This is a genomic window from Novosphingobium mangrovi, assembly GCF_022818885.1.
In the GTDB taxonomy this organism is placed as follows: domain Bacteria; phylum Pseudomonadota; class Alphaproteobacteria; order Sphingomonadales; family Sphingomonadaceae; genus Novosphingobium; species Novosphingobium mangrovi.
The window spans coordinates 1-56,646 of sequence record NZ_JALHAT010000001.1 but is presented as its reverse complement, the minus strand read 5'-3'; the positions used below and the strand labels follow the sequence as shown (position 1 = coordinate 56,646).

The 56,646-nt window shown below is 66.5% G+C and carries 50 protein-coding genes (1 of these 50 only partly in view); 34 read left to right on the top strand and 16 right to left on the bottom strand.

Features of this window, described 5'->3' with window-relative positions:
- The 6 genes from MTR65_RS00250 to MTR65_RS00225 form a co-directional block, all read left to right on the top strand.
- Positions 1-1,603, top strand: partial view of an EAL domain-containing protein gene (locus tag MTR65_RS00250; RefSeq protein WP_243796227.1) — the 3' portion only. 1,034 nt of this gene lie to the left of the window's left edge; the window shows 1,603 of its 2,637 coding nt (coding positions 1,035-2,637); the start codon falls outside the window, past its left edge; its stop codon occupies positions 1,601-1,603.
- A 32-nt stretch (positions 1,604-1,635) separates the two neighbouring features.
- Positions 1,636-3,453: a translation elongation factor 4 gene (gene lepA / locus MTR65_RS00245; RefSeq protein ID WP_243796226.1), complete on the top strand. Its 1,818-nt coding sequence runs from the start codon at positions 1,636-1,638 to the stop codon at positions 3,451-3,453.
- A gap of 471 nt (positions 3,454-3,924) precedes the next feature.
- Positions 3,925-4,635, top strand: a complete 711-nt coding sequence (locus tag MTR65_RS00240; protein WP_243796225.1) for a helix-turn-helix domain-containing protein — start codon at positions 3,925-3,927, stop codon at positions 4,633-4,635.
- Between the two features lie 9 nt (positions 4,636-4,644).
- Complete coding sequence (locus MTR65_RS00235) at positions 4,645-5,154, top strand: hypothetical protein (RefSeq protein ID WP_243796223.1); 510 nt, start codon at positions 4,645-4,647, stop codon at positions 5,152-5,154.
- Positions 5,155-5,338: 184 nt separating this feature from the next.
- Positions 5,339-6,955 (top strand): alpha-D-glucose phosphate-specific phosphoglucomutase, encoded by a 1,617-nt coding sequence (locus MTR65_RS00230; protein ID WP_419145021.1) that lies wholly within the window; start codon positions 5,339-5,341, stop codon positions 6,953-6,955.
- Positions 6,956-7,141: 186 nt separating this feature from the next.
- The gene (locus MTR65_RS00225) at positions 7,142-8,428 is read left to right on the top strand and encodes an OmpP1/FadL family transporter (RefSeq protein ID WP_243796219.1); all 1,287 of its coding nucleotides are present in this window, start codon (positions 7,142-7,144) and stop codon (positions 8,426-8,428) included.
- Between the two features lie 173 nt (positions 8,429-8,601).
- Here MTR65_RS00225 and malQ read toward each other — a convergent pair whose 3' ends face one another.
- From malQ to MTR65_RS00205, 4 genes are all read right to left on the bottom strand, one after another.
- Positions 8,602-10,671: a 4-alpha-glucanotransferase gene (gene malQ / locus MTR65_RS00220; RefSeq protein WP_243796218.1), complete on the bottom strand. Its 2,070-nt coding sequence runs from the start codon at positions 10,669-10,671 to the stop codon at positions 8,602-8,604.
- Between the two features lie 386 nt (positions 10,672-11,057).
- Positions 11,058-11,585, bottom strand: a complete 528-nt coding sequence (gene moaB / locus MTR65_RS00215; protein WP_226636163.1) for a molybdenum cofactor biosynthesis protein B — start codon at positions 11,583-11,585, stop codon at positions 11,058-11,060.
- A gap of 31 nt (positions 11,586-11,616) precedes the next feature.
- Entirely contained in the window at positions 11,617-13,443 is a 1,827-nt protein-coding gene (locus MTR65_RS00210) for a lytic transglycosylase domain-containing protein (RefSeq protein ID WP_243796466.1), read from the bottom strand.
- 211 nt (positions 13,444-13,654) lie between these two features.
- Positions 13,655-14,413, bottom strand: coding sequence for a uracil-DNA glycosylase family protein (locus MTR65_RS00205; RefSeq protein WP_243796217.1), 759 nt, complete (start codon positions 14,411-14,413; stop codon positions 13,655-13,657).
- A 90-nt stretch (positions 14,414-14,503) separates the two neighbouring features.
- Here MTR65_RS00205 and MTR65_RS00200 point away from each other — a divergent pair, with 90 nt between their 5' ends.
- The 4 genes from MTR65_RS00200 to MTR65_RS00185 all read left to right on the top strand — a co-directional run bounded on the left by MTR65_RS00200 (position 14,504) and on the right by MTR65_RS00185 (position 19,037).
- Positions 14,504-16,162 (top strand): electron transfer flavoprotein-ubiquinone oxidoreductase, encoded by a 1,659-nt coding sequence (locus tag MTR65_RS00200; protein WP_243796216.1) that lies wholly within the window; start codon positions 14,504-14,506, stop codon positions 16,160-16,162.
- An 80-nt stretch (positions 16,163-16,242) separates the two neighbouring features.
- Positions 16,243-17,067, top strand: a complete 825-nt coding sequence (locus tag MTR65_RS00195; protein WP_243796215.1) for a 4-(cytidine 5'-diphospho)-2-C-methyl-D-erythritol kinase — start codon at positions 16,243-16,245, stop codon at positions 17,065-17,067.
- A 10-nt stretch (positions 17,068-17,077) separates the two neighbouring features.
- Positions 17,078-17,812 (top strand): N-formylglutamate amidohydrolase, encoded by a 735-nt coding sequence (locus MTR65_RS00190; protein ID WP_243796214.1) that lies wholly within the window; start codon positions 17,078-17,080, stop codon positions 17,810-17,812.
- Between the two features lie 175 nt (positions 17,813-17,987).
- A complete protein-coding gene (locus MTR65_RS00185) occupies positions 17,988-19,037 on the top strand; it encodes a hypothetical protein (protein ID WP_243796212.1) in 1,050 nt (349 codons plus the stop codon).
- A 95-nt stretch (positions 19,038-19,132) separates the two neighbouring features.
- Here the strand turns inward: MTR65_RS00185 and MTR65_RS00180 are convergent, their stop codons facing one another.
- From MTR65_RS00180 to MTR65_RS00165, 4 genes are read right to left on the bottom strand one after another with little or no spacing between them, the layout of a single operon-like run.
- Positions 19,133-19,621, bottom strand: coding sequence for an EF-hand domain-containing protein (locus tag MTR65_RS00180; RefSeq protein WP_243796210.1), 489 nt, complete (start codon positions 19,619-19,621; stop codon positions 19,133-19,135).
- A gap of 46 nt (positions 19,622-19,667) precedes the next feature.
- Positions 19,668-20,477 (bottom strand): DUF4198 domain-containing protein, encoded by an 810-nt coding sequence (locus MTR65_RS00175; RefSeq protein WP_243796208.1) that lies wholly within the window; start codon positions 20,475-20,477, stop codon positions 19,668-19,670.
- A gap of 28 nt (positions 20,478-20,505) precedes the next feature.
- Positions 20,506-21,294, bottom strand: coding sequence for an energy transducer TonB family protein (locus tag MTR65_RS00170; RefSeq protein ID WP_243796207.1), 789 nt, complete (start codon positions 21,292-21,294; stop codon positions 20,506-20,508).
- Between the two features lie 21 nt (positions 21,295-21,315).
- Complete coding sequence (locus MTR65_RS00165) at positions 21,316-23,352, bottom strand: TonB-dependent receptor plug domain-containing protein (RefSeq protein WP_243796206.1); 2,037 nt, start codon at positions 23,350-23,352, stop codon at positions 21,316-21,318.
- Between the two features lie 517 nt (positions 23,353-23,869).
- Here MTR65_RS00165 and MTR65_RS00160 point away from each other — a divergent pair.
- Together MTR65_RS00160 and MTR65_RS00155 are read left to right on the top strand one after the other, a co-directional pair.
- Positions 23,870-24,376, top strand: a complete 507-nt coding sequence (locus MTR65_RS00160) for a DUF2271 domain-containing protein (RefSeq protein ID WP_243796205.1) — start codon at positions 23,870-23,872, stop codon at positions 24,374-24,376.
- A 50-nt stretch (positions 24,377-24,426) separates the two neighbouring features.
- Positions 24,427-25,749 carry an NADPH cytochrome P450 oxidoreductase family protein gene (locus MTR65_RS00155; RefSeq protein WP_243796203.1) on the top strand — a complete coding sequence of 441 codons (1,323 nt, stop codon included), beginning with the start codon at positions 24,427-24,429 and terminating at the stop codon, positions 25,747-25,749.
- 145 nt (positions 25,750-25,894) lie between these two features.
- On the opposite strand, the gene MTR65_RS00150 is transcribed toward MTR65_RS00155, so the two are convergent.
- From MTR65_RS00150 to MTR65_RS00140, 3 genes are all read right to left on the bottom strand, one after another.
- On the bottom strand, positions 25,895-26,125 hold the full coding sequence (locus MTR65_RS00150) for a hypothetical protein (protein ID WP_243796201.1): 231 nt from the start codon (positions 26,123-26,125) through the stop codon (positions 25,895-25,897).
- A 76-nt stretch (positions 26,126-26,201) separates the two neighbouring features.
- Entirely contained in the window at positions 26,202-26,354 is a 153-nt protein-coding gene (locus MTR65_RS00145) for a hypothetical protein (RefSeq protein WP_226636153.1), read from the bottom strand.
- A 456-nt stretch (positions 26,355-26,810) separates the two neighbouring features.
- Positions 26,811-27,242, bottom strand: a complete 432-nt coding sequence (locus MTR65_RS00140; protein WP_148625794.1) for a DUF3806 domain-containing protein — start codon at positions 27,240-27,242, stop codon at positions 26,811-26,813.
- 123 nt (positions 27,243-27,365) lie between these two features.
- Between MTR65_RS00140 and MTR65_RS00135 the strand changes: the two genes are divergently transcribed.
- From MTR65_RS00135 to MTR65_RS00095, 9 genes are all read left to right on the top strand, one after another.
- The gene (locus MTR65_RS00135; RefSeq protein WP_243796198.1) at positions 27,366-27,944 is read left to right on the top strand and encodes a DUF805 domain-containing protein; all 579 of its coding nucleotides are present in this window, start codon (positions 27,366-27,368) and stop codon (positions 27,942-27,944) included.
- 197 nt (positions 27,945-28,141) lie between these two features.
- The gene (gene ilvD, locus MTR65_RS00130; protein ID WP_243796196.1) at positions 28,142-29,998 is read left to right on the top strand and encodes a dihydroxy-acid dehydratase; all 1,857 of its coding nucleotides are present in this window, start codon (positions 28,142-28,144) and stop codon (positions 29,996-29,998) included.
- Between the two features lie 11 nt (positions 29,999-30,009).
- Positions 30,010-30,399 carry a hypothetical protein gene (locus tag MTR65_RS00125; protein ID WP_243796194.1) on the top strand — a complete coding sequence of 130 codons (390 nt, stop codon included), beginning with the start codon at positions 30,010-30,012 and terminating at the stop codon, positions 30,397-30,399.
- Complete coding sequence (locus MTR65_RS00120) at positions 30,386-31,804, top strand: NAD(P)H-hydrate dehydratase (RefSeq protein WP_243796193.1); 1,419 nt, start codon at positions 30,386-30,388, stop codon at positions 31,802-31,804. Before MTR65_RS00125 ends, MTR65_RS00120 begins: the two co-directional genes overlap by 14 nt.
- A complete protein-coding gene (locus MTR65_RS00115) occupies positions 31,801-33,087 on the top strand; it encodes a class I SAM-dependent RNA methyltransferase (protein ID WP_243796192.1) in 1,287 nt (428 codons plus the stop codon). Before MTR65_RS00120 ends, MTR65_RS00115 begins: the two co-directional genes overlap by 4 nt.
- A 101-nt stretch (positions 33,088-33,188) precedes the next feature.
- Positions 33,189-35,846, top strand: a complete 2,658-nt coding sequence (alaS, locus tag MTR65_RS00110) for an alanine--tRNA ligase (protein ID WP_243796191.1) — start codon at positions 33,189-33,191, stop codon at positions 35,844-35,846.
- Positions 35,847-36,217: 371 nt separating this feature from the next.
- Complete coding sequence (locus tag MTR65_RS00105) at positions 36,218-37,291, top strand: acyltransferase family protein (RefSeq protein WP_243796189.1); 1,074 nt, start codon at positions 36,218-36,220, stop codon at positions 37,289-37,291.
- A gap of 70 nt (positions 37,292-37,361) precedes the next feature.
- Positions 37,362-38,288 (top strand): glutaminase, encoded by a 927-nt coding sequence (locus MTR65_RS00100; protein WP_243796187.1) that lies wholly within the window; start codon positions 37,362-37,364, stop codon positions 38,286-38,288.
- A 115-nt stretch (positions 38,289-38,403) separates the two neighbouring features.
- Positions 38,404-38,607, top strand: coding sequence for a hypothetical protein (locus MTR65_RS00095; protein WP_226636137.1), 204 nt, complete (start codon positions 38,404-38,406; stop codon positions 38,605-38,607).
- A gap of 119 nt (positions 38,608-38,726) precedes the next feature.
- On the opposite strand, the gene MTR65_RS00090 is transcribed toward MTR65_RS00095, so the two are convergent.
- Positions 38,727-39,164, bottom strand: coding sequence for a GNAT family N-acetyltransferase (locus MTR65_RS00090; protein ID WP_243796184.1), 438 nt, complete (start codon positions 39,162-39,164; stop codon positions 38,727-38,729).
- A complete protein-coding gene (locus MTR65_RS00085; protein WP_243796181.1) occupies positions 39,161-40,957 on the bottom strand; it encodes a cation:proton antiporter domain-containing protein in 1,797 nt (598 codons plus the stop codon). Before MTR65_RS00085 ends, MTR65_RS00090 begins: the two co-directional genes overlap by 4 nt.
- A gap of 182 nt (positions 40,958-41,139) precedes the next feature.
- On the opposite strand from MTR65_RS00085, the gene MTR65_RS00080 reads away from it, so the two are divergent.
- The 6 genes from MTR65_RS00080 (at position 41,140) to ligA (ending at position 48,471) form a co-directional block, all read left to right on the top strand.
- On the top strand, positions 41,140-41,937 hold the full coding sequence (locus tag MTR65_RS00080) for an outer membrane protein assembly factor BamD (protein WP_226636130.1): 798 nt from the start codon (positions 41,140-41,142) through the stop codon (positions 41,935-41,937).
- Between the two features lie 448 nt (positions 41,938-42,385).
- Positions 42,386-44,050 carry a DNA repair protein RecN gene (gene recN, locus MTR65_RS00075; protein WP_243796179.1) on the top strand — a complete coding sequence of 555 codons (1,665 nt, stop codon included), beginning with the start codon at positions 42,386-42,388 and terminating at the stop codon, positions 44,048-44,050.
- The gene (locus MTR65_RS00070; RefSeq protein ID WP_243796177.1) at positions 44,050-44,388 is read left to right on the top strand and encodes a hypothetical protein; all 339 of its coding nucleotides are present in this window, start codon (positions 44,050-44,052) and stop codon (positions 44,386-44,388) included. Before recN ends, MTR65_RS00070 begins: the two co-directional genes overlap by 1 nt.
- Positions 44,389-44,469: 81 nt before the next feature.
- The gene (locus tag MTR65_RS00065) at positions 44,470-45,366 is read left to right on the top strand and encodes a histone deacetylase family protein (protein ID WP_243796175.1); all 897 of its coding nucleotides are present in this window, start codon (positions 44,470-44,472) and stop codon (positions 45,364-45,366) included.
- An 86-nt stretch (positions 45,367-45,452) separates the two neighbouring features.
- Positions 45,453-46,247 carry a hypothetical protein gene (locus MTR65_RS00060; RefSeq protein ID WP_243796173.1) on the top strand — a complete coding sequence of 265 codons (795 nt, stop codon included), beginning with the start codon at positions 45,453-45,455 and terminating at the stop codon, positions 46,245-46,247.
- A gap of 76 nt (positions 46,248-46,323) precedes the next feature.
- Positions 46,324-48,471, top strand: coding sequence for an NAD-dependent DNA ligase LigA (gene ligA / locus MTR65_RS00055; protein WP_243796170.1), 2,148 nt, complete (start codon positions 46,324-46,326; stop codon positions 48,469-48,471).
- Positions 48,472-48,577: 106 nt separating this feature from the next.
- On the opposite strand, the gene sciP is transcribed toward ligA, so the two are convergent.
- Complete coding sequence (sciP, locus tag MTR65_RS00050; RefSeq protein ID WP_226636121.1) at positions 48,578-48,880, bottom strand: CtrA inhibitor SciP; 303 nt, start codon at positions 48,878-48,880, stop codon at positions 48,578-48,580.
- Between the two features lie 233 nt (positions 48,881-49,113).
- Between sciP and MTR65_RS00045 the strand changes: the two genes are divergently transcribed.
- Positions 49,114-49,389, top strand: a complete 276-nt coding sequence (locus tag MTR65_RS00045) for a PilZ domain-containing protein (RefSeq protein WP_243796169.1) — start codon at positions 49,114-49,116, stop codon at positions 49,387-49,389.
- Positions 49,390-49,572: 183 nt separating this feature from the next.
- Here the strand turns inward: MTR65_RS00045 and MTR65_RS00040 are convergent, their stop codons facing one another.
- Both MTR65_RS00040 and bla read right to left on the bottom strand, forming a co-directional pair.
- A complete protein-coding gene (locus MTR65_RS00040) occupies positions 49,573-50,487 on the bottom strand; it encodes a 50S ribosomal protein L11 methyltransferase (RefSeq protein WP_243796168.1) in 915 nt (304 codons plus the stop codon).
- Positions 50,484-51,452 carry a subclass B3 metallo-beta-lactamase gene (bla, locus tag MTR65_RS00035; RefSeq protein ID WP_243796167.1) on the bottom strand — a complete coding sequence of 323 codons (969 nt, stop codon included), beginning with the start codon at positions 51,450-51,452 and terminating at the stop codon, positions 50,484-50,486. Before bla ends, MTR65_RS00040 begins: the two co-directional genes overlap by 4 nt.
- Positions 51,453-51,610: 158 nt before the next feature.
- On the opposite strand from bla, the gene sdhC reads away from it, so the two are divergent.
- From sdhC to MTR65_RS00005, 6 genes are all read left to right on the top strand, one after another.
- Positions 51,611-52,003 carry a succinate dehydrogenase, cytochrome b556 subunit gene (gene sdhC / locus MTR65_RS00030; RefSeq protein ID WP_039394434.1) on the top strand — a complete coding sequence of 131 codons (393 nt, stop codon included), beginning with the start codon at positions 51,611-51,613 and terminating at the stop codon, positions 52,001-52,003.
- 16 nt (positions 52,004-52,019) lie between these two features.
- A complete protein-coding gene (gene sdhD / locus MTR65_RS00025) occupies positions 52,020-52,400 on the top strand; it encodes a succinate dehydrogenase, hydrophobic membrane anchor protein (RefSeq protein WP_039394432.1) in 381 nt (126 codons plus the stop codon).
- Positions 52,401-52,404: 4 nt separating this feature from the next.
- Positions 52,405-54,225, top strand: coding sequence for a succinate dehydrogenase flavoprotein subunit (sdhA, locus tag MTR65_RS00020; RefSeq protein ID WP_226636113.1), 1,821 nt, complete (start codon positions 52,405-52,407; stop codon positions 54,223-54,225).
- 242 nt (positions 54,226-54,467) lie between these two features.
- Entirely contained in the window at positions 54,468-55,079 is a 612-nt protein-coding gene (locus MTR65_RS00015) for an HdeD family acid-resistance protein (protein ID WP_226636111.1), read from the top strand.
- A gap of 122 nt (positions 55,080-55,201) precedes the next feature.
- Positions 55,202-55,600 carry a BlaI/MecI/CopY family transcriptional regulator gene (locus MTR65_RS00010; protein WP_243796166.1) on the top strand — a complete coding sequence of 133 codons (399 nt, stop codon included), beginning with the start codon at positions 55,202-55,204 and terminating at the stop codon, positions 55,598-55,600.
- The coding region (locus tag MTR65_RS00005; protein ID WP_243796165.1) for a M56 family metallopeptidase at positions 55,597-56,646 on the top strand (1,050 nt) is incomplete at its 3' end. The genes MTR65_RS00010 and MTR65_RS00005, both read left to right, overlap by 4 nt.

The window sequence follows — 56,646 nt, the reverse complement described above, 5'->3', positions numbered from 1 at the left end:
GACCAAGCTCGCCAACCGTTTCCAGATGTCCGAGTGGCTGGAGAAGATCCTCGCCGCGCCCCGGCTCGACAGCCGCGCCTGTACCGTGTTCCTGCTCGACCTCGACCGCTTCAAGCAGGTCAACGACACCATGGGCCATCCGGCGGGCGATGCGCTGCTGCGCCAGGTGGCCGACCGCTTGCGTGCGACCGTGGGCAAGCATGGCCGCGTGGGGCGTCTGGGCGGTGACGAGTTCGAGGTGATCCTGCCCGGCCACCACGTCACCGAGGGGCTTGCCAATCTGGCCCGCCGGATCATCGAAAACCTCTCGCAGCCCTATTCCATCGATGGCGCGCGCGTGGTCATCGGTGCCTCGGTGGGGATTGCCTCGTGCCCGCAGAACGGCACGAGCTCCGAAGAGATCATCCGCAACGCCGACCTTGCGCTCTACGCGGCCAAGGGCGGCGGGCGCGGGCGCCACCACTTCTACGATGACGACCTCCATTCCGACGCCAAGGAGCGTCAGCAGATGGAGGAGGACCTGCGCGATGCCATCACCCATGGCACGCTGGAGCTGCACTACCAGCCCCAGATCCGCACCACGACCGAGACGATTACCGGCTTCGAGGCGCTGCTGCGCTGGAAGCACCCGGTCCACGGCTACATCTCTCCGGCCAAGTTCGTGCCCATTGCCGAGGATACCGGGCTCGTGGCGCCGATCGGCGAGTGGGCGCTGCGCACCGCCTGCCGCGACCTTGCCCGCTGGCCCGAAAGCGTGCGCGTGGCGGTCAACGTCTCGCCGCTGCAGTTCGCCAACCCGGCGCTGCCGGCCATCGTGACGAGTGCCATTGCCGAAGCGGGCATTGCGCCCGGCCGTCTTGAACTGGAGATCACCGAAAGCGTGTTCCTGGGCGAGGACAAGTCGACCGAGACGATGTTCAGCGCCTTGAAGGGCGTGGGCGTGCGCCTGGCGCTCGACGATTTCGGGACCGGCTATTCCTCGCTCGGCTATCTGAAGAAAGCGCCCTTCGACAAGATCAAGATCGACCAGAGCTTCGTGCGCGGCGCGACCATCAAGGGCAGCCGCAACGGCGCGATCATCTCCTCCATCGTCAGCCTGGCCGAGGCGCTGGGCATGGAGACGACGGCGGAAGGGGTGGAAACCCTCGACGAACTGGACCTCGTGCGGATGCTGGGCTGCAGCCACGTGCAGGGGTACATCTACGAGAAGGCGCTCACCGTTACCGACGCCAATGCCCGCTTGGCCCGCGGTCTGGAGGCGGTCGCGCAGGGGCCCCGCTCCAGCCGTGCCTCGCGCCAGACCATGCTGCGCAAGGTCGTGCTCGAACATGGTGACCATGCCTACAACGGCACCATCCGCAACATCTCGCAGACAGGCGCCCTGATCGAGGGCCTGTGGAACGTGCCGGTGGGCACGACCTTTGCGGTGCACCTGGCGCAGGGCTACGTGCTCGACGCCCATGCGCGCTGGAGCCGGGAGGACCGCATGGGCGTGGAATTCGCGGTCCCGCTCGCGCTTGATGCCAATGGCGCGGTGCTGTTTACGCCCCCGAAGGGCGGATCGGATGAAAATCCTTCACGCTCGCTGCGCAAGGCAGGCTGACAGCGCCTCAAACCGCTGCTAACGGCGTTTCCATGACAGACCTTTCCCTGATCCGAAATTTCTCGATCATTGCCCACATCGACCATGGCAAGTCGACGCTGGCCGACCGCCTGATCCAGTACACCGGTGGTCTCACCGAGCGTGAGATGTCCGCCCAGGTCCTGGACAACATGGACATCGAGAAGGAACGCGGGATCACGATCAAGGCGCAGACCGTGCGCCTGAACTACACCGCCAAGGACGGCAAGACCTATGAGCTGAACCTCATGGACACGCCGGGCCACGTCGACTTTGCCTACGAGGTCAGCCGCAGCCTTGCCGCCTGTGAGGGCGCGCTGCTGGTGGTGGACGCGGCGCAGGGCGTGGAAGCGCAGACGCTTGCCAACGTCTACCAGTCGATCGAGCACGACCACGAGATCGTGCCCGTCATCAACAAGATCGACCTTCCCGCCGCCGAGCCTGACAAGGTCAAGGCCGAGATCGAGGACATCATCGGCATCGATGCCTCCGAAGCGGTGCTCGCCAGCGCCAAGTCGGGCATCGGCATCGAGGAGACGCTGGAAGCCATCGTCACCAAGATCCCGGCGCCTACGGGGGAGCGCGATGCGCCCCTGAAGGCGATGCTGGTCGATTCCTGGTACGATCCGTACCTGGGCGTCGTCATCCTCGTGCGTGTGATGGACGGGGTCATCAAGAAGGGTCTCAGCGTCAAGTTCATGCAGGGCGGGACCGAGCACCTGATCGACCGCGTGGGCTGCATGACGCCCAAGCGCGTCGACCTGCCCGAACTGGGCCCGGGCGAGATCGGCTTCATCACCGCGCAGATCAAGGAAGTCGAACAGGCCAAGGTCGGTGACACCATCACCACTGTGAAGAACGGTTCGACCACGCCGCTGCCGGGCTACAAGGAAGTCCAGCCGGTGGTCTTCTGCGGCCTGTTCCCTGTCGATGCGGCTGACTTTGAAAAGCTGCGCGATTCGATCGGAAAGCTGCGCCTCAACGACGCGTCCTTCTCCTACGAGATGGAAACCAGCGCGGCGCTGGGCTTCGGCTTCCGCTGCGGCTTCCTGGGGCTTTTGCACCTCGAGATCATCCAGGAGCGCCTGAGCCGCGAGTACGATCTCGATCTCATCACCACCGCGCCCTCGGTGGTCTACCGCATCCAGCTCTCGCACTCGAAGAACGAGGATGCCAAGACCATCGAGCTGCACAACCCGGCCGACTATCCCGATCCCAACCGGATCGAGACGATCGAGGAGCCGTGGATCAAGGCGACGATCTACACCCCCGATGAATACCTCGGCGCGATTCTCAAGCTGTGCCAGGACCGCCGTGGTATCCAGACCGACCTGACGTACGTCGGCGGGCGCGCGCAGGTGTCCTACGAGCTGCCGCTCAACGAAGTCGTTTTCGACTTCTACGACCGCCTGAAGTCGATCAGCCGCGGCTATGCCAGCTTCGACTACGAGCAGATCGGCCTTCGCGAGGGCGATCTCGTCAAGATGAACATCCTCGTCAACGCCGAGCCCGTCGATGCGCTCTCGCTCATCGTTCACCGCTCGGTCGCCGAGGAGCGCGGGCGCGGCATGTGCGAGCGCCTGAAGGACCTCATCCCCCGCCACCTCTTCAAGATCCCGGTCCAGGCCGCGATCGGCGGCAAGGTCATCGCGCGCGAGACCATCGCCGCGATGCGCAAGGACGTGACCGCCAAGTGCTATGGCGGTGACATCAGCCGCAAGAAGAAGCTTCTGGAAAAGCAGAAGAAGGGCAAGGCCCGTATGCGCGAGTACGGCAACGTCTCGATCCCGCAGGAAGCCTTCATCGCCGCGCTGCGCATGGGCGAGGAATAAGCCCGGCCCGGCGCACCCACATCCATGGCTTGGCTCGACGAAGGGCCCGTCTCCAGACAAGGAGGCGGGCCCTTCGTCGTGCGGGGCAGGCGGTTCTGCGTCGCACCGGCGGCAGGTCGGCAGGGGCGCTATGTTGCTGAAAGCCAACCGCGAAGTGTCCGTTCATGAATGAGCGTGCCTCGGTTCGACCCACAGAAAGTTTCACTTCGTCGCCATTGCAATCGAAATTTGGGTCTGGACAAGTGGCCGACAAGTGTTTCATCTAAGGCCCAACGCGTCCCTGTGTGCAGGCATCTACCGCACGAATTTCCGGAATTTAACTTGAAATTCATCGTGGTGTGCAAGTTCAGTGATCGGAACAAACGTTCTGTTTAGCGGGTGTCAGGGGGCTTGTGGGGTGCGCTGCTCTTCTGGAGAGAGAGGGCAGTTGTGTTTCTTGCGCAAGCCAGGTGAGCGAGGCTGAATGATTGGGTGGGTGAGATCGTGTCAGCATGTGAAAGTGCTCTGCAACTGAATGATGTCTTCGAAAACCTGACCGATAAGCAGCATGAAGTGTTGGCGCTTGTCGGTGATAATTTCACGAGCAAGGAGATCGCCTATGAACTGGGCATCTCGGTCAGTGCGGTAAACCAGCGGATCGAAACCGTCCGCGCCCGCGCGGGATCGCTTTCGCGCCTGGAACTGGCGCGGGCCTACCGGGAATTCCTCCAGGAGCAGGACGACGAGCAAACCCAGCGCCGGGAAGAGGCCGAGGAGGGCAGTTCGACGGCACCGGTTACGCGCGAGCAAGACCCTGCGCCGCCGGGGGCAGATGCGGACGAGCTTACGGGCGAACCGGATGGCGCCTGCGTGGACGACGCCGCCTGTCACGATTGCGAGCGCTGGCCAGGCCGCGACCTCGCCGCCGGGCAACTTCAGATCGTCAGGGTGCAGCCGCCCTCGGCACAAGCCGAACGCGCGGCTGTCGGTCTTGGCGGGCAGCGCACCGTCCGCGGGGGGGCGGGTGCGCTGGCGGGGACGCTGCGGGGACGCAAGCGGACACCCGGGCCTGTCCCGGCCTTGCTTGACGGGCACAATGCGCGTCTCGGGCGCATGGCAGCCATCGTCGTGATCGCGTTTGGGCTGCTGCTCGTTTCGGCGACAGGCCTGGGCGTCCTGCATTCGCTGGCCGAGTTGTTCTGAGCCCCGTGCATGTTTGAGACACTCATGGACCTGCGGGTCCAGTTGCAGACGGCGATGATCGTTATCCTGTTCCTGGCCGCGCTGCGCTGGGGAGCGGTGCCTGAGAAGCTGGTCGCCGGCCTGCTCGCCGCCATGATCGTGTTCCACGTCGGCTACCATTCGCTGGTGGGTGGCGCGATCGTCCTGGCCGGGGTGGACCTGGGCCATGTTGCCATCGACCTGGCGCTTCTCGTCGCGCTGGGCGCAGTGGCGCTTCACGCGAACCGGGTCTACCCGCTCTGGCTCACTGCGGCCCAGCTGATCTCGGTGTTCTCCTACGCCTACCGGTATCTCGATGGTGAAGGGCAGCTGGGCCGAGGCCCCTACGATGTCATGGCGACGCTGCCTTTCTATCTGTGTGTGCTCTTCGCGTGGGTGGGCTTCGTGCGCCATGTCCTGCGCCGACGGCATCACGGCGACTACCCCTCCTGGAGCGCGGCCACTGCTGGCCGGCACCGGGACGGTTCGGTCCGCAACTAACCGCAGGCGGCACTCATCTCGTCGCCGGGATGCGTGTGGCGCACGTAAATTGTCCAAATAGTCTTCGAAAAAACAAAAAGAAATGCCATCTGCAGGATGGAACATTCAGGGGATTTCGATTTATTCCCCTATGGCGCACGCCTTCCTGCTGTCTGGAGAGACTGTTTTGACCGAGATCCTGTCCATGCCCACCACGCCTTTCGACGGGCAGAAGCCGGGAACCTCCGGCCTGCGCAAGAAGGTGAAGGTCTTCCAGCAGCCGGGCTATGCAGAGAACTTCATCCAGTCGGTCTTCGACGTGGTCGAAAAGGGTGAGGCGGCGACGCTGGTTCTGGGCGGCGACGGACGCTTCCACAATCGCACCGTGATCCAGCAGGCGATCCGCATGGCCGCGGCCAACGGCTACGCGCGCGTGCTGGTGGGGCAGGGCGGTATCCTCTCGACCCCGGCGGCAAGCCACGTGATCCGCAAGTACAAGGCAAGCGGCGGTCTCGTCCTCTCGGCCAGCCACAACCCCGGCGGGCCGGACGAGGATTTCGGCATCAAGTACAACATTGCCAACGGCGGCCCCGCGCCCGAAGGCGTGACCGGCGCGATCCATGCCCGCACGCAGGAGATCGACCGCTGGCTGACGATCGCGGCCCAGGACGTCGATCTCGACACCGTGGGCATCGTCGAGGTGGGCGACATGAACGTCCAGATCATCGATCCGGTCGCCGACTACGCTGACCTCATGGAGGAACTCTTCGACTTCGCCGCGATCCGCAAGGTCGTTGCCTCGGGCTTCACCATGCGCTTCGACGCGATGAGCGCGGTCACGGGCCCCTATGCAAAGGAGATCCTGGAAGGACGCCTCGGATTTGCCCAGGGCACGGTCGTCAATGGCACGCCGCTGGAAGACTTCGGCGGTCATCACCCCGACCCCAACCTGATCCATGCCAAGGAACTCTACGATCTGATGATGGGCGAGGGCGCGCCTGATCTGGGTGCGGCGTCCGACGGCGATGGCGATCGCAACCTCATCATTGGGCGCGGGCGTTTCATCACCCCGTCCGATTCGCTCGCGATGCTGGCCGCCAACATCGAGTGCGCGCCCGCCTACAAGGGGCGCCTCACCGGCATTGCCCGCTCGATGCCGACGAGCGCGGCCGCCGACCGCGTTGCCGAGGCGCTGGGTGTGCCCGCCTTCGAGACGCCGACGGGCTGGAAGTTCTTCGGCAACCTCCTCGATGCCGGGATGGCGACGATCTGCGGCGAGGAAAGTGCAGGGACCGGTTCGGACCACGTGCGCGAGAAGGATGGCCTGTGGGCGGTCCTGCTCTGGCTCAACATCCTTGCTGTGCGCGACATCTCGGTCGATGACCTGGCGAAGGCCCACTGGGCCCGCTTCGGGCGCAACTACTACGCGCGCCACGACTATGAGGGGATCGAGAAGGAGGGCGCCGACGCGCTCATGGCCGCGCTCATGGACGAACTGGAGGCGCTGCCCGGCCAGGAGTTCGGCGATCTCGTCGTCGAGGAGGCCGACAGCTTCTCCTATACCGATCCGGTCGATGGCTCGGTCAGCGCCAACCAGGGGATCCGCATCCTATTCGTAGGGGGCAGCCGCGTGGTCTTCCGCCTTTCCGGGACCGGGACGGCAGGCGCGACCTTGCGCGTCTACCTTGAAAACTATGTGCCCCCCTCGGGCGATCTCGATGCCGAGACCGGCGAGATGCTCAAAGGTCAGATCGCGGCAGCCGAGGCGGTTGCGGGGATCGCCCGCTTCACCGGACGCACCGCGCCTGACGTCATCACCTGATCAATAGGCCGGGGCAGGGCACCTGCTCCGCTCCTTGTTGCCCGCAGGACACGCCATCGCGCGGTTTGCGGGCGACAAGGTAATCTTCCTTTCCCACAGCGCGCAATCCATTAGGGCTGCCCCCTCTAAACCGGGGCGCTGTTCGATCCCGGTCACCTACCGCTTTCAGGGATCGCCGTACCTTTCATGCCTACCTTCGTGTCCCGCCCCGCCGGTGCCCTCGCGCCGCGCGCGGCCCTTGCCGTCTCCGCCGCCGCTCTCGTCCTTTTCGCCAGCCCCGCGCAGGCGACCGATGGGTACTTCCTCAATGGCTCGGGGGCGAAGGCAAAGGGCGCGGGCGGGGTCGGCATCGCGATGCCGCAGGACGCCCTTGCCATCGCCGCCAACCCGGCCGCGGCCACCTCGCTTGGCCACCGGCTCGACATCGGCGTCGAGATCTTCGTGCCTGACCGGGGCGCTGAGATCGCGGGCAATGGCGCCGGGCTCGACGGGCGCTATTCGGGCAATGGGAGCAATCCCTTCGTGCTCCCCGAGATCGGCTATGTCCGCCCGCTGTCGGACCGTGTGGCACTTGGCCTTACCATCAACGGCAACGGGGGCATGAACACCCACTACAAGGCCAACCCCTTCGCCAGCTTCGGGGCACAAGGGGCCGCGGGCGTCAATCTCCAGCAGATCCAGATTTCGCCGACGCTGGCGGTCGAGGTCGCAGCTGGCCATTCGCTCGGCGTGTCGCCGGTGATCGTGTTGCAGGGCTTCGAGATGACCGGCGCGCAGCCTTTCGCGGGCTATTCGCAGGCCCCTGCGAACTTCACCAACCGGGGCACCGACTGGTCGGCGGGCGTAGGTGTTCGCCTCGGCTATCTTGGCCAGCTCACGAGGTTCCTGAAGGTCGGCGCGTTCTACCAGTCCAAGATCAAGACCGGCGACTTCGATCGGTATGCGGGGCTCTTCGCCGATGGCGGAAGCTTCGATGTGCCCGAGGCCTGGGGGCTGGGCGCCGCGCTCACGCCGGTTCCGGCGCTGACGCTGGGGGCGGACTACAAGCGCATCAACTATGGCGGTGTCGCGGCGGTCGGTAACCCCATCGACGTGCTCTTCCAGGGACGTCCCTTCGGGTCCGAAGGTGGCCCCGGCTTTGGCTGGCGCGATGTCGACGTGTGGAAGCTGGGCGCGGTCTACACCGCGTCCGACAGGCTGACCCTGCGCGCAGGGTATGGCCGCTCGGACAACCCGGTGCCGCGCGCGCAGACCCTCCTCAACATCTTCGCGCCGGGCGTCGTGCGCAGCCACTATACGCTGGGCGCGACCTTCGCGCTCTCGGACCGCGCCGAGGTCACCGGCTACGCCATGCGCGCGCCGCGCCAGACCGTACGCGGCGAGGGCTCAATCCCGGCACCGTTCGGGGGCGGTGAGGCGGACGTGTCGCTGGCGGAGACCTCGGTCGGGTTTTCTCTGGGTCTGAAGCTCTGAGGAGGGGCATGCCTCGTAGATAGAAGGAAGAGGATTTTCCAAGGGGCCATCGCCCCTTGACCCCGGAATCGGCGACCTCACCATTCTCGGCCAAGGCAGCGTGAGAGCCCTGAGGTTGCCCGTTCCGGGAGCCCGAGTGCGATGGCCCTCGGAATCATCGTTTTCCGATCTGTCTAACCAGACGGCGGATCGGCCGGTCCCTTGCGTGCATCGTTCAGCGCCGTGATCCTTTCGGCGATCTGGGCGTCCTGCAGCCATTCGCCCAGTGGCCGCGCGAGGCGGCGGCGCCAGTTGGGGTGCTCGGTGACGGTGCCGGGAAGGTTGGGCTGTTCGCTCTCGCCCAGGATGTCCTCGAGCGGGGCGATGGCGAGCCCGGCGGGGCTCTTGCCGATGTGCGTGAGCGCAGCCTTCAGGACCGGCGCGGGATCATCGGGCTCGGGGCGCGGCGTGGCATCGTGGGTGAGGCTGGCCCACAGCAGGCCACGGTCCCAGTCGCGCTTGGCGTCGGCGTCGGCGCGCGTGGTGCCTTCGGGTAGGCGGCTCAGGTCATGGGCCCAGTCGAGGTCGCGCCCGCGCCACCAGCCCGCGATGGTGGCGGTGTCGTGCGTGCCGGTCATCGCCACGCTGTCGGCCGGGTAGTCGCCCGCGCCGATGAAGCCCTCGTCGGCGGCGCGCTCGAACCACAGCACGCGCATGTCGAGAAGGCGGCGTTCCTCCAGCGCGCCGAGGAAGCCGAAGGGCGCGGTGCCCAGGTTCTCGGCGATGAGGAGCGCGCCTGCCCGGTGCGCTTCCAGAACGGCAAGGCGCAGCATGTCCTCGAAAGGATAGGAAAGGTAGGCGCCGTCCTCCGGGCCGTGCCCTTCCGGGATCACCCAGAGCCGGGCCATGCCGAAGGCGTGGTCGATGCGCAGGGCCCCGGTGCGCGAGAGCGCCGCGCGCAGCATCGCGATCCAGGGCGCATAGCCGGTGCGCTGCAAGCCCTGCGGCGAAAAGCCCGTCAGTGTCCAGTTCTGGCCGAGCGGGCCCAGCGGATCGGGCGGCGCGCCGATGGTGAGGCCCTCCAGCATCGCGCCCTGCAGCGCCCAGGCATCAGCGCCCGCGGTGTGGACGCCCACGGCGAGATCACCGACAAGCCCGATGGCCATGCCCGCGGCCTTCGCGCGCGCCTGCACGGACTCCAGGCCCTTGGCTGTCAGCCACTGCGTGAAGGCGTGGAAGGCGACATCCTCGGCGTGGGTTTCGGCAAAGTGCGCGGCGCCCTTGCCATCAGGATCGCGGAGCTTGGCGGGCCAGTCCTGCCAGCGCGTGCGGCCCTTGGCGCGGTGGTGGGTGTCGAGCGCGTCGAACAGGGCCTGGCGCTGGAGACTCTCGTTGTCTGCGGTCTCGCCGGCGATGCGCGCGCGTGTGGCGGGATCGAGCGCGTCAAACAGTGCGCGCAGGGCTGCGTGCTGGCGGGGGAGGGCCTTTTTCCAGCCGATGAACGGTGTGTCGATCTCGGCGTCCAAGTCGAGGGGAGGCAGTCCTGCCAGTTCGGGCGCGGCGAGCGCGGTGTTGAGATGGAGGCGGCTTGAAGGCGAATAGGGGCTGTACCCCTCGCCCAGCCCGGCAAAGAGGGCGTGGACGGGGTTGATGGCCAGCGCGTCGGCGCCGCGCGCGGCAAAGAGGTCCACGGCTTCGGCCAGTTCGGCAAGGGTGCCGTAGGGCCGGCCGCTGCGCGCCGAACGCAGGGCCGGGATCTGCACTGCGGGGCCCCAGAGGCGCTCCCCCTGACGCGCTTCGGGCAGGAGGTCGGTCAGCGTCGGGCTGCGCGCAGGCGCCACGGCCAGCGTCAGCTCGTGGCCATAGAGGCTGACGCGGTGGTAGCCTGGCGTATCGATGGCGGGCAGGACCCCGGCCTCAAGCGTGATGTCCTGCGCCTCGCCGTTCTCGGCGGTGATACGCGCGTGGGTGAGGCTGGCAGGCAGTGGGGTGGGTCGACCGACCTCGGTGACGAGCATCGCGGGCAGGCTGCGCGCCGCGACGGCAAGGCGCGCGTGGCTGCGGGCGAGCGCCTGCGGTGTGTCGCAAGGGTAGCCCAGAGCCGTGACGATGCGCGCAAGCGCGGTGTCCGATACCGTCTGGTCGCGCCCCTCGACATCGCGCCAGTGCCGCGAAAGGCCGAGTTCCTGCGCAAGGTCATGGAGCAAGGCGGCCGGATTGCCCGGATCGGGAGCAGGGGCGCACGGGTCGGGGGAAGGCTCCAAGGCGGTCTCCTGCCACAGGCGCAAGGGGGCGCCGGGGCAAGCGTACCTGCAATCAGGGTGGCTCGGCAATCGCCTTGATCGGCGCAGGCGGCCGTGCGGGGCGCGTGGTTATCCCCTGCTATCGACACTCTATCCTTACGCTATGAACTGGATATCCACAGCCATATCCACATCGCGAGCCTGGAGTTGGGCCACTTGCGCAGGTGCCTGACATGAGGGTGTGGTGCGCTAACAGGGAGCAGGAGAAGAATTTTTCCAAGGGGTTATTACCCCTTGACCCCAAAATGGGCGACCTCGCCTTTCTCAGCTACGCTGGCGCGTCGAAGGTGAGGTGGACAGTTCGGGGAGCCCGAGGGCGATGGCCCTCGGATTATCTCCTGACTGACCTAGACTTCACGCAGACGCGGCATCAGTTCCACGAAGTTGCAGGGCCGGTTGCGCGCGTCGAGCTGCTCGGCGAGGATGCCGTCCCAGCCGTCCTTGACCGCGCCGTTCGAGCCGGGAAGCGCGAAGATGTAGGTGCCGCGGCTGAGCACGGCCATCGCCCGGCTCTGCACGGTGGAGGTGCCGATGGTCTGGTAGCTGATCCAGCGGAACAGCTCGCCAAAGCCGGGAATGTCCTTTTCCTTCACCCTGTCGAGCGCCTCGGGGGTCACGTCGCGCCCGGTAAGGCCGGTGCCGCCGGTCGAGACGATGGCGTCGATGCCCTGGTCGTCGATCCAGTCGTTGAGGCGGCTGACGAGGCGCTGGGCATCGTCGCGCTCGATCGCGCGGGCGACCAGCTTGTGCCCGGCCCCCTTGATCCGCTCGGCGAGGATATCGCCCGAGGTGTCATCCTCGGGGCCACGCGTGTCGGAAACGGTCAGAAGCGCGATGTTGATGGGCTTGAACGTGCGGTCGGTGTCGATGGCCAAGGCGGTACGGGTCCTGGTGTTTCAGCGAGTTTCAGCGGCGGCTGTCGGCAAAGCGCACGGCGCCTGTGTGCAGCGACTGGGGTGTGGCGAGCTGGCCCTTGGCCGACATGCGCACGCCCTTGGAGCCTGACAGGCCGGGGAAGGTGGGCCACATGCCCTGGGCCAGCGCCATCCGGCTTTCGGATTCGCCGCCCGCCTGGCGCTCGTACATCCAGTAGTTGCGCATGACGATATTCACGTAGCCGCGCGTTTCCCAGTAGGGCAGTGACTCCATCCACAGCAGCGGATCGCCGCCGTCGCGCACTTCGGTGTTCCACCGGCGCACCGGAACGGGCCCGGCGTTGTAGGCCGCCATGACCTTGGGCAGCAGCCCCTGCGTGCCGCTGTCGTTCTGGAGCATGAGCAGGTGGTTCTGGCCAAAGGCAAGGTTGATGTCGGGCTTGTTGAGGTCGCTCGCCGAACCCGAGACGCCCAGCGATGCGGCGTGATCGCGCGCGGCGGCGGGCATGATCTGCATCAGGCCGCGCGCGCCCGCCGGGCTGACGATGCTGGTGTGGAAGATCGATTCCTGCAGCGCATGGGCATAGACCAGTGCTGGGTCGACACGCCAGCCGTTGGCGGGTGTCCACTTGGGCGTGGGGAAGCGCGAAGCCGGGTCCGGACGGCCGCCGCGCGGGGCGTTGTAGGCCATCCACAGCTGGGTCTGGGGGAGGCCGAGATCGCGCGCCAGGCGCGAAAGCGGCGCGTACTGCGAGGCCTCGCCAATGCGCGCCTGGTGGCGCAGCACTTCGTCGGCAAGGCCATCCTCGCCGATCTCGGCCAGCGAGACGGCCGTGCGCACGTTGGGCACGGAGCGCAGCTTCTGCCAGTCGGACTGCGAGAAGTCGGCCTGCGCGTGCTGGGAGGGAAGCTGCATGCCCAGCTGCTCGGCCGCGAGCATGCCGTAGAGTGTTTCGTGGCGCGCGGCGGCCATGCGCAGCACGTCGGCGGCCTGTTCGGGGCGGCGCGCGCGGGTCAGGGCACGGGCGTTCCAGTAGTAGCCCGCGCTCTTGAGTTCGTCGTTCTCGGCCGACTTGGCGCAATTGGCGAAGGCCTCGGCCGCGCCGTCGAAGTCGCCGATGCGCCAGGCTGCGAGCCCGGCGGTCCACCACGCCTCGCCGACCCACGGGCCCACGCCCTGCGTCGCGAACTGCGCCATTTCGTAGGCGGGCGCGTCCTGATTGGAGATGTAGTAGCTCCACGCAACCTTCTGGCGCCATTCCGCGCGGGCCGAGCCCGACAGGCTGGCGTCAACCCCGTCGAGCAGCATGCGCGCGCCCGCCGGATCGTCGGCCTTGATGTGGTCGACGATGGCGGTGGAGATCGCCTCGGGCATGGTGCCGTCGTTGATCGAGGAGGGGCGCACGCGCTTGGGCAGGGTGGGCAGGCGCGCGAAGCTCTGTTCGCGGGGGAGCGCGGGCGTGGAAGATACGCCGCGGCGCTGGGCAAGGCGGGTAATCTGGTCGGCGCCGGGAAGCTGCGTGCCCTCGGCGAGCCAGGCGGCGAGGTCCGGGCCTTCGATCTTTGGTGACCCGGCAGCAAGGTAGTACTCGGCGCGGGCTTCCTGGTGCATCGGGCCGTCCGGGCGCTGGGCCAGCATGCGCTGCACCTTGGTCCAGTCCTTGGCCTCGACCGCCGCGAAGTACTCACGGTAGTAGTCCCGGTCGTCGTGGCTGAGCAGCGAAGGCACCACGCTGGTGGTCCCCCGGCTGCGGAAATAGTCGACCGCGGCGCTGTTCGCGTGCGCGGTGCCCACGCTGCACAGCAGCGCGGCGAGCCCTGCGGCGCTCAGCGCAGCCTTGTTGAGCGTCCTGGTCATCGTGCCTGCGTTCGCATCACGCGTACCGGCGGCCTTGCGGACCTGTGCCTGGCTGCGTGCTGTTCCCCAAACTCGTTTCACGTTGCGTACCCCGAAAAAATGCCGTTTCGCATATGTGCCGCCGGGTCCTTGCGGGGCCTCGTGCGGCGTGTTTCGCCTTGCCTTGTCCCGCCGCCTGCCGGTTGCCCCACGGTGTCGCGGAGAGGGCCTGTCAGGTGGCGATCCAGTCGAGCATCGCCTTCCACAGGACCGGCTTGGTGCGCGGCCGGTTGAGCAGCGAGTCCAGACCCCAGGAAGCGAGCAAGGGTATCGATGTTCCTTGATGGTTAAATTTTCGCGAAACGGCAGCCCGTTGCGGTGATTCGTGGCCCAAAAGCGCCGGAACGTTCCCTCCAAGCACGAAAAGCCGTTTCGGGCCGACAAGGCCGATATGGTGCGTCAGCACATCGCCCAGGCCCAGCTTGTGCGCTTCGGCCCAGTCCGGGGCGGGCATCGCGCGGGGCAGGGCGCTGGCGAGGTAGGCGTCTTCGCGGGAAATTCCGACACTGGCGAGGATTGCATCGAGCAGCTGGCCCTGAGGGCCTGTGAGCAGCCCTTCGCGGTCCTCGCGCTCAGGCGCCTCGACGATCACCATGACCTCGGCGCCCGCCTTGCCGACAGGCGCGATGCGCGTTTCCAGCGAGCCGGGGGCCAGCAGCGGCTCGGCCTTCCACCAGGGCGTGAAGGCCTCCAGCGTTGCAGGCAGAGCCTCGGTGTCGATGCGCCTGGCGTTCTCGGGCGCGGCGGCGGCCTTCGCCTCGTTCTCGGCGCGCGCGATGCTCCACTCGCTGGGCGGGGGGAGTTCCTCTTCGGGCGGCGCCAGCCAGTCCTGCGGATCATCGACATAATCGCAATCGACGCCCGCCAGTCTCCACCAGTCGAGCGCGCCCGTGATATCTGACAGAAAGTGCTGGTTTGACCCGTGATCCATTGCGGGGGGTATTGACCTGTCGGCACCGAGCAATCAAGGCAAAGGGAGTAAAGCGCGCAACAAAAACGGTGTATTGGATCAGGGGACCCCATGATTGAACGCGAAGAGATGCCCTATGACGTCGTCATTGTCGGCGGCGGGCCTGCCGGCCTGTCGACCGCGATCCGGCTGAAGCAGGTCGATCCCGAAATTCAGGTCTGCGTGCTGGAAAAGGGCTCCGAGGTCGGCGCCCACATTCTCTCGGGGGCGACCTTCGACCCCAAGGCGCTCGACGAACTCCTGCCCGAATGGCGCGAGATGGACTGCCCGATGGCCGAAACTCCGGTGACCGATAACTGGCACTGGCACCTGACGCGCGGCAAGAAGTTCTCGATCCCCCACGCGATCCAGCCCAAGTTCATGTCGAACCACGGCAATTACACCGGCTCGCTGGGCAACCTGTGCCGCTGGCTGGCCGAGCGGGCCGAGGCGCTGGAAGTGGAGATCTTCCCCGGCTTCCCCGCCGCCGAGATCCTCTACGATGACAACGGCGCGGTCATCGGCGTGCAGACCGGCGACATGGGCGTGGGCCGCGATGGCGAGCCCAAGGGCGATTTCCAGCCGGGCATGAACCTGCTGGGCAAGTACACCGTCTTCTGCGAAGGCGCGCGCGGGCACCTGACCAAGCGCCTCAAGGCCAAGTACGACCTGGAAGCCAACTGCGAGCCCCAGATCTATGGCCTGGGCATGAAGGAATTGTGGGACATCGATCCCGACAAGCACGTTCCGGGCCGCGTCATCCACACGCAGGGCTGGCCCTTGTCGGAGAACGACGCCTGGGGTGGCGGATTCCTGTACCATCAGGCGAACGGGCAGGTCTCGCTCGGCTTCGTTGCCGCGCTCGATTACAAGAACCCCTACATCTATCCTTTCGAGGAATTCCAGCGCTGGAAGCAGCACCCCGAGATCAAGGCGATCCTGGAAGGCGGCAAGCGCGTGGCCTATGGCGCGCGCGCCATCAACGAGGGTGGCTGGCAGTCGGTGCCGCAGCTGGCCTTCCCGGGCGGCGTGCTGGCGGGGTGCTCAGCCGGCTTCGTCAACGTGCCGCGCATCAAGGGCAGCCACACCGCGATGAAGTCGGGCATGTTGGCCGCCGAAAGCATCGCTGCGGCGGTGAAGGCCGAGCGCGCGCACGACACGCTGCAGGACTACGACGATGCCGTGCGCTCGAGCTGGATCGCCGATGAGCTGAAGCTCGTCCAGAACGCCGAGCCGCTCGTCGCCAAGTGGGGCGGCGAGATGGGCACGGTGCTTGCCGGTGCGGACATGTGGCTGCGCACGCTCTTCGGCTTTGGCATCACCAAGCCGATGAAGCACCACACCGACGCCTCGTGCCTGCAGCGCGCGGACCTCTACAAGCCGATCGACTATCCCAAGCCCGACGGTGTCATCAGCTTCGACCGCCTGACCAGCGTCTCCTACTCGTTCACCAACCACGAGGAAGAGCAGCCCTGCCACTTGCAGCTCAAGGACCCGGCGATCCCGACCAAGGTCAACCTGCCGGTCTACGCAGGTCCCGAGGCGCGCTACTGCCCGGCGGGCGTCTACGAGTTCGTGGCGGATGAGAGCGCGGGCGGCGATGCCCTCAAGCTTCAGATCAACGCGCAGAACTGCGTCCACTGCAAGACCTGCGACATCAAGGACCCGACCCAGAACATCGAATGGGTCACGCCCGAAGGCGGCGGCGGGCCGAACTATCCCAATATGTGATCGCGCTTTTGCCCGATGACGGACGATTGTGGAGCGTCGGGGCTTGCCCCGGCGCTCCTGTCGTTTCAGGGACAGGAGCCATGAACGAAACCGCCTACGCCAAGATCAACCTTGCCCTCCACGTGCGCCGCCGCCGCGAGGACGGCTACCACGAACTGGAGACGCTCTTCGCCTTCGTCGACGATGGCGACAGGCTGGCGGCCACCCCGGCGGACGAGGATCTGCTGGAAGTGCGCGGGGAATTCGTAGGGAGCCTTACCAATCCTTTCGACAACATCGTCGCGCAGGCGCTGGGTACCTTGCCGCATGGCGCCGGGGGCAAGGGCGGCTGGGCGGTGACGCTGGAAAAGCGCCTGCCGGTGGCGGCGGGGCTGGGCGGTGGCTCGGCCGATGCGGGCGCGGTGTTCCGCATGGTTGAGCATGCGCACGGCTTGCCTGAAGACTGGCACGCGCGCGCGGCAAAGCTGGGCGCGGACGTGCCGGCTTGCGTCCTCTCGCGCGCATGCATCGGGACGGGGACGGGCACCGACCTTGCCGAAGTCGCCGAGAACGATCTGGCGGGCTGTCCGGTGCTCCTTGTGAACCCGCGCGAAGCGGTGCCGACAGGGCCTGTGTTCAAGGCCTGGGACGGCGTGGACCGGGGCGCCATGCCAACCGAAGGCTCCTTGCGCGCGATTGCCCTTGCAGGCCGCAACGATCTGGAAGGCCCCGCGCGGCAAATCTGCCCGGTGATTGGCGACGTGCTGGCCGCGCTGGAGGCGACGGCGCCTTTCCTTACGCGCATGTCCGGCTCGGGCGCGACCTGCTTTGCGCTCTACGACAGTGTTGATGCGCGCGATGAAGCGGCGGAAAAACTGGCGCAAATGCATGGGAACTGGTGGCAAATGGCGGGCAAGCTGCGTTAGGACGGTCCCCATGCAGACCACGACCGAGACCGAAAGCTACCGCATCGTCGGCACGCCCCGCTTCGGGGGCATCCTTGTCGTTGCCGATCACGCCTCGAACCGCGTGCCCGGCGACATTGACCTGGGCATCGCGCCCGAGCTGATGGACGAGCACATCGCCATCGACATCGGCGTTGCCGCCATTGCCGAGCGCATGTGCGCGCGGCCCGGCACGGCCGCGCTGCTGGGCAATGTCAGCCGCCTTGTCTGCGACACCAACCGCACCGTGGACGATCCCGCCGCGATCCCCGAGACAAGCGATGGCTCGGCCATTCCCGGCAATGTCGGCATCGATCGCGAGGCGCGCCTTGCGCGCTTCCACCATCCCTTCCACGACGCGCTGACCGCGCTTCTCAACGAGCAGCCGCCCCAGCTCACACTGATCCTGCACAGCTTTACCCCGCAGATGGCGACGAAGCCTGACGAGACCCGCCCCTGGCATTGCGGGGTTCTCTACGATGCGGACGATCGCGGCGCGCGCATCGCCACGCGCCTGTTCGAGGAGGAGGGCCTCATCGTCGGCGATCAGGAGCCCTATTCGGGCAAGATCTATAACGCGGCCATCGAACGCCATGTCGAAAGCGAAGGGCGCCCCTACCTCTATCTCGAGATCCGGCAGGACCTGATTTCGGACGAGCAGGGCCAGGCGCAGTGGGCCGAACGCCTCATCCGGGTGTGCAACCAGGTGGCTCTGGAGATCGCCTGACGCGGGGGAAATCGGGCATTGTTGATTGCCGTTCAGGGCCTAAGGTGTCGTCATGGCCCGAAACCCGCTTCCCCTGCTGCTCCTTCTCCTTGTCCTGTGGGCGGCGCCCGGCCGCGCGGACAGCTGGCTGCCACCTGAGGCAGAAACGTACATCTCACCCGATCAGACCTGGCGGGTGCGGATCGATCCGCGCCGGATCTCCAGTCCTCTGGCCTATTTTTCCGACAAGGTGAAAGGACGCGAACCGGCGGGGGCGCCTGCGGAGCACGAGGGCAAGAGAGCCAAGGCCATGGTCGAGCATCGTGACGGCACGGGAAAATGGAGCCTTGCGTGGTCCGGCGAGCTGACCAACGAGGTGGCTCCCGTCGAGGTGCTGATCGCCGATGGCGGCACCTATCTGGTGACCTTCGACAACTGGCATTCCGTGGGCTACGGGCTCGATGTCGTTGCGATCTACGATGGGCAGGGGCAGTTGATCCGCGCGCTGGCGCTGGGCGATATCCTGTCGGCGGACTACATCGAAGCCTTGCCGCATTCGACCAGCTCGATTGCGTGGCGCGGTGACCCGCGCCTGACCTCGCACGGGGAGCTGGTCATTCCGATCCGGGTTCCCGGCAAGCAGGATGACGCGCAAAACGCGATCTACGTCGAGGCACGTGTGCGGCTCTTGGATGGTGTGGTCCTGTCGGGATCGTCGCCTCAATGGCAGGAGGCAGAGGCCTCGGCGCAGTCCGTGGCACGCGAGAAGCGGGCGCGTGCAGAGAAGGCAAGGCAGGCGTTCATCGCGCCCTTGCTCGGGCCTGAAGAGAATACCGAACGAAGCTGGCACCTGTATCTGAGGGAGGCCTTCTATCGCTCGTCATCGGACTGGATGCGGGATTCGACATCCACCACGGTTCTTCGCGACCCGAGCGCGGATAATTATGCGGCATCGGAAGGCTGGCTGCGCGATGCCTTGCTGTCTGTGGACTACACGCATGGCACCATGAGCTTTGCCAGTGTCGCCCCTTTCGATTTCTTCGTGTCGCGTGTGGACGCTATCCTCGCCGAAGCCAGGCCGGGTGAATTGAAGGGCTCGCACGTCTACATCGCGGCGCCTTCGAGCGCGCTTCCCCTGTTGCAGGACATGTTCGCCAGGAGCGGCGCAACGGTGGCGGTCTTTGATCCCGATGTCCCGATCCCGCAGCGGCCCGAGCGCCTGAAGCGCTATCTTCCCAATCACTAAGCCTGGCGGCGGCGCTTCGGGGCCGGACAGTCTCCTCGCGTCCTGCCGGGGCCGCGGGCTCCGGCAGGACGCGGTTCGCGCGCCGATGGCTGGTATCAGTAGTGGTCCGAGGTGTCCTTTTCGTCGATCACGCCATCGCCGTTCGTATCCAGACGCTTGAACATACGGCTGCCGGATTCGTGGAATTCGGCAAGGCTCATGTTCTGGTCGTGGTCGGTGTCGAGCACGCCGTAGCGCACGTATGTCTGCCGGATCTGCAGACTGCGCCGGCGCGCCAGTTCGGCATCGAGGCGGGCGCGGTACTCTTCGACGTACTCGGCTTCGGAGACCTGTCCGTCGCCATCGAGATCGAAGGACTTGTACTTGGCCTCGCGCCCGGCGGTGAACTCGGCCACCGAGACCTTGCCATCGCCATTCGTGTCATAAGTCTCCAGAAAGCTGGTCTTGCTGTGGCCGCTGGCGGTCGCGCGCGTGCCCGTGGCGGCGCTTTCGCCGTTCTGGGCCAGCGCAGGCGCGCTCAGGGCTGCGAGGGACGTAAGGGTTGTGAGGGCGGCCAGCGCCGCTTTGGTTGTCTTCGTTGTCATGGGATAATTCCTTCGTGCGTATGGGGCCGCGTCGCGGCGGACAGGATCAGGACTGGACCTCGAAGGTGAGGCTGGTGGTGTAGCTGCGGATATCCGTCTCGGCCCCCGCCGGGGCATCGGCGCGGTGGCGGGTCATCAGGATGTAGACACCGGGGGCCTCGAAGCTGAGGTCGACCTTCCCGTCCGCGCCGGTTGTCAGGGCCTTGTGCGGCTTGACCTGTTCGTAGCGCGCGTTGCCCCTGTCCAGGCTCAGCTCCTGGCCTGCGAGCGGTTTGCCATCGAACAGCACCTCGAAGGCGAAGGGCCCGTCGACATAGAGGTCGCTGGGATGCGTGATCGGGTGGATTTCGAGGCGCCCGACATGGACATCGACCGGCGCGCGGGTCGGCCCCTTCTTCGAGACATAGACGTCCGAGACGGTCTCGGTCTGGCTGGTCTTCACGTATTGGGTGCCTTCGGGAAGTTCGTCGCCGCGCACTGGAACCCATTTGCCCCTGGCCATGGCCATCCTGCCCGTCCGACCGCGGCGCACGCCACTGGTAAAGCGATAGGTGCCTTCCTCCTCCATCCCGGCCTCGAGGATCGTGACCTGCTTGTGCGGCGAAACCCGGTCGAAGGCGCTGCGTTCGCCGTCCGGCCCGATGACGTGGAAGTCCTCCGATTCCAGGGCGATCTCGGGATGGAAGAAGTCTTCGGAAAAAGCGCTTTCCAGCGTCACCATGCGTTCGGTGTTGGCGACGAAGACGTTGGGCATCATGAACCCGGTATGGGCGTTGGACGGAAGTGGAATAAGGGCGGCTGATGCTGCCAGCGCGAAGGGCGCAAGCGCGGAGCGGATGCCTGTCGGGACTGTCATGGGAAACCTCCTGGTGTTCGGGGACGGCTCACGAGCCGGTGATCTCGAAATTGAAGCTGCGGGGCTGGCCGTGCGGGGGCTGCGGGAAGGGCGCGGCGCGGCGCACGAGTTGCATCGCGGCGTGATCGAAGCGCGACGAGCCGGAACTGCGCGCCACGCCGATGTCCCGGCAGCGTCCGTCCTCGATCACGGTGAAATGAATGTAGGCCGCACCCGCCCCGACCGTGTTCTGCCGGCGATAGCGCATGAGGTGGCGCATGACGGCAGCCGCGTATTTCGCCGCGCCGCCCCCGGTCTTCGCCCGGCTCTCGCTTCGATTCTTCTGGGTCTGTGCACCGGCATCGGCCGCCCCGGGCTCGCGAGCCGCGGTGTCTGCCTCTTGCGGACCGGCGGAACTCGGCGAAGGCGTCGGGGGGGCGATCATCACGGCGGGGGCGGTCAGGGCAAGGTCCGCGCGCACGGGTGCCGCTGCGCGCGGCGGGGCAGCCTGCGCCCGCTCGGGCAGGGCAGGGGCGGGCGCGTTCTGGGCCATAGTGACCTGTGAAGGCTCCGACCGCTCCGTCTGCGGGCGCGGAGGGTGCGGCGCCGGGGCTTGTGCGGGATTGGCGGCAGTCTCTTCAGCGCTCTCGGCTTCGCCCCGTGTCCCCCCGGCCTGGCTGAAGGCGATGACGGTCAGCGAGGTGCCCGCGCCGGTTTCATGCACCGCCCCGCTGGCAAGACCGACGAAGATTGCGAGCACCCCGCCATTGACCAGCGCCGAGCCGGCAAGCCCTGCCAGTCGCTGCCGATCCCACTTCGAAGCCTGTGCCAGATACATCGCCTGCGCCTCCTCTTTCGCTCAGAACTGGACGGAAACCGCGCCCTTGAAATTGCGCCCCAGGGCCGGGCGCGTGGCGAGCGCGGGCACGTAGTAGGTGTCGAAGATGTTCTCGACGCTGACCCGGAAGGTAAGGAACCTGAGGAAGCCGACCTCGGGCGAGAACGAGGCGCGCAGGTTGTGCACGTCGTAGCCCTTCTCGACTGTCCCATCGGTATCGAGATCCTCGGCCAGCACGCCCTCCCAGCGCACGTCGAGGTGGTCCCCGAAGCGCTTGCCCAGGGCGAGCTGGTAGGTGTTCTGGGGCAGGTTGCCCCAGTCGCTCAGCGCCCCTCCGGTCGAAAGCTGGGTGCCGCTCACGATGTTGCCATTGAAATCGAGATAGAAGCCACTCGGCGTCGCATAGGAGGCCTCGATCTCGACGCCTTCGAGATAGACTTCGGCCACGCCCGAGTACGAGGTGTTGTCGGTCAGGTCGGTGTCGTAATAGTTGGCCTTGATGGCGAAGCGGTCATTCTGCGTGAAGATGCCCGTGCGGTCGAAGGCCGCCCCCGCTTCCCAGCTGCGGCTCTTCTCCGGCTGGTTCATGTAGGCGACGTTTTCGAGGTCATCGATGATCGGCATCGAACGGGTCCTGGCCCAGGACCCGAACACCGAGAATCCGAAGGGCAGCTCGTAACGCGCCGAGACGCCGCCCATCAGGCCCTCATTGGTGTAGCTGGCGTTCGAGCCGTCATCGAGCTCACCCTTTACGGTCGAGGTTTCCCAGCGGACCGCAGGCGTGACCGTGAAGCCGCGGAACAGGCCGATCTCATCCACGGCAAAGGCCGCCATGCGCCGGTCGGTGCCCCCCGGCGCGGAGCTTGCGTCCAGACGGTCCTTGTCGATGTATTCCAGCCCGACGCGCAGGTTGTGGCGGACGCTTCCGGTCGCAAAGAGCGCGGCGTTCTTGAGCGTGACCTTGGAGGTGACATAGCGCTGGTCGGCATCGGTCACCGGCGTGCCCACCTCGCCGAAGATGGGCGAGGAGTAGGGAATGTAGGACTGTTCGATGTCCTGCTGCGCACGGGTGTAGACCAGGCTCAGGTTGATCGCGTCGTTGCCGAGGGGCTCGTAGTAGTAGCCCACGACAAGGTTCTTCGACGTGGTGTCACGATCAACGTTTCCGAAGACGCCGCCGGTCGTACCGAAGCTGTCATAGGGCTTGTCGCGCTCGGCCGTCGTGGTCTGGCTGAAGCTGGCCTTGAGGGTATGTGCGTTGTCCGCGCCGAAGTGGACCGCGCCCTTCACCAGGAAGCTGGGGAGCGAGAAGGAGCTGTTCTCGATCCGCTCGCCGTGGCCGTCTTTCTGGGTGCCGCTCTTGCGATAGCTGTAATTGGCCAGAAACTCGACGTTTTCGTTCGGCATTGCGGCCAGTGTGGTGGAGGTCGCAAAGCCGCCGCCATTGCTGGCGCCCGAAAGGTTCTGGTTGACCGTGAAGCCGGTCTTGCCGCCCAGATAGTCGTAGGCGTCGCTGGTCTCCAGGATCACCGTGCCGCCGATCACGCCGGACCCGTATTCGAAGCTGCCCACCGTCCCGCGCAGTACCGAGGCGCTCTTGTAGAGGAGCGGGTCGGTGAAGAGCTGGGTGCCGATGCGGTAGAGCTCTTCAGAGCCATTGGTCGCGCCATCCACCAGGACGAGAACCTTCTGGTCGGTGCCGTAGGTGCCGGTTGCGCCGAACCCGCGGATATTGATGCCCGAGCCGATCGGCGTCGAGCCGTTGACGATCGTGACACCCGGGATCGAATCGATCAGTTCCGCGATCGTATTGGCCTGGCGATCCTCGATTTCCTCGCGGTTGATCGAAGTGATGGGCGTGGCGGTGTCGGTGCGGATGGCCCGCGTGCTTTCGCCGATGTCGATCGTACCCAGAAATTCGCCGTCCGCCTCGTTGCGTGCCGGTTCGGCCGAGTGTCCGGCCGTGTCCTGGGCGCGGGCCGACAGAGGCACGGCGATGGACGCGAGAGCGAGAACCGAAGCGCCAAGAGTGGCTGCGGAACGAAGATCAGGTCGCAATGTGTTTCCCCCTGAGCCCGAATGCTAGCGGGCTGTGATAATGATGCAAGTGATTCGCATTAGCTGTCGCGACGTACACATATATGAGAATGACTCGCAAGAGCATTTATGGCGTAAGGCCATTCAGTTGGGGAGGAGGATTGGGGGCGCCCTTCAGATTCTGTCTCGCCTGGGCCGCGAATGTGGGCGCCAATGGCACGGCGAATGGAAGGGGCGGCTTCCGGGCCTGACGCGGTTGTGCTCCGTCGGGAACCACTCGGCAGAGGTGGGCGCACGTCCGAGGGGAGGCGTCGCACCGAAATCGCGAGGTCCTCTGGCGGTGGGGCTGTTGCGCCGCGGAACGCCTCGACGTTGACTTCAATTCCAGCTCTCGATAGCTACCGCGCACTACTGCAAGTGACTCGCATTTGCATATTCTGCGCAGGGCAACACGGGCGCCTGTGCGTCATGTCCGGCAGGCGCGTTCCTCGCGTGCCGGCCGCTCCGGTTCCACCACTCTCTCAAGGAAAGCACCTCGATGCGTACGACCACCCTGGCCACCACGACCCTTACGGCCGCCGCCTTCGCGCTCCCTGCCGGGGTTCAGGCGCAGAGCGGTGCGGTCACGATCGAGCTTCCCCGCGTTTCGGATCCCAATTACCGCAAGCCCTACCTCGCGGCCTGGCTGGAAGATGCCAACGGCAAGGCGCTGGCGGTCTCTGCGGTGCTTCATGATCAGAGCCGCATCGGCTCGCGCTGGCTCTCCGAACTGCGCACGTGGTGGCGCAAGAGCGGGCGGGACATGACCATGCCGGCGGACGGCATTTCCGCGCCGACCCGCCCGGCGGGACGCCATACCATCGCGATCAAGGGCCTCGGCGGGCTTGGCGATGGCACCTACAGCCTCGTGGTTGAAGCCGCGCGGGAGAAGGCGGGCCGCGAAGTCGTGAAGGTGCCCGTTGTTATCCGGGGAGGTCAGGTCCGCGCCGCCTCCGCGCAGGGCCACCGCGAGCTGGGCCATGTTCGTGTTTCCCCGAAGGGCTGATCGCCTGTCACGGCACCCTTGCGCTCCTGCCTTGAGGACATCTCCTGCCCATGCGTGACACCCCCACCGACTGGCTCATTGTTGCCGTCCTGATCGCGGCCTGGCTGGGCCTTACCTGGCTGTGCCTGCGCAAGCGCCCGCGCGTGGCTGTTGGCGGGGCATCCCACCTCATCGTCTACGCCTCCCAGACCGGACACGCGCAGGAAATGGCCGAGGCGACGCACGCGGCGGTGCTTCGCGCGGCCCCGGATGCGCGGCTCGTGTGTGCAAACCGTCTCGACCTGGCCGATCTTGCCGGAGCCGACCGGATCTTCTTCGTGGTCTCGACGAGTGGCGAGGGCGATGCGCCCGACGATGCGGGTGATCTTGACCGTGATCTTGCGGAGGGGGACGTCGATCTGACCGGAGTGCAGGTGGCCATCCTGGCGCTGGGGGATCGGCGCTACACGCACTTCTGCGCCTTCGGGGAGCGCCTCAAGACCTGGTGCGTGGCGATGGCCGCAGAGGTGACCGCTTATGTTGCGGTGGATGATCTTGCCCCCGATGACCTGGCGCAGTGGGACGCGGTGCTCGTGCAGGAAGGTGTCGGGGCCATGGCCAGCGACGGTCTCGCCAGCGCGCCGCGCGAATGGCGGATCGCCTCGCGTGTGTGCGTCGCCGGGGCCGTCGGCGAGGACGCCTCGACCGGCGCGAGCGAAGGTCTGTTTCGTCTGGCCCTGCGCCCCGAAGAGGGTCGCCTTCCCGAGTGGGGCGTCGGCGACCTGTTCGAACTTCATACGCCCGATGGGCACCAGCGGGATTACTCGATCGCCAACCGTTGCGCAGGGGAAGAGCTCGTTCTTTTCGTGCGGCGCGTGATCGACAAGGGCGTGCCCGGCCGCGGTTCGGGTCTGCTGACCTCGCTGCCTGTGGGGACAGGCCGTGTCCGCGCCCGCATACGCGCTCATGCCGGCTTCCGCCCGCCGCTGGGAACAGGTCCTCTTCTGGCCATCGGCGCGGGCTCGGGCTGGGCGGGGCTGCGCCCGCATCTCCTCGAGGCCATGGCGGCCGGTCGCCCGTGCTGGCTCATCTTCGGTGAGCGGGGCGAGGTGGACGCTGCCGGCCTCCTTGGCGAAATGCGCGCGTGGCACCAGGAGGGGCGCTTCCATCGGCTCGATCTGGCTCTTTCGCGTCAGGACGGTGTGCGCGTCCCCGACATTCTCGCGGCCAAGAGCGCCGATCTTTGCGATTTCCTGACCCCGGATGGCGCCGTGGTGCTGTGCGGACGGCTCGCCATGGGAGAGGCCGCGCTTGCGGTTCTGCGAGCATCGATGTCCGAGGCCTGGCTCGAGAATGCGCGCCATTCCGGCCGACTGCGCAGCGACTTGTACTAGGGCTGCGGGCATCGACGACACGAATAAGGCGCCGGGAAGTCGTGCTTCCGGCGCCTTATGCGACTGCGTCAGGGCGTGCCCCCAGCGACGCGGGTGCCGGTCGGGCCGTCCGCGTCTTCTGGTCTTTGCAGGTTCCGGCCTTGCGTTAGCGCACGGCGGCGCCGTGCAGGCCAGCTTCGAAGTGGGCAGGGGCCGCGCTGGGCGTGTGCATCCAGGCCTGGGCCGCGGCGGCGCCGAGGTCCTGCTGGAAGCTGCCGATGCGCGTCGCGATGCGCGCGGCATCGGCGAGGCGGTCACGGCGTGCCTGCGGGTCGGTCGCCATGCCCGCCGCCATCAGGGCGCGCTGGTGCGCGGCGTAGGCCTTGTTGAGGTCCATGTCGTGTTCTCCTGGTTGGCGGGGCGGGTAGGGCGGATGAAGCGGTTCGGGCAAATGGGGCAGAAGCTGGGGCTGATCAGTCGACCATCCCGGCAACGAGCCGCTGGAGTTCGGACGTCGGGATCAGCGCGGGGCTGCCCTTGGTGTCCTGCGCCGCACTGGCGCGAACCATCGCGCGGTGGTGGGGCAGGGCGGGGTTCCTCTCGAGGTGCATGTTCTTGTACTTCATATTCGTTTCGTGCGGCAGGTTCGTCCTGCCTCCTTCTTCAATGGTCTGTGCGCCGCATCCGGCGCGGGTGTCTTCAAAGACGTTGTAACGGCCTTCGCGGTCGTTTGGATGACAGCCTGTTCGCAAGGCCTTGGCAACCCCGAGCCGGACCGGGATGGACCCATCTGGCGAGGCGGGGTGCGCAAGGCGCTGGGCAAACAGTCGGAACGTCCGCTGGAAGGTGGAGCTGTCCGGGTGGATCAGGCTCCGGCGTGTTGTGAACGCGTCTGTCGCCAAGTGGTTGCCGTGGCAGATAAAAAACTCTGCGAGGAGCCTCGCTCCTGGGCAAATTCAACTGGCGAGAGGGGAAAGCCGAAATCGTGAGATGTCTCGGCAATCGTCACCGCGATTATTGGCGACTTAACGCCTTATATACACGAAGCATACGAAAATACAAGTGCCTGTGTATCGCAAGGCCTATTCGACATCGCCCGAGAACGCTATTTCGTTCAATTGCACGCGGGTTGTCTCGTACATGGTGTCGATATCGACATGCTCACCCTCTTCGACGCGCTGGGCGATCATGGTGAGGGGAAAGCACACGATCGAGGTGCCCGGCCAGTGCAGCGCGGGCTGGCGTCCGAACTCGTCGTCGATGGTGACCCAGTCGAGCATGAGATCCTGCGCCAGCGCATCGCCCATCGCGATGCCCAGCGACTGCAGTTTCCAGGTATCGTCAGGGCCGACCCAGCCTTGCGCGAGGTTCGCGCGCACCACGGCCAGCTTTCCATCCACCGAGGAATAGGCATCTTCGGGGTCGCTGGCGAAGTGGCCCTTGATCCAGACCCGCGCAAGGTCCAGCCACTCCTGCTCTTCCGGTTCCAGTACGAGGCGATCGACAGGTTCCATGAAGAGAGGATAGCGAACTATCTGCTGCGATGCAAAATTCGCGACATTTCCGAGGAATGCGAATGCGTTGGACGGTGCAAGCGGGGGGCGCTAACCTTGCCTTGCATCAGATGGGGGGGATCCATGATAGCCTATCATATTCGCAACCTGGCGCGCCTTTCCGGGCGTGAGGGGCAGCGCAGCTTCTGGCTGTGGTTCGCGCTAGTCGCTGCGTGCCTTGTCGCGTTTGGCGCTGCAGTGGCCGTGCCGATCTTCTCCGCCACGTTCGCGCGCATGGAGCGCTTTGCCCTCGAACATCCCGAAAACTCGACGATTTCGCGCGGGCCGGGGCACGTGCGCATCGAGATCGAGGGGCCGCACCCCGAATTCATGCCCGACATGGACGCGGTGCTCACCTTGGGGGCCGTCGCGACGCTGATTGCGGTATTCCTGCTCGGCGCGGCGGTGGTGCGGCGGCTCCATGACGGCAACCGCACGGGTCGCTGGGCGCTCCTTCCGGTTCCATTCTATGTCATGGGCCTTGCTCTCAGCTATCCGTTGTTTTCCGCCGCGCGGCAGGGAGAGGTGCCGGGATTTGGTAGCTTCGCGCTCCTGATGCTGTCGAACCTGGGCTACTTGGGCGCGTTGGCAACGCTGCTGATCTTCCTGGCGCTGCCTGGGACGGAGGGTCCCAACCACTTCGGGGACGCGCCCGAGGGCTAGGCACGGAGCCCGGTGGTGATAAGGGGGCTTGGGTACGATCCGGCAAGCCGCTGGCCCTTCGTTTGAAATTTTATGCCTTTCGGCGCTTCACCTTTTGGCGTAGGGGCGCCCCATGATCCGCGCGCGGGAGAACGTCCCGGCGCGCATAGCCCAGACCTTACGGCCAGGCAGCTGGCCAGACCTTTCGGAGTGTACCCATGCCCGCCTTTCGTTCCCGCACGTCGACCCACGGCCGCAACATGGCAGGCGCGCGTGGCCTGTGGCGTGCGACCGGCATGAAGGATGGCGACTTCGGCAAGCCGATCATCGCCGTCGTCAACTCGTTCACGCAGTTCGTGCCGGGCCACGTTCACCTCAAGGACCTGGGCCAGCTGGTCGCGCGCGAGATCGAGGATGCGGGCGGCGTCGCCAAGGAATTCAACACCATCGCAGTCGATGACGGCATCGCGATGGGCCACGACGGCATGCTCTATTCGCTGCCCAGCCGCGACCTTATCGCCGACAGCGTGGAGTACATGGTCAACGCGCACTGCGCTGATGCGATGGTCTGCATCTCCAACTGCGACAAGATCACGCCGGGCATGCTGATGGCCGCGATGCGCATCAACATCCCCGTCGTCTTCGTCTCGGGCGGCCCGATGGAAGCGGGCAAGGTGACGCTCAAGGGCAAGGAAACCGCGCTTGACCTCGTCGATGCGATGGTTGCCGCCGCCGATGAGAGCTACTCCGACGAGGAAGTCGCCGCGATCGAGCGTTCGGCCTGCCCGACTTGCGGGTCGTGCTCGGGCATGTTCACGGCGAACTCGATGAACTGCCTGACCGAGGCGCTGGGCCTTTCGCTGCCGGGCAATGGCTCGACGCTCGCCACCCACGCCGACCGTGAGCGCCTGTTCAAGGAAGCGGGCCGTCTCGCCGTGGACCTGTGCCAGCGCTACTACGAGCAGGAGGACGAGAGCGTCCTGCCGCGCACCATCGCCAGCTTCGAGGCCTTCGAGAACGCGATGAGCCTCGATATCGCGATGGGCGGTTCGACCAACACCGTGCTGCACCTTCTGGCCGCCGCCGTGGAAGCGGGCGTCGACTTTACCATGGCCGACATCGACCGCCTTTCGCGCCAGGTTCCCTGCCTCTCCAAGGTCGCGCCCGCGAAGGCCGACGTTCACATGGAGGACGTGCACCGGGCCGGCGGCATCATGGCGATCCTGGGCCAGCTTGACCGCGCCGGCCTTCTCCACTCGGAATGCCCGACGGTCCACGCCCGGACGCTGGGCGATGCGCTCAACCGCTGGGACATCAGCCGCACGAATGATGAAAGCGTGCAGAACTTCTACAAGGCCGCGCCCGGCGGTGTGCCGACGCAGACCGCGTTCAGCCAGGCCAACCGCTGGAAGGAACTGGACCTTGACCGCGAAGGCGGCGTGATCCGTTCAAAGGAGCACGCCTTCAGCCAGGATGGCGGTATCGCGGTCCTGTTCGGCAACATCGCGCGCGACGGCTGCATCGTGAAGACGGCGGGCGTGGACGAGAGCATCCTCAAGTTCACCGGCACCGCGCGTGTCTACGAAAGCCAGGACGCGGCTGTCGCGGGAATCCTGGGCGGCCAGGTCAAGGAAAACGACGTCGTCGTGATCCGCTACGAAGGTCCGCGCGGCGGGCCGGGCATGCAGGAAATGCTCTACCCGACGAGCTATCTCAAGTCGAAGGGCCTGGGTAAGGCCTGCGCGCTCCTCACCGACGGGCGCTTCTCGGGCGGCACCTCGGGTCTTTCCATCGGCCACGTCTCGCCCGAGGCGGCCGAGGGCGGCGAGATCGGCCTTGTCGAGAACGGCGACACGATCGAGATCGACATCCCCAACCGCACCATCAACCTGATGGTGAGCGACGAGGAAATGGCCGCGCGCCGCGCCACGCAGGACGCCCGCGGGCCGGACGCCTGGTCGCCGGTCCACCCGCGCAAGCGCAAGGTCTCGGCCGCACTTCAGGCCTACGCCGCGATGACCACCAGCGCCGCCAAGGGCGCGGTGCGCGACGTCACCCAGCTCAAGCGCGGCTGAGCAGGGCGGGCATGGCACGCAGCCGGTCCAGGGCAGGCGGCAGGGGCATCGTTGCCCTGCTGCTGGCCGTGGGCGGGCTTGCGGCCTGTTCCTCCTCCGATACGCCGCCCGAGGTGGCCGAGGGCGAGGAGCACATCCCCTGCGCGCTGGCGGGGGCGACAGAGCTCAAACCCGTCTGCGCGGTCGAGCGCGTGGTGCGCGGCGGCGTGCTGACCCTCGTCGTGCGCCACCCCGACGGAGGTTTTCGCCGGTTCGATGTCCAGACCGATGGATCTGGGCTTGCCCCCAGCGACGGGGCGGACGCCATCGTCGCGCGGCTGGGCGAGGACCGGATGGAAGTGACGCTGGGGACCGACCGCTATCTCTTTCCGGTAACGATGAAGAGCCATGACCCACGTTGATACCTATACCTCCTGTGACCAGATCCTGACCGTTGCGCAGATGCGCGCCGCCGAAGAGGCGCTGATCGCTGACGGCATTTCGGTCGATGAACTGATGCAGCGGGCCGGGCAGGGGGCGGCGGCCTGGGTCTGGCGCGTTTCGGGCGGCAATGCGGTGAGCGTGCTGTGCGGGCCGGGCAACAACGGCGGGGACGGCTATGTCATCGCCGAAAGCCTGCGGCGGCGCGGCGGCCAGGTCGTGGTCATCGCGCCGATGGCGCCTGTGACCGAAGCGGCGAAGACCGCCCGCGCGCTCTACCAGGGCGAGGTGCACGAAGCTGAGGGCGACCTTCCGCGCGGCGAGGTCTTCGTTGATTGCCTTTTCGGCAGCGGCCTTTCGCGCCCGCTGGAGGACGCACACCGCGAGCTTGTAACCAATCTTGCCGCGCGCCACGCCAAGGCGGTCGCGGTCGATATGCCGAGCGGCATCGCATCCGATTCCGGCCTGCTCCTGAACGAGGACCTGCCCGACTACACCCTGACCCTCGCGCTTGGCGCCTGGAAGTTTGCGCACTTCCTGATGCCCGCGAGCGCGCGCATGGGGGCGCTTCGGCTCGTACCCATCGGTGTGACGCCGGTTGCGGACGCTGCACAGGCCATCGCGCGGCCCGAGATTGCAGCTCCCCCGGCCGACGCGCACAAGTACACGCGCGGGCTGCTTGCGGTCGTGGGCGGCGCGATGCCGGGCGCCGCGATCCTTGCCAGCACCGCCGCGCAAGGCGCAGGGGCGGGCTACGTCAAGCTCTTCGCCGCCGACAAGCGCAATTGCCCGAGCGACCTCGTCGTCGAAACCGGACCTGTTTCGGACCTTCTCTCCGACCACCGCAACGCTGCGATCCTCGTCGGCCCCGGACTTGGCCGCGACGGCGCGGCGCGGGAACGATTGGCCATCGCGCTGGCCGATCCGGTGCCGGTTGTCCTCGACGCCGATGCGCTGGTGCTGCTGGGACCGCGCCTTCTCGCCGAGCGCAGCGCGCCTGTCATCGCCACACCGCATGAGGGCGAAATGGTCGCGCTCGAACGCGCGTTTGGGTGCGAGGAGGGCACCACCCGCATCGAACGCGCCGTGGCGCTGGCCCGCGCGAGTGGCATGGTGATTGTCGCTAAGGGGCCGGACACGGTGATCGCCGGGCCGGACGGGCAATTGGCCTGCGCCCCGCGCGCCTCGGCCTGGCTCTCGACGGCGGGCACCGGCGACGTGCTCGCGGGCACCATCGCCAGCCGCCTTGCGACGGGCCTCGATCCGTTCGTGGCGGCGTGCGAAGGCGTGTGGCTCCACGGCGAGGCTGCGCGGCTGGCGCCCAAGCCTTTCACCGCATCGCAGCTTGCCGAAACGATACCGGCTGCGCTAGCGGCCTGCCTGTGAACGACGAAAACGAAGAAATCCTGCGAATCGCCTCCAAGGGCGACGGTGTCACCGCCTCGGGCCGCTTTGCCTGGGGCGCGGCGCCGGGTGATATCCTGCGCGCCGACGGCACGCTCGAATGGGGCCCGCACCATATTGAACCCGCCTGCAAACACTTCGGGCGCTGCGGGGGCTGCCAGCTCCAGCAGCTCGATGCCGAGACGCTGGAGGGCTTTGTCGAGGCGCGCGTGGCCAATGCCTCGTCCTCGCAGGAACTGGGCGCCGAAACCATTGCCGCGCCCTATCTCTCGCCGCCGGGCGCGCGGCGCCGCGCTTCGCTGCGCGCCGAAAGCTCGGGTGGACGCATCGTCATCGGCTTTCGCGAAGCCAAGTCGCACCGGCTCGTCGAGCTGGAGGAATGCCCGGTCCTCGTCCCCGAGATCACCGCGCTGCTGGGCCCGATCCGCAAGCTGCTCATCACCATGGGCAAGGCGGCGCCTGTGAAGAAGGGCCCGCGCGGGAAGGGCGGCAAGAACGCCAAGTCCTCCCCGAACGCCATGCCGCGCATGGCCTGCGACATCGAGATGACGCTGGTTGACCAGGGCGTGGACCTGGGCGTTAAGGGCCTCACCGCCGAGGGGCTTGCCGCGACCGAGGCGATGCTGGACTTCGCGCAGGCCCACGGCCTTGCGCGCCTCACCATGGATGGGGGCTACGGCTACGAGACCGTGTGGGAGCCCGCGCCTGTCACCGTGACGCTGGGCGAGACGCCGGTGCCGTTCCCGCCGGGCACCTTCCTTCAGGCGACGAAGGACGGCGAAGACGCGCTCGTCTCGGCCGCGCGCGAATGGATCGGCGATGCCGCCACCGTGGCCGACCTGTTCTCCGGCCTTGGCACCTTCGCGCTCGCGCTGGCGGGCCCGACCTGCAAGGTCTTTGCCGCCGAAGCTGCGCGCGACGTTCACCTTGCGGGCAAGTCGGGCGCCGACCGCGCCCAGCGCCCGGTCTTCAGCGCCCACCGCGACCTTTTCCGCAACCCGCTCATGGCCGATGAACTCTCCAGGTTCGAAGCCGTCCTCCTCGATCCGCCCCGCGCCGGCGCACGCGAGCAGGTGGAGTGCATCGCGGATTCGAGCGTCAACCGCGTGGTCTATATCTCGTGCAACCCGTCGAGCTGGTCGCGCGACGGCGCGCGCCTTGCCGAAGCGGGCTTCCGCCTCGTCGAACTGCGCCCCGTCGGCCAGTTCCGCTGGTCCACCCACGTCGAACTGGCGAGCTACTTCGTGCGCGACGGGGAAGATTGAGCGCTCCCACCGCACAAAACCCCGTTTCATCGCCCAAAACGAACCGTCTGACCGCACGCAGCGTCTTGCCGACCCCGCCCGGGTAGCTTATCGGCGCTTGCATGCAGACGACGAACGATATCCGCCGGTCCTTTCTCGACTACTTCGCATCCAAGGGCCACGCACAGGTCCAGTCCGCGCCGCTGGTCCCGTACAACGACCCGACGCTGATGTTCGTGAACGCCGGCATGGTGCCGTTCAAGAACGTGTTCACGGGCCAGGAAAAGCGAGACTACACCCGTGCGACGTCCTCGCAGAAGTGCGTGCGCGCCGGCGGCAAGCACAACGACCTCGACAACGTGGGCTACACCGCGCGTCACCACACCTTCTTCGAAATGCTCGGCAACTTCTCGTTCGGCGACTATTTCAAGGAAGAGGCGATCCTCAACGCCTGGACGCTGCTGACCAAGGAATGGGCGCTTCCACAGGAGAAGCTGCTCGTCACGGTCTACCACACCGACGATGAAGCGGCTGAACTCTGGAAGAAGATCGCGGGTCTTGGCGATGACCGCATCATCCGCATCCCGACCAAGGACAATTTCTGGACGATGGGCGATGATGGCCCATGCGGTCCGTGCTCGGAAGTCTTCTTCGACCATGGCGACCACATCTGGGGCGGCCCTCCGGGATCGCCTGAGGAAGACGGCGACCGCTTCATCGAGATCTGGAACCTCGTCTTCATGCAGTTCGAGCAGGCGGGCGGCGAGATCGTGGGCAACCTGCCCAACCAGTCGATCGACACCGGCATGGGGCTGGAGCGTATCTCGGCCGTCATGCAGGGCGTCCACGACAACTACGACATCGACACCTTCCGCAATCTCATCGCGGCCTCGGAAGGGCTGACCGGCGTCAAGGCTGAGGGGGATCGCACCGCGAGCCACCGCGTGATCGCCGACCACCTGCGCTCGACCAGCTTCCTCCTTGCCGACGGCGTGCTGCCCTCGAACGAGGGACGCGGCTATGTCCTTCGTCGCATCATGCGCCGCGCCATGCGCCACGCGCACCTGCTGGGCGCGAAGGATCCCCTGATGCACCGTCTGGTGCCCGCGCTTGTCGCGGAAATGGGCCAGGCCTTCCCCGAACTCGGCCGCGCGCAGGCGCTGATCGAGGAAACGCTGGAGCGCGAGGAAGTCCAGTTCCGCCGCACGCTTTCGAACGGTCTGAAGCTGCTCGACGAGGCGACCGGCGACATGGCCGAGGGCGCGACGCTTGCGGGCGAGACCGCCTTCAAGCTCTACGACACTTACGGCTTCCCCTATGACCTTACCGTCGATGCGCTGCGCCCGCGTGGTATTTCGGTCGACGAAGAGGGCTTCCAGTCCGCGATGGCCCAGCAGAAGGCCGCCGCGCGCGCCGCGTGGAAGGGCTCGGGCCAGGCCGCCGACGCCGAAATCTGGTACGACATCGCCGAGCGCGAAGGCGCGACCGAGTTCACCGGCTACACCGCCACCACCGGCGAGGGCCGCGTTGTTGCGCTGCTCGTCGATGGCAAGGAAGTGTCTGAGGCCAAGGCGGGTGAGAAGGTCACCGTGCTGACCAACCAGACCCCGTTCTACGGCGAATCGGGTGGCCAGGTCGGCGATGCGGGCACGATCACCGGCGCGCTTCCGGGCAGCGATCTTGCGATCACCATCGAGGATACCGCAAAGCCCCTCGGCCGCCTCCACGCGATGTCGGGTACGGTGGAGGCTGGTGCGATCAAGCTGGGCGATTCGGTGCTGATGTCGGTCGATGTCGCGCGCCGCGACGCGATCCGCGCCAACCACTCGGCCACGCACCTTGTCCACCAGGCTCTGCGCGACCGTCTGGGCGATCACGTCACCCAGAAGGGCTCGATGGTTTCGCCCGACCGCCTGCGCTTCGACTTCGCGCACCCCAAGGCGCTTTCCGATGAGGATATCGCGGCGATCGAGGCCGAAGTGAACGCGGAAATCCGCGCGAACGAGGGCGTGATGACGCGTCTGATGACCCCGGACGATGCCATCGAGGCGGGCGCCATGGCGCTCTTCGGCGAGAAGTACGGCGATGAAGTGCGCGTCCTCTCGATGGGCCGCACCGATGGCAAGCGTTCCTACTCGGTCGAGCTGTGCGGGGGCACCCACGTCAACGCGACCGGCGACATCGGCCTCTTCCGCATCGTTTCGGAAAGCGCCGTCTCTTCGGGCGTGCGCCGTATCGAGGCGCTGACCGGAGAGGGCGCGCGCCAGTGGCTCGTCGCCCGCGAGGAAGCGCTCAAGGCCGCAGCCTCGGCGCTGCGCACGACGCCCGACGAAGTGACCGAGCGCGTCGTCGCTCTGCTCGACGAGCGCAAGAAGCTGGAACGTGAGCTTGCCGAAGCCAAGAAGGCGCTGGCCCTTGGCGGCGGCGGTGCGGCTTCGGGCCCGGCCGACGAGGACGTCGGCGGCATCACCTTCTCCGGCCAGGTGCTCGAGGGGCTCGACCCCAAGGAACTGCGCGGCCTGCTCGATCAGGCCAAGCAGCGCATCGGCTCGGGCGTCGCGGCGATTGTCGCGGTGAACGAGGGCAAGGGCGCCATTGCGGTCGCCGTCACCGATGACCTCAAGGACAAGGCCTCAGCCGTGGACCTGGTGCGCGCCGGTGTCGCCGCGATGGGCGGCAAGGGCGGCGGTGGCCGTCCCGACATGGCGCAGGGCGGTGGCCCGGACGGCTCCAAGGGCGCCGAGGCGATTGCCGCGGTAAAGGCCGCGCTCGCCGGCTGATCGTTCTTTCGCCGCGTCCTGTGGTGAGGAACCAGGATAGACGCCCGGGGGCTTAGCCCTCGGGCGTTTTTCGTTGTGGGTAGGAACAAGGTGGAAGAAAGGGTTTTCAAGGGGTCATCACCCCTTGACCCCAGAACCGTCGACCTCACCTTCCTTGCGCCAAGGTGGCGCGCGAAAGGTCAGGTCGCCCTTTCGGGGAGCCCGAGGGCGATGGCCCTCGGAACCTCCGTCTTTACTTCATTCTTGTCATCCTCAGATCGATCCCCCGGTCTTGGCTCCACTATGGAGCCGGTTGCGCTCCCTACTTAAGCGCACGGCGAGGTAGACTTGTCGGGCGCGGCATTTCCGCCGCATCCTGAAGCGAGACATCGATGCCGGGATCTGCGGGCCCTGTCCTGGTCAATGTACAGGCGCTGCGCGCCGTGGCTGCGTACATGGTTGTAGCGCATCATATTGCGAACAACCTTGCGCATTACACAGCCTCGGGACGGGTGCCGGAGCTTCCGGCGCTGGGCGCGCGGGGGGTGGATATCTTCTTCGTGCTCTCGGCCTTTCTGGTGGTGACGCGCAGTGACCGGCAGGGGCCATCCCCGGGGGCGTTTCTGGTCCAGCGGATCGTCCGGATCGTGCCGATCTACTGGCTGCTGACCGGGCTTGCTGCACTTGGCATTGCGGTGGGATATCGGCTGTTTGACCGGGGGGGCATCACGCCCGATGCGCTTCTTGCCGCGCTCTTCTTCCTTCCCGATTTTACCGAGCTGGGCTCCGTGCGTCGGCCGATCCTGGTGGTCGGGTGGACGCTCAACTATGAAATGGCCTTCTACCTGCTCTTCGCGCTTTGCCTGCTGGCGCCGCGCCGTGGACGCGTGGCGCTTGCGTGCGGCGCGTTGGGGCTGTTGTGGGTGGCGCAGGTGTCCGGGGCGGGAGGTTTGGCGGGGTACTGGGGGGCTGACTGCGTGCTGGCCTTTGCTCTCGGGATGCTGCTCGCGCGGAGCCTTCCGACCTCGGGATTGCCCGCGGCTTTGGCTGGTGGCGCCATGCTGGCTGGCGCGGCGGGGCTCTGCGCGCTCGAGGTGCTCTACGTTCCATCCGGGTTGCCCCATCCCGATCTGTGGGGGGCGATGCTGGCCGGGCTTGTCGTGCTGGGTGCCGTGGCGCTTGAGCGGCGTGGGATTACGCTGCGGGTCGCCTGGCTGCATCGCCAGGGCGATGCTTCCTACGCGATCTACCTCGTGCACGTCTTTGTGCTCCAGTTCGTGAGCAAGGCCTGGAAAGCGGCGGGTCTGACCCAGAGCGTGGCCGGGCTGGTGGTGATGGTGGCGCTGATGGTGGTGCTCGTCCCGCTTGTCAGCCTGGCCTTCCACCGGCACGTGGAAGTGCCTCTCACGCGCTACCTGCGCGGCAGGGGGAGGCTCGGCGGGCGTGGCCCGGGACTGGCGCTCTAGCCTCCCGGCCGGGGGGATGCGTTGCGATTAGCGCTGGCGGCCCGGCGCGGCCTGTGCGACGATTTTTGCCATGGATATCACGCAGCTGGTCGAAGAGATTGCCGCCGACATGGCGACCCGCCGGGAACGCGGGCAGGTGGCGGACTACATCCCGCCACTGGCCGGAGTGTCGGACAGCAAGTTCGGGATCGCGGTGGTTCTGGAAGATGGGTCGGTGCACACGGCGGGCGATGCGCATGAACCGTTCTCGATCCAGTCGATATCCAAGGTCTTCGCTCTCACTCTGGCGCTCGGAACGGTGGGCGATCAGCTCTGGAGCCGGGTGGGGCGCGAGCCTTCGGGGTCCGCCTTCAATTCCATCGTCCAGCTGGAACGCGAGCGGGGCATACCGCGCAATCCCTTCATCAATGCGGGCGCCATCGTGGTGACGGACGTGCTGCTCGGACATCTCGAGCCGCGCGAGGCGATCGGGCAGATGCTGCGCTTCGTGCGTGAACTTGCAGGCGACGAGACGATCATGATCGACAGTGCTGTGGCGCGGGCCGAAGAGGAAACCGGTTTTACCAACATGGCGCTTGGCAACTACATGCGCGCCTTTGGCAATATCCAGGGCGAGGTTGCCAAGGTGCTGGGGACCTATTTCCATTTCTGCGCGCTTTCCATGTCCTGTCGGCAGCTCGCGATGGCCGGGCGCTACCTGATGGATTCGGGGCAGGTCGAAGGGCGCCGGATCGTTACGGCGCGCCGCGCGCGACGTATCAACGCGCTGATGATGTCCTGTGGGCACTACGACAATTCGGGGGATTTCGCCTACCGCATCGGCCTTCCGGGCAAGTCGGGAGTGGGTGGGGGCATCCTGTGCGTGGCGCCCGGGCGCGCGAGCATCGCGGTCTGGTCGCCGGGGCTCAACGCCAGCGGGAATTCGCATCTCGGGCAAGCCGCACTGGAGAAACTGGTCCAGGCGACTGGCTGGTCTGTGTTTGAGTCACACAAGTAATAAAGTGTTGTTTGTACCTATTCGGGGCAATCTCCAAATCGAAATAGGAATTTATTTCATTATGCAAAATGATATAGGAACTTTCACTTAGGCTTTACGTTCGGGAGGTTTCTGCATGCCGTTTGTCGATGTTTTTGCGGATGAGGATGACGAGGAGCCGCTGTTTGCGACCGAGTTCGACTTTCTGCCGCACAAGGGGGAATTCCTCGCGCTCGAGATCGACGCGGAGTTGCTCCACCTCGAAGTTGTCGAGGTCTGGCACCGGCAGGACGAGGATGACGGCGCCTTCCATGCCTGCATTCGCATCGAGACCAACTGACGGGGCGCATCTGGTTAACGCGAATCAAGCCTGTTGATCCAGGCACGGGCCCCTATCTGCGCGGCAAGACGCGAGGGGGCCGGGGCGCTCGGACAGCGAGCGCGGCGCACAAGTGACTGTCAGCGGGTGCGCACCATGACCAGGCGATCCTGCCCGGGGCCATAGTAGTCCGGGCGCAAGGCCTCGGTCGAAAATCCATTCTTTTCATAGAGCGCGACAGCGTGGTCGTTGCCCGGCAGGACTGTCAGGCGGATCACGGGGGCATCGTCCAGCGCGGCCAGCACCGCGCCAAGCAGACGCGTCCCGATACCCTGGCCCTGAAAGGCCGGGCTGACGCCCAGCGAGAGCAGCCAGCCTTCGCCTCCATCGTCGATGCCGCCCAGCGCATAGCCGGCAACCGTGTTCGCGCTCTCGGCTACGAGGAAGCGGGAGGGAAACAGGTCGATGAACTGGCGCAGCGCGATCTCGCCGTAGGTTTCCTCGGGAAAGGTGGCCTCCTCGAGGGCGAGGATCGCTTCGAGATCGCTGCGCCGCGCAGGGCGGACTTCGACGCTCATCGCGCGGCTCCCGGTGTCTCGCGGTCCTTGGTGAGGACGCCCGAGCGCAGCGCGGGCTTTTCCGCAAGGCCGCCCTGTTCCATGATCTGTTCGCGCAAGGTGTCGCGCTTTTCATGGATCGAGGCGATGACCGGGCCCATCGGTACGCCGGTTTCGACCAGCACCGCCTCGGACAGCTGGAGCGAGCTTTCCAGCGTCTCGGGCACGGCGTGGGTGGCCCCGGCGCGGTAGAGCAGGGCGGCGTGCTCGGCATCGCGCGCACGGGCAATGATCGGCAGGTCGGGGTACTGCTGGCGCAGCTTGCGCACGATGCGCTGCGCGGTCACGGGGACGTCCATGGTGAGGATGACCGCGGCCGCGTTCTCGGCGCCCAGGCGCTCCATCGCATCGCCGCGCGCGGCATCGCCGAAGGCGACGTTGTAGCCTTGCGTACGCCCTTCGGCGATGAAGTCGGTGTCGGTGTCGATCGCGATGTAGGGCCGGTCGTGGCGGGTCAGCATGTCGGCGACCAGCTTGCCCACGCGGCCAAAGCCGATGATGATCGTGCTCGGCTTGTCCTCGGCCTCGGCGGGGTGGTGGGGGGCCTCGACCTGATCGACCCGGCGCGCGGCGATCTTGCCGAACATCGAGAGCAGCGGCGTGACGGTGAGGCCGATGGCGGTCACGATCTGCCAGAACTGGTTGGTGCCGGGCTGGATGAGCTGCGCCGTGGCGGCGGCCGAGAGCACGATCAGGGTGGTCTCCGAGGGGCTCGACATGAGAATGCCGGTCTCGGTCGCGGTGCCGCGCCGTGCGCCCATGAGACGCAGCAGGACGCCCGTGACGACCGCCTTGAGAAGGATCACGCCGACCGTCGCGACGAGGATCGAATAGAGGTATTCCCAGACCACCAGCAGGTCGATGCTCATGCCGATGGTGATGAGGAAGACACCGAGCGCGAGGCCCTTGAAGGGCTCCATGATCTGCTCGACCTCGGAGTGGTACTCGGTCTCGGCGATGAGGAGACCCGCGATCAGTGAGCCGACGATGGGCGAGAGGCCGACCGCAGCCGTCAGCAGCGAGGCGAGAATGACCACCAGCATCGAGGCGGCGAGGAACAGCTCGGGGCTCTTGGTGCGCGCGGCCTGCGCGAAGAGCGGGGGCAGGAGGTAGCGCCCGAAGACCAGCAGCCCGGCGATGACCGCCGCGCCCCACAGCAGCGTGTGGATGAGATTGCCCATCCCGTCGGCGGACGCGTGCGGGGCAAGGGCGCCCAGAAGGAAGATGATGGGGACAAGCGCGATGTCCTCGAACAGCAGCATGGCAAGGGCCGCGCGCCCCACGGGCGTTGCCGCGTTGGTGATCTTGAGCACGAGCGCGGTCGAGGACAGCGAGAGGGCGAGGCCCAGCGCCACCGCGCCGGCAAAGGCCTGGCCGATGGCGGCAAGGATGAAGGTCAGCGCGCTGCCGATCACCACCAGTTCCATCATGCCCAGGCCAAAGACCATCCGGCGCATGTCCCACAGGCGTCCGAACGAGAGTTCCAGGCCGATCGAGAAGAGGAGGAGGATGATCCCGAACTCGGCAAAGATGTCGAGCCCGCCGGGGTCCGTGATGCTGATATGGGTCAGCCACGGATGCTCGAAGACGTGCCGGCCGAGCCCGAAGGGGCCCACCAGCAGGCCCACCAGGATGAACCCGATCACGGGCGTGATCTTGAAGCGGTTGAAGACGGGGATGACGATGCCCGCGGCGCCCAGGATGACCAGGGCGTCGGACATGACGGGGGAATAGAGTTCGTTGCTGCCGGCCATTGCGGGCCACTATGGCAGGCAATGGTGGGCAGGCAAGGCGCATCTGCCGAAGTTTTCACCCTAAGTCCTTGGCGTTGCCCGCTTGCATCGTTGGGTGCCGGGGCAGGGGGCAGAAGCGGCGGGTGGAAAAACAGTGCGCAACTTCACTTGGCGTTCAGCCGCGCGCTGGTTATAGACGCGCCATGTTCGAACGTTCGCGCCTCAAACCCGTTGTCCTGGCCGCTGCATGCGGCGCCCTTGTCCTCACGGCCGGCTGCGGTGGCGGTTCGGGCGGCGCCAAGGATACCGCCTACGTCGCGCGCGACGTCGACACGCTCTACGCCGCCGCGCGCGAGCGTCTCGATACCGGCCGCACCAAGCAGGCCGCAGCGCTCTTCGACGAGGTCGAGCGCCAGCACCCTTATTCGCCCTGGGCGCGCCGCGCACAGCTGATGAGCGCGTTCAGCTATTACGCCGCACGTGACTACAACAAGGCGATCCAGTCGGCGCAGCGCTTCCTCTCGATCCACCCGGGCAACAAGGATGCGCCTTACGCCTACTACCTGATCTCGATGTGCTACTACGAGCAGATCAGCGACGTGACGCGCGACCAGAAGACGACCGAGCAGGCCAAGGCCGCGCTCACCGACATCATCCGCCGCTATCCGACCACGCAGTACGCGGCCGACGCGCGCCTCAAGCTGGACCTGGTCAACGATCACCTGGCCGGCAAGGAAATGACCGTCGGGCGCAACTACCAGCAGCGCGGCAAGTGGCTGGCCGCCACGCTGCGCTTCCGCGCCGTGGTCGACAATTTCCAGACCACCAGCCACGCGCCCGAAGCGCTGTTCCGCCTGGTCGAGTGCTACCTTTCGCTTGGTGTTCCCGAGGAAGCCCAGAAGGCTGCCGCCGTGCTTGAGAACAACTACCCCAATTCCAAGTGGTACGAGCGCGCCTACAAGCTGATGGACAAGAACGCGCCCGACTTCATCGCGGCCTGAGCGAACGAGCCAGACGAACGGTTTTCAAGCCCTCCGCAGCTTCGCGCTGCGGGGGGCTTTTCGTAGGCGCTGAAGCTGTGCGGCGCGCTCTTTGCGATTGCCAAAAATTCACTATGTCTACTTTATAGGTTGAGTTATAAGAGGCGGGCAACGGCGCGACAGATGCGCCGAATCGCTTCAGGAAAGTTCGCTAAGATGGCTGCTCCGCACAATTTCGAAGCCCCGGGTCGCTGCTGGGAAATCGAGGCCCTGTGTGCTCTTGTCCTTGGTGTCTGGGCACTGGGGATCGCCGCCGGGCTCCATCTGCTCGCCTGACGCATCCGCCCTTCGGGTCGCACCGGAACAGGGCAACGGAACAGAGCGGGGCGCCAGCGCCCACCGACAGCGCGTTAACAGGCGTAAAGCCGGGTGACGAAAGCGAATTCGTACGGTAGAACGATTCGCGAACATGCTGACTCGTCTCTCCATCCGCAACATCGTCCTGATCGAGGCGCTCGACCTCGATTTTGCCCGTGGCCTTGGTGTGCTGACCGGTGAAACCGGTGCCGGCAAGTCGATCCTGCTCGACGCGCTGGGGCTCGTTATCGGCAACCGCGCCGATACCGGCCTCGTCCGCGCGGGCGAGGCACGGGCCAGCGTGACGGCGACGTTCGAGTTTGCCGCATTGCCCGCTGTCCTGGAGGCAGCTCTTGAGGGAGCGGCCATCGAGGTGGAGCCGGGCGAACCGCTCATCCTGCGCCGGCAGCTCAAGGCCGACGGCGGCTCGCGCGCCTGGCTCAACGACCAGCCTGTCAGCGTCGCTCTCCTGCGCGAAATCGGCCCGGCCCTGGTCGAGATCCATGGCCAGCACGATGACCGCGGCCTCGTCAACGCCAAGGGCCACCGCGATCTGCTCGACCGTTTTGCCGGCGGCGATCTCGCCGGGCTCGAAGCCGCCTTCAAGACCTGGCGGCGCGCACAGGACGCGCTCGACCTCGCGCGCGAGGAAGTCGCCCGCGCGGCCGAGGACGAGGAATTGCTGACGGCCCATCTGGCCGAACTGGAGGCGCTGTCGCCCGAAGAGGGCGAGGAGGAAACCCTCGCGCTGGCCCGCGCCGACATGCAGAAGGGCGAGCGCCTGTCCGAGGACCTGGAGGGCCTGCGCTTCCTGTGGGACGGCAACGATTCGCCGCTCGCCGCGCTGCGCGGGGCTGCACGGCGGCTCGACCGCATCGCCCCCGAACACGCCCTTCTGGCCGAAGCGCTTGACGCGCTCGACCGCGCGGTGATCGAGGCGGGCGAGAGCGAGGCCAAGCTGGAAGAGGCCGCGCAGGCGCTGGCCTTCGATCCGGCCGAGCTCGACCGCATCGAGACACGCCTGTTCGACTTGCGCGCGCAGGCCCGCAAGCATTCCTGTGCCGTCGATGACCTGCCCGGCAAGATGGCGACAATGCGCGCCGCGCTCGACGCGATCGAGGGCGGGAGCGAGCATATCGCGAAGCTGGAGGCCGCCGCGCAGAAGGCCGCGCTCGACTACCGCGACAAGGCGAGCAAGCGCCATGATCTGCGCCGTTCGGCCGCACGGCGGCTCGACAAGGCCGTGGCGGCCGAGCTCGCCCCGCTCAAGCTCGACGCCGCGCGCTTCCAGACCTCGGTCGTCAAGCTGCCCGAGGCGCGCTGGAACGCGAGCGGTATGGACGGGGTGGAATTTCTCATCTCGACCAACCCGGGCGCCGAATTCGCGCCGCTGGCCAAGATTGCCTCGGGCGGCGAATTGTCGCGCTTCATCCTCTCGCTCAAGGTTGCGCTGGCCGAAGAGGGCGGGGCCGCCACGGTGATCTTCGACGAGATCGACCGGGGCGTGGGCGGCGCGGTGGCCGATGCCATTGGTGAGCGCCTCGCGCGCCTCGCCTCGAATGGGCAGCTTCTGGCCGTCACGCATAGCCCGCAGGTCGCCGCGCGCGGCAACCGCCACTACATGATCTCCAAGTCCTCGCGCGGGACGGTGACCAAGACCTCGGTCGCCCCACTCAGCGAGGCCGAGCGCAAGGAAGAGATCGCGCGCATGCTCTCGGGCGCACAAGTCACCGAGGAAGCGCGCGCGCAGGCCGACCGGCTGCTTCAGGGCGCCTGATGCGCCGCCCCACCCGCGCGGAACTGGGTGCGTTTGGGGCAACACTTGCCTTTCCCTTTGTCGCGCTGGCCTGGGGGCTCAGTTCCTTTGGCTGCGCGGTGTGGATGCTCCTCCTCCTCGTGGGGCTTGCCCTGTCGGGTTTCAGTGCCTTCTTCATGACCCCGTTCGGGGTGGCGATCCTCGCCTGGACGATCCTGGCGGGCGTGTTGGGGACCTGGAACTTCTCCCGCTTCCTGCGCTGGTTCGGAGATGAAAGCGGCGCGCGTGATCTGGAACTCGTGGCCCTGAACTCCGTTGTCCTGTGCGCCTCCAACCCTGTCGTGTGGATGGGAGCGTAAGGCCTGAGGCCGAGCCACGATGCGACGCGTTGCGGCCTCGGGGGCTCGACCGCAGCGGTGCGCCCGGTTAACGGCAGGGGGATGCTGCACATCGTCCATCACCCCGATTATGCGGTGGAAACCGCCCGTGCCGGAACCTTCCCGCATGACAAGTACGCGCTCGTCATGCGCGCGCTGGGTGAGAGCGGGGCGGCGATGACGGTCCACGAACCCGAGGTCATGCCGCCTGAGTGGCTCGAAGCTATCCATGACCCGGCCTATGTTGACGAGGTCCTCACCTGCCGTGTGCCGCCCGCCAAGCAGCGCCGGATCGGTTTTGCCATCGACGCGCGGATCTCGCGCCGCTCGCAGCTTTCGCCGGGAGGCACATGGCTCGCGGCCCGGCTCGCGCTCGCCCACGGATACGCCGCCAACAGCGCGGGCGGCAGTCACCATGCGCTGGCTGACACTGGCGCGGGGTACTGCGTGTTCAACGATCTGGCTCTGGCGGCCAACCGGCTGATCGAGGAGGGCGAGGTCTCCTGCATCCTTATCCTCGATCTCGACGTGCATCAGGGGGATGGCACCGCCGCGCTGACGGCCGGACGGGGGGATATCTTCACGCTGTCGCTTCACGCGGAGAAGAACTTTCCCTCGCGCAAGGCGCGGTCCTCGCTCGATATTGGCCTTGCCGATGGCCTGGGCGATGCGGACTATCTGGAGGCGCTGGCGGGCGCATTCCCGCAGGTGCTCGATTATTTCGCGCCCGACCTCATCCTTCTCCAGGCAGGCGTCGATGCCCATGTGGACGACAAGCTGGGCCGTCTTGCGCTGTCGGACGAGGGGCTGGAGGCGCGCGATCGCATGGTTGCGGGCGAGGCGCGGGCGCGCGGTATCGCTGTGGCCAGCACACTCGGCGGTGGCTACGGCGCGGACCGTATGGCGATTGCCCAGCGCCACGCGCGCACGATCCTGACGCTGGGCCACGCGCTGGGCTGAACTGCCGCGCCTTGCAGACCGGCAATCCTGCTTGGCTGTCGCCATTTCCGTCTGCTACCAATCCAATTGGACAGAAGGAGAAGACCATGCTGCGAAGGCTGACCGGACTGGCCTGTGCGACCTTGTTGGTCGGCGCCAGTGCGCCTTCCACGATCACACTGGGCGAGGTGGAAGGCCAGGATGCAATGGCCCTGAAGGCGCGCCTGCTCCCGCCCGATCTCGCCGCCAAAGTTGTAGAGGGCTCGGTGCAGCGCCTGTTTTCACCGACGATTGCCTTAAATGCGGTCTATAGGGGGCCAGCGCGCGCGGCCGCGCCCGATGTGTGCCGGCGCACCGACTACCTCGTACGGCTCGAGGGCGGTCGGCCCGGGGAGGACAAGGCCGGAGCGCAGACCCGGCTTGCGATCAAGGCACCGCGTGCCTTCGAGATCGCGGCGGTACGTTTGCCAGAGACTGGCGCGGATACACAGGTCTGCAATGCGCAGGCAGGCTATGTATCGCTGCGCAAGCCCCAGACACTGGCGGGCTATCGGGCGCTCGTTGCGGCCATGCGCGCCGCCGTCGCGCCTGGAAAGCTTCCCTTTGGCATTACGTGTGAGCCTGAGGAGGATGCCGTGTGCGGCAGGCCGCGTACGGCTCTGGCGCAGGTGCCGCTCGATGCGCTGTTCCGGATCGAGTTGGGGCATTACGAGCATGATGTGAACTTCGGCTGGCACTTGCGGCACGTGCCGGACGAGGTCCTGGCGAGAGGCGGCTATGACGCCGAAGCCATGTTCCGTCCGACAGGCGAAGACGGAAAGTCCTGGCGGATCATCCTCAGGCGGGGCGATGGCGCGATGCCCGACGTCGTGATGCGCCGGGCGCAGATCATCTACCACTGATATCGGGTGGCAAAAGCCGGGGGCAGGACGGCAATGCAGGCTCCCGTTTTGGTGCGCTTTGCGCCATAGCGGGGCCATGAGTTCCGAATCCGCACCCGATTTTCTCGCCGAAGCCGACGCCGCCAACGAACTGATGCGGCTCGCGCGCCAGATCAAGCGCGCCAACCGCAAGTACCACGCCGAGGACGCGCCCGAGATCTCGGACGCGGAGTACGACGCGCTGGTGCGCCGCAACGCCGAGCTGGAAGAGGCGTTTCCCCACCTGAAGCGCCCCGATAGCCCGTCGAGCGCGGTCGGCCACGAAGTCGCCGCCTCGCCGCTCGGCAAGGTCACGCACGAAGTGCGCATGATGAGCCTCGACAACGCCTTTTCCGATGAGGAAGTGGCCGAGTTTCTGGCGCGCGTGCGCCGCTTCCTCTCGCTCTCGGCCGAGGAACCGCTCGCGGTCACCGCCGAGGACAAGATCGACGGGCTCTCCTGCTCGCTGCGCTACGAGAAGGGCAAGCTGGTGCGCGCCGCGACCCGAGGCGACGGGCAGGTGGGCGAGGACGTGACCCCCAACGTCGCGCACATCCCCGACATCGTGCAGGAACTGACCGGCGAAGGCATCCCCGAAGTCTTCGAGGTGCGCGGCGAAGTCTACATGGAAAAGGCCGCCTTCCTCGCGCTCAACGAAGCGCTGATGGAGGAGGCCCGCGCGGAAGCGGAGCGCAAGGGCGAACCGCTCGACGAGGCCAAGGTGCGCCAGTTCGCCAATCCGCGCAACGCGGCCGCTGGCTCGCTGCGCCAGAAGGACGCGAAAGTTACCGCCAAGCGCCCGTTGCGCTTCTGGGCGCATGGTTGGGGCGCGGCGAGCGCGGTGCCGGGGGAGACCCAGCACGAGGTCATTCGCCGGATCGAATCCTGGGGGCTGCCGGTCTCGCCCCAGTTCCGCCGCTGCGAGAGTCTGGAGGAGCTGCTGGCGGCCTACCGCGCGATCCGCGATGGGCGTGCGAACCTCGATTTCGAGATCGACGGCGTGGTCTACAAGATCGACCGGCTCGACCTGCAGCAGCGCCTCGGCTTCGTTGCCAAGGCGCCGCGCTGGGCGCTCGCGCACAAATTCCCCGCCGAACAGGCCGAGACGACATTGGAGAAGATCGAGATCCAGGTCGGGCGCACCGGCAAGCTGACCCCGGTCGGACGCCTGCAGCCGGTGCTGGTAGGCGGTGTCACGGTTACCAATGTCACGCTCCACAACCGCGACGAGATCGAGCGTCTGGGCGTGCGTCCGGGTGACCGGGTGGTGATCCAGCGCGCGGGCGACGTGATCCCGCAGGTGGTGGAGAACCGCAGCCGCGAGGAAGCGCGCGATCCCTTCGTGTTCCCCGATCACTGCCCCGAGTGCGGTTCGGAAGCGGTGGCCGAAGAGGACGAAGTCGACGTGCGCTGCACGGGCGGCCTGATCTGTCCGGCCCAGCGCACCGAGCGCCTCAAGCACTTCGTCAGCCGCGGCGCGCTCGACATCGATGGCCTGGGTGAAAAGACCATCGACGAGTTCTTCGCCAAGGGGTGGCTGGAAAGCCCGGCCGACATCTTCCGCCTGCGCCAGCGCAGGGACGATATCCTTGCCCTCGATGGCTGGAAGGACAAGTCTGTGGACAACCTGTTGGCAGCGGTGGAAAACCGCCGGGCCCCCGATGCCGCGCGCCTGCTGTTCGGGCTGGGTATCCGTCATATCGGCACCGTGACCGCGCGCGATCTTCTCAAGCGTTTCGAGACACTTCCTGCCCTTCGCGAGATCGCCGAGAAGGCTCACGTCAAGGACGGCGAGGAGGCCGCCGCCGAGGCGAGCGAGGCTTACGCCGAACTCATCTCGATCGACGGTGTGGGGCCGGTGGTCGTGGGCGCGCTGGGCGACTTTTTCCACGAGGAGCACAACCGTGCGGTCTGGGACGATCTTCTGTCCGAAGTGACGCCGCCGCCGTTCGTGGTCGAAAGCGTGGAGAGCGAAGTGGCGGGCAAGACCGTGGTCTTCACCGGCAAGCTGGAGACGATGAGCCGGGATGAGGCCAAGGCGCAGGCCGAACGGCTTGGCGCCAAGGCGGCGGGCTCGGTTTCGGCCAAGACGGACCTGATCGTCGCAGGGCCGGGCGCAGGTTCGAAGCTCAAGAAGGCTGCAGAGCTCGGGATCGCGGTGATCGACGAAGCGGCCTGGGCCAGAATCGTCGCCGAGGCGGGCTGAGAGGCAATATGAAAACGGGCTGGCGCCCGCAAGCGTCAGCCCGTCTTCACAGGAGATTCCCCAAGGCCCGGCCCGTATCGCCCAGCGGGCCGCGGCGTGTCATCTGTCAGGACTTGCGTCCCTGCCGCTCATGCATTTGCCTGTAATGCTGAACGCGCGTGGCTCGAAGCCCCGCCATGCCCTCACGTTCGACGGAGCGTTGCCATGAGGCAAGTTCTTCGAGCGTAAGCCCATAGCGTTCGCAAGCTTCTGTTATCGTAAGCAGACCGCCATTGACGGCTGCGACAACTTCAGCCTTGCGGCGTACGACCCATCGCGAAGTATTTGCGGGCGGTAGTGTTGCCCTCTCTAGTTTTTCCCCTAGGGGCCCAATTACAGAATCGGGCCGCTGTTTCTCGTCATGTTCCATGGTTGGCCTCTCTCGATTGTCAGCACCAACCCCCCTGACAGCGTCTATTCTTGCCAGAATGCGTTAACATTAATTAACTTGCAAAGGTTAATTGCAAATTATGTATTCTACCGAGGAATCGCGGTTTCTTGCTAATATCCCCATAAATTCGCGGTTTACGAAAGTTTACGAGGCGTTAAGATTTATTAATTAGCCTCTTGCGCAGGAGAAGCGGCGCAGCGGAGGAGGGCATCATGCAGATGCGGGACGTATGCGACCATCCCAGCGTGGTAGCCCGGCATGTTTCGTCGGCGGGCTGCCAGTTCGTCGTGGAATGCGGTGAACTGGCGTGCGGCCAGAAACTGGCTTTCGCGCTCGAGGGTGTGGGGATGATCGAGGCACGGGTGCGCTGGAGCGTGGCCGATCGCGTGGGTGTGGCGTTCGACAGGGTGCTCGATCCCGGTGCGGAGAAGATCCTGACGCGCTATGGCCGCGCGGCCCGGCGTCTTGAACTGGAGATCGTGACCTGAGCTGAAGCGCGCCGGCCCGTCGGACAAGAAGCTTAAAGATAATGATTCCGAGGGCCATCGCCCTCGGGCTCCCAGAATTTGTGACCTCACCTTCCCCGCGCCGTTCTGGCTGAGAAAGGTGAGGTTGCCCGGTTCGGGGTCAAGGGGTGATGTCCCCTTGATATATCTCCTTCGTCCCTGTGCTCAGCTTGCCCGCCAGCGGCGACGCTTGCGCAGCCAGAGGATCGACCAGTCCCCGTTCACCATGCGGCCCGCAAGGCGCAGCCCAGCGAGGCGGCAGGCGCGGCGCACGGCGGGCTCCTGCGTTTCCAGAAGGCCTGCAAGGACGAGGTGTCCGCCCGGTACCAGCGCATCGGCGAAATCGGGGGCGAGTTCGACCAGCGGTCCGGCGAGGATGTTCGCCAGGACGAGGTCGTAGGGCCCGCGCGCGTGGAGCAGGGGGTGGTCCATGCCCGCCGCGACGGTCATGATGAGCTCGCCATTGCCTTCGCCCATGGCAATGCCGTTGGTGCGCGCGTTGGCTTCCACGACGGCCGGGCAGACCGCGTCGATGTCGCTCGCGATGGCCAGCGCATTGGGCCACAGGCGCAGCGCGGCAAAGGCGAGGAGCCCGGTGCCCGTGCCGATGTCCGCGCAGCTTCGCACGATGACGCCGCGCTGCTTCATGTGGGTGAGCATGGCGAGGCATCCGGCGGTCGTCGCGTGCTGTCCGGTGCCGAAGGCCTGACTGGCGGGGATGGTGAAGTCGAAGATGCCGCCTTCGTCCAGGGCAGGATGTTCGGGCGTGTGGACGTGGAAGGCGCCCGCGCGGATCGGTTCCAGGTCCTGCTGGCTGGAAACCAGCCAGTCGGTCTCGGGCAGTTCCTCGATCTCGAAGGTGGGAGCCTCGCCCGGGAACAGCGCGGCGAGGGCCTCGGTCTCGGCCTTCCCCGGCTTGTGGCCCAGCCAGGCTTCGAGCTGCCAGTCGTCGGGCTTGTCCTCGGCGATCTCGCTGCCCGAAATGACGATCTCGGGATCCCAGTCGAAAGCGTCCTCGTGCGCGACAAGGACATGCTCGATGGTGGCGCGGTCGGCGTAGGCGGTAATCTTCCAGCTCATGACTTGGGTACTTCTGCTTGGTGGTCGTTCGCGCGCTCTTGGGAGAGGCGTGTGTCGAGATAGTCCGAGGCGCGTGCTGCGTAGCGCACGCAGGCCTGCGGGTCGATCAGCGCTTCGCTGCCCGACAGGCGGGCAAAGAGGTTGCTGGCCGAAGGATGCGGGGTGACGAGCACGTCGCAGGGCAGGGCGGCGATCGCCGTGAAACCTGCGCGGGCCTGGGTCACACGTTCGGGATGCTCATGGAAGCGATAGCCCTTGGCCGAAACGGTCGTGGCGCTGTCGGCGTAGGCGAGCGTCATTGCGGACGCTCCGGGGGCGCGGCTGGCGATGGTCCAGCTTGTCGATCCGGGCGTATGGGCGGGCGTCGCGTGGGGCGTGAAGACGAGTGAGCCCACCACGAGTCCCTCGCCGTCCGCCAGGACGCGGTCCACCCGGATGGGCGCGAAATCGGAAACGGCGCCGCGCTGGGGATCCTCGAGAGTGATTTTTCCGCGCGTCAGACTGCGCGCAGCGACAGCGAGCGCGGCGACTTTGGCGCCTGTCGCGCGTTGCACTGCACCATGGCCGCCGACGTGGTCATGGTGCTCGTGCGAGCCGAGCAGCCAGCGCACCTCGCGCGGATCGAAACCGAGCTTGCGAATATTGCCAAGGACAAGCGGGGCCGCCTCGGCGACGCCGCTGTCGATCAGCACCAGTCCAGCGCCTGTATCGAGGAGCAGTGCGGTAATCCCGCAAGTGCCGACGTACCATGCCTTTATCCCGGTTTCCGGGGCGATGCGGGCGGGCGGGGCGGGTTCGGCCCAGCCATCCCGGCCCGCGCAGGCCTGCGCCAGTCGTGCGCCGGGCGCATCATCCCTACGGGCAAACGCGTGCGGGGCACCCAGCGCGAGTGCGCCAGCGCCCAGCACGGCAAGCGGCGTCCATAGAAGGCGCCGGCACGGCGCGCGGGGGGCGGGCAACATCATCTCTCGCGCCTTAATCGCGGCGCCCGCACTTGGCTAGTTGCACGCGCCAATCCCGCTGATGTGACTGTGGAACTTGCGCGTTGCAGCGAAATGACTAAGGGGGACTTCCACGAGGGCAGCGTACCTAGGCTGCCGCAGGCAAGGGGATTCGCAAGGACATGGCCACCGCTGGCAGCAAGAACCGTCCGTTATCGCCGCACCTCCAGATCTGGCGCTGGGGTCCGCATATGTTTGTCTCGATCATGCACCGCGTGAGCGGGCACGGTCTGGTTGTCGGCCTCGCGCTGCTGCTGTGGTGGCTTGGCGCGCTGGCCAGCGGCCCGGAGGCCTATGCGCTGCTCGCCAAGTGCATGACGTCGCCTATCGGTTACATCGTCCTGGTCGGCATCAGCTGGGCCTTTTTCAATCACATGATGAGCGGCCTTCGCCACTTCGTCCTCGATATCGGCGCCGGTTTCGAGCTGAAGGGCAACCGCACCTGGTCGTTGGTGACCAGCGTGCTGGGCGTCGTTCTCACCGTCGCCTTCTGGGCGATCCTGCTGCTGCGCTGAAGATAGGGTAGACATCATGGGTAACGGAACCTCCATCGGCCGCGTGCGCGGCCTCGGCTCGGCCAAGCATGGCGCGCATCACTGGCTGATCCAGCGCTTCACCGCGGTCGGCAATCTCTTCCTGATGATCTGGCTGGCCGCCTCGATCCTCCTGCTCGACGACCTGTCCTACGTCACGGTCATCGACTGGATCTCCGCGCCGGTCCCCGCGGTCGCCATGGGCCTGCTCATCGTCTCGACCTTCTGGCACGCCCGTCTCGGCGTCCAGGTCATGATGGAAGACTACGTCCACGACCACGGCACCAAGTTCGCGTGCCTTGCCGCACTCAACATCGCCGTTTTCGCAGGCGCCGCCTTTGGCGTCCTGTGCGTCCTTCGCCTCGCGCTGGGAGCCTGATTGAATGACCCAGGATAAGACTGGTTCCGCCTACAAGATCATTGACCACATGTATGACACCGTCGTCGTCGGCGCCGGTGGCTCGGGTCTGCGCGCCACGATGGGGTCGGCCGAAGCCGGCCTGAAGACCGCGTGCATCACCAAGGTCTTCCCCACCCGTTCGCACACCGTGGCGGCGCAGGGCGGTATCGCGGCAAGCCTCAAGAACAACACGCCCGACCACTGGACCTGGCACATGTACGACACCGTCAAGGGGTCGGACTGGCTGGGTGACCAGGACGCGATCGAGTACATGGTGCGTGAAGCGCCCGACGCGATCCTCGAGCTGGAGCATGCCGGCATGCCCTTCAGCCGCAACGAGGACGGCACGATCTATCAGCGCCCCTTCGGCGGCCACATGCAGAACATGGGCGAAGGCCCGCCGGTGCAGCGCACCTGCGCCGCGGCCGACCGTACCGGTCACGCGATGCTGCACACGCTGTACCAGCAGTCGCTGAAGTACGCGGCGGACTTCTTCATCGAATACTTCGCCATCGACCTCATCATGGACGGTGGCAAGTGCGTCGGCGTGATCGCGCTGTGCCTCGATGACGGCTCGATCCACCGTTTCCGTTCGCAGGCCGTGGTGCTGGCGACCGGCGGTTATGGCCGCAGCTACTTCACCGCGACCTCGGCGCACACCTGCACCGGCGACGGCGCTGGCATGGTCCTGCGCGCAGGTCTGCCGCTCCAGGACATGGAGTTCGTGCAGTTCCACCCCACCGGCATCTACGGTGCGGGCGTGCTCATCACCGAAGGTGCGCGCGGCGAGGGCGGTTACCTCACCAACTCCGAGGGTGAGCGCTTCATGGAGCGCTACGCCCCGTCCGCGAAGGACCTCGCCTCGCGCGACGTCGTTTCGCGTTCGATGGCGCTGGAAATCCGCGAAGGTCGCGGCGTGGGCCCGAACAAGGACCACATCTATCTGCACCTCGACCACATCGATCCCAAGGTGCTGGCACAGCGCCTCCCGGGTATCACCGAGTCGGGCAAGATCTTCGCGGGCGTCGACCTCACTCGTCAGCCGCTGCCGGTCGTTCCCACCGTCCACTACAACATGGGCGGCATCCCCACGAACTACCACGGCGAGGTCATGACGATCGGCGCCGACGGCAACCCCGAAACGGTTGTCCCGGGTCTGTTCGCGGTGGGTGAGGCGGCCTGCGTGTCGGTCCACGGCGCGAACCGTCTGGGCTCGAACTCGCTGACCGACCTCGTGGTCTTCGGCCGCGCGACCGGCCATCGCCTCAAGGAGATGGTCAAGCCCGGCGCGGCGCAGCCCGAGCTTCCCAAGGACTCGGCGGACCTGGCGCTTACCCGTCTGGACCACTTCCGCTACGCCGACGGCAGCACGCCCACGGCCGAGATCCGCAAGGAGATGCAGCAGAACATGTCGGCCCACGCCGCCGTGTTCCGCACCGAGCAGCTCATGGCCGAAGGCAAGACCGCCATGGCCGAGACCTACAAGAAGATGCAGGACATCAAGGTTTCGGACCGCGGCCTGATCTGGAACTCCGACCTCGTCGAGACGATGGAGCTGGACAACCTGATCGGTGCAGCCACCGTCACCCTGCACGGCGCCCACGCGCGCGAGGAAAGCCGCGGCGCCCACGCGCACGAGGACTTCCCCGATCGCAACGATGCCGAGTGGATGAAGCACACCGCAGCCTGGTTCAACGGATGGGGCGGCAAGGGCGGCGAGGTTCGCCTCGACTACCGTCCGGTGCACGAATACACGCTCACCGACGATGCCGAGTACATCAAGCCCAAGAAGCGCGTGTACTGATCCCGGCGCCTTCGGCCGGTCCGAAGGCGAGGTGTTAAAAAGGCGGCGTTCCCCGATGGGAGCGCCGCCTTTTTGCGTTCTGGCCTGCGTCTTCCTCCGGTCGGATTGTAAAAATCGTTTGCGAAAGAGGACTTCCTCGCGCTTGGCGGCAACTTCCGGGCCGGTCTCAGTGTTTTCCCCAGTGTCCCGCCTCCTGTGGTGCGGGCACATTTTCGAACAGTGAGCCCGCCAAGGAGACGCCCATGCCGCGCGAAGAACTCGACCCCGCTCTCACCCCTGATGTCGAGAAGGACCCGGTCGTGGCCGCGCTCGCCCATGCGCCGGGCAAGATCTGGGGCTGGATCCTGGCTTACGGGATATTCCTGCTCGTGCTGGGACTGCTGATCCTCACCAACCCCATCGCGACGGGGGTGGCGACAGGCATCATCGTGGGCATCACGCTTCTGCTTTATGGTGTCGCCGCGATTGCGGCGGGCTCCACCTCGATGGCGCATCGCGGGCGCTGGGTGGAAATCGCGCTCGGCGTCCTCGCCCTGATTGCGGGCCTCTTTGCCCTGTTCAATCCCGTGGTCGGCGCGCTGTCGCTGGTCTGGGCGATCGGGGCGTGGCTTGCGATTGCGGGTGTCCTGCAGATCGCCTGGGCGCTCAAGGCCAGCCACGACAAGGGCTGGCGGCTGTTCATGGGCGCGCTCGATCTCGTGCTCGGCCTCATCCTGCTGTTCTCCTCGCCCGCGACGGGCCTCGCGTTCCTGGCGGTGATCCTGATGATCTCGTTCGCGGTGCGCGGCGTGTTCCTGATCGTGCTGGCGCTGGGCATGCGCAAGGTCGGCAACGCGGTACGCTCCCGCCTGTAAAGGGCTCGCGGAGCGTTGGCGCTCGACCAACGGCATTCGGGCATCTGCGAACGACATCTGCGCGATTGACGCTCATTGTTTACAGGCGTAGTCGATTACGTGTGTAAACGATGGAGTGAAACGTGGCTGCAACGCCCCAAGCCAATGCCCAGCCCGGCGAGCGGATTTCCGAAGCCGAATATGCGGTGATGGAAGTCCTGTGGGAGGAGGCTCCGCTGTCCGCGCAGGATGTCTGCGCGAAGGTCTGCGCCGCGCGCGGGTGGAGCCTGCCCACGGTCAAGACCCTGCTCGCGCGGCTCGTGACCAAGCAGGCGCTCAGCACCACGCGCGATGGCAAGCGCTTCCTCTATAGCCCGGCCATGGCCCGCTCCGACTATGTCGGGACCGAGAGCCGCCGCCTTGTCGACCGTCTGTTCGGGGGCAGGGCGGCGCCGCTGTTCGCCCAGCTCGCGCAAGCCGAAGCGCTGACCGATACCGACATTGCCGAGATCGAAGCTCTCCTCAAGGAGTTGAAATCATGACCGAATGGTTGCTTGATACGCTGGTGATGACCGGCGCGCTGATGGCGCTGGTGCTGCTTCTTCGCCGCCCGGTGGCGCGGTGCTTTGGTGCGCAGGCCGCCTATGCCTTGTGGCTGCTGCCCGCGCTGCGCTTCGTCATGCCGCCGCTGGCCTTGCCCGCCGCCCTGGCGCCCACGCGCTGGCTGGCCGGGCTCGAAGTCGGCGTCGCGCAGACCTCGGCGCGCGCCGGGGAGGCTTCGGTGGCCCTTCCCGCTGCGCCCGAGACGGCGGGGATCGTCCTTGCCGCCGAGCCTGTCGTGGATCTTGTGCCCGTGCCCGCCGAGCCGGAGCCCTGGATGCAGATCCCGTGGACCAGTGCGCTCCTCATGGTGTGGCTGACAGGGGCGCTGGCATTCCTTGTCTGGCGGACCTGGAACTACCAGATGATGCGCCGCCAGGTCCTCGCCGATGCACATGCTGTCGCGACCGCAGGCCGTGTGCGCATTGTCGAGAGCCCGCTGGTGGCTGCGCCGCTGGCCTTCGGGGTCTTCGACAAGGTGGTCGCGCTGCCCTTCGGGTTTCTCGCCAGGGCCGATTCCGAAACCTCGGACTTCGCGATTGCCCATGAACTGGAGCACCACGCCGGGGGGGACCTCATCGCGATCATGGCGCTGCAGCCGCTTTTCGCGCTGCACTGGTTCAATCCGCTGGCCTGGGCTTCGTGGCGCGCGCTGCGCGGCGACCAGGAAGCCGCCTGCGATGCCCGCGTCATGGCTGGGCGCGACCGGGCCGAGCGCGCCCGCTATGGCCAGCTCATCGCCTCGTTTGCCGGGCATGCCCCGCTGGCGCTTGCGGCGCCTATGGCGGGCGGGCGCGGCGGCAAGCCGATCATCCAGCGCCTGCGGGCGCTCAACCAGGCCGAAACCGGCCCCTGGCGCAAGCTGGCGGCGCGCAGTCTTTTCGCGCTCGCCATCGTGGCGGTGCCGATGACCGCGACGGTCAGCTACGCAGCTCGGGGGCAGGACGATGTTGCGGCGGCCACGGACCGCGACGTGCCGCAGCCGCCT

What these genes read in the sequence shown, in the direction of transcription:
- lepA (WP_243796226.1), top strand. Translation starts at nt 1,636, where the DNA reads ATGACAGACCTTTCCCTGATCCGAAATTTCTCGATCATTGCCCACATC.
- MTR65_RS00235 (WP_243796223.1), top strand. Translation starts at nt 4,645, where the DNA reads ATGTTTGAGACACTCATGGACCTGCGGGTCCAGTTGCAGACGGCGATG.
- MTR65_RS00230 (WP_419145021.1), top strand. Translation starts at nt 5,339, where the DNA reads ATGCCCACCACGCCTTTCGACGGGCAGAAGCCGGGAACCTCCGGCCTG.
- MTR65_RS00225 (WP_243796219.1), top strand. Translation starts at nt 7,142, where the DNA reads ATGCCTACCTTCGTGTCCCGCCCCGCCGGTGCCCTCGCGCCGCGCGCG.
- MTR65_RS00210 (WP_243796466.1), bottom strand. Translation starts at nt 13,443, where the DNA reads ATGACCAGGACGCTCAACAAGGCTGCGCTGAGCGCCGCAGGGCTCGCC.
- MTR65_RS00205 (WP_243796217.1), bottom strand. Translation starts at nt 14,413, where the DNA reads ATGGATCACGGGTCAAACCAGCACTTTCTGTCAGATATCACGGGCGCG.
- MTR65_RS00200 (WP_243796216.1), top strand. Translation starts at nt 14,504, where the DNA reads ATGATTGAACGCGAAGAGATGCCCTATGACGTCGTCATTGTCGGCGGC.
- MTR65_RS00195 (WP_243796215.1), top strand. Translation starts at nt 16,243, where the DNA reads ATGAACGAAACCGCCTACGCCAAGATCAACCTTGCCCTCCACGTGCGC.
- MTR65_RS00190 (WP_243796214.1), top strand. Translation starts at nt 17,078, where the DNA reads ATGCAGACCACGACCGAGACCGAAAGCTACCGCATCGTCGGCACGCCC.
- MTR65_RS00180 (WP_243796210.1), bottom strand. Translation starts at nt 19,621, where the DNA reads ATGACAACGAAGACAACCAAAGCGGCGCTGGCCGCCCTCACAACCCTT.
- MTR65_RS00175 (WP_243796208.1), bottom strand. Translation starts at nt 20,477, where the DNA reads ATGACAGTCCCGACAGGCATCCGCTCCGCGCTTGCGCCCTTCGCGCTG.
- MTR65_RS00170 (WP_243796207.1), bottom strand. Translation starts at nt 21,294, where the DNA reads ATGTATCTGGCACAGGCTTCGAAGTGGGATCGGCAGCGACTGGCAGGG.
- MTR65_RS00160 (WP_243796205.1), top strand. Translation starts at nt 23,870, where the DNA reads ATGCGTACGACCACCCTGGCCACCACGACCCTTACGGCCGCCGCCTTC.
- MTR65_RS00155 (WP_243796203.1), top strand. Translation starts at nt 24,427, where the DNA reads ATGCGTGACACCCCCACCGACTGGCTCATTGTTGCCGTCCTGATCGCG.
- MTR65_RS00150 (WP_243796201.1), bottom strand. Translation starts at nt 26,125, where the DNA reads ATGGACCTCAACAAGGCCTACGCCGCGCACCAGCGCGCCCTGATGGCG.
- MTR65_RS00145 (WP_226636153.1), bottom strand. Translation starts at nt 26,354, where the DNA reads ATGAAGTACAAGAACATGCACCTCGAGAGGAACCCCGCCCTGCCCCAC.
- MTR65_RS00140 (WP_148625794.1), bottom strand. Translation starts at nt 27,242, where the DNA reads ATGGAACCTGTCGATCGCCTCGTACTGGAACCGGAAGAGCAGGAGTGG.
- MTR65_RS00135 (WP_243796198.1), top strand. Translation starts at nt 27,366, where the DNA reads ATGATAGCCTATCATATTCGCAACCTGGCGCGCCTTTCCGGGCGTGAG.
- ilvD (WP_243796196.1), top strand. Translation starts at nt 28,142, where the DNA reads ATGCCCGCCTTTCGTTCCCGCACGTCGACCCACGGCCGCAACATGGCA.
- MTR65_RS00125 (WP_243796194.1), top strand. Translation starts at nt 30,010, where the DNA reads ATGGCACGCAGCCGGTCCAGGGCAGGCGGCAGGGGCATCGTTGCCCTG.
- MTR65_RS00120 (WP_243796193.1), top strand. Translation starts at nt 30,386, where the DNA reads ATGACCCACGTTGATACCTATACCTCCTGTGACCAGATCCTGACCGTT.
- alaS (WP_243796191.1), top strand. Translation starts at nt 33,189, where the DNA reads ATGCAGACGACGAACGATATCCGCCGGTCCTTTCTCGACTACTTCGCA.
- MTR65_RS00105 (WP_243796189.1), top strand. Translation starts at nt 36,218, where the DNA reads ATGCCGGGATCTGCGGGCCCTGTCCTGGTCAATGTACAGGCGCTGCGC.
- MTR65_RS00100 (WP_243796187.1), top strand. Translation starts at nt 37,362, where the DNA reads ATGGATATCACGCAGCTGGTCGAAGAGATTGCCGCCGACATGGCGACC.
- MTR65_RS00095 (WP_226636137.1), top strand. Translation starts at nt 38,404, where the DNA reads ATGCCGTTTGTCGATGTTTTTGCGGATGAGGATGACGAGGAGCCGCTG.
- MTR65_RS00090 (WP_243796184.1), bottom strand. Translation starts at nt 39,164, where the DNA reads ATGAGCGTCGAAGTCCGCCCTGCGCGGCGCAGCGATCTCGAAGCGATC.
- MTR65_RS00085 (WP_243796181.1), bottom strand. Translation starts at nt 40,957, where the DNA reads ATGGCCGGCAGCAACGAACTCTATTCCCCCGTCATGTCCGACGCCCTG.
- MTR65_RS00080 (WP_226636130.1), top strand. Translation starts at nt 41,140, where the DNA reads ATGTTCGAACGTTCGCGCCTCAAACCCGTTGTCCTGGCCGCTGCATGC.
- recN (WP_243796179.1), top strand. Translation starts at nt 42,386, where the DNA reads ATGCTGACTCGTCTCTCCATCCGCAACATCGTCCTGATCGAGGCGCTC.
- MTR65_RS00070 (WP_243796177.1), top strand. Translation starts at nt 44,050, where the DNA reads ATGCGCCGCCCCACCCGCGCGGAACTGGGTGCGTTTGGGGCAACACTT.
- MTR65_RS00065 (WP_243796175.1), top strand. Translation starts at nt 44,470, where the DNA reads ATGCTGCACATCGTCCATCACCCCGATTATGCGGTGGAAACCGCCCGT.
- MTR65_RS00060 (WP_243796173.1), top strand. Translation starts at nt 45,453, where the DNA reads ATGCTGCGAAGGCTGACCGGACTGGCCTGTGCGACCTTGTTGGTCGGC.
- ligA (WP_243796170.1), top strand. Translation starts at nt 46,324, where the DNA reads ATGAGTTCCGAATCCGCACCCGATTTTCTCGCCGAAGCCGACGCCGCC.
- sciP (WP_226636121.1), bottom strand. Translation starts at nt 48,880, where the DNA reads ATGGAACATGACGAGAAACAGCGGCCCGATTCTGTAATTGGGCCCCTA.
- MTR65_RS00045 (WP_243796169.1), top strand. Translation starts at nt 49,114, where the DNA reads ATGCAGATGCGGGACGTATGCGACCATCCCAGCGTGGTAGCCCGGCAT.
- MTR65_RS00040 (WP_243796168.1), bottom strand. Translation starts at nt 50,487, where the DNA reads ATGAGCTGGAAGATTACCGCCTACGCCGACCGCGCCACCATCGAGCAT.
- bla (WP_243796167.1), bottom strand. Translation starts at nt 51,452, where the DNA reads ATGATGTTGCCCGCCCCCCGCGCGCCGTGCCGGCGCCTTCTATGGACG.
- sdhC (WP_039394434.1), top strand. Translation starts at nt 51,611, where the DNA reads ATGGCCACCGCTGGCAGCAAGAACCGTCCGTTATCGCCGCACCTCCAG.
- sdhD (WP_039394432.1), top strand. Translation starts at nt 52,020, where the DNA reads ATGGGTAACGGAACCTCCATCGGCCGCGTGCGCGGCCTCGGCTCGGCC.
- sdhA (WP_226636113.1), top strand. Translation starts at nt 52,405, where the DNA reads ATGACCCAGGATAAGACTGGTTCCGCCTACAAGATCATTGACCACATG.
- MTR65_RS00015 (WP_226636111.1), top strand. Translation starts at nt 54,468, where the DNA reads ATGCCGCGCGAAGAACTCGACCCCGCTCTCACCCCTGATGTCGAGAAG.